Source organism: Massilia sp. Root335, assembly GCF_001425685.1.
Taxonomy (GTDB): domain Bacteria; phylum Pseudomonadota; class Gammaproteobacteria; order Burkholderiales; family Burkholderiaceae_D; genus Telluria; species Telluria luteola.
The window spans coordinates 226,870-267,427 of the sequence record NZ_LMCY01000011.1 but is presented as its reverse complement, the minus strand read 5'-3'; the positions used below and the strand labels follow the sequence as shown (position 1 = coordinate 267,427).

The 40,558-nt window shown below is 69.0% G+C and carries 22 protein-coding genes and 1 pseudogene; 16 read left to right on the top strand and 7 right to left on the bottom strand.

The features are described from left to right. The 6 genes from ASC93_RS29595 to ASC93_RS08955 form a co-directional block, all read right to left on the bottom strand. On the bottom strand, window positions 1–744 hold a 744-nt coding region (locus ASC93_RS29595; protein WP_157201810.1), incomplete at its 3' end, for an AMP-binding protein. 36 nt (window positions 745–780) lie between these two features. Next, window positions 781–2,313 carry a threonine ammonia-lyase, biosynthetic gene (gene ilvA, locus ASC93_RS08975; protein ID WP_056440234.1) on the bottom strand — a complete coding sequence of 511 codons (1,533 nt, stop codon included), beginning with the start codon at window positions 2,311–2,313 and terminating at the stop codon, window positions 781–783. 16 nt (window positions 2,314–2,329) lie between these two features. Next, entirely contained in the window at window positions 2,330–3,286 is a 957-nt protein-coding gene (locus tag ASC93_RS08970; protein WP_082547884.1) for a TauD/TfdA family dioxygenase, read from the bottom strand. 60 nt (window positions 3,287–3,346) lie between these two features. Further along, window positions 3,347–4,066 carry a 2OG-Fe dioxygenase family protein gene (locus tag ASC93_RS08965; RefSeq protein WP_056440230.1) on the bottom strand — a complete coding sequence of 240 codons (720 nt, stop codon included), beginning with the start codon at window positions 4,064–4,066 and terminating at the stop codon, window positions 3,347–3,349. A gap of 28 nt (window positions 4,067–4,094) precedes the next feature. Then, the gene (locus tag ASC93_RS08960; RefSeq protein WP_082547883.1) at window positions 4,095–5,594 is read right to left on the bottom strand and encodes a radical SAM protein; all 1,500 of its coding nucleotides are present in this window, start codon (window positions 5,592–5,594) and stop codon (window positions 4,095–4,097) included. A gap of 77 nt (window positions 5,595–5,671) precedes the next feature. After that, window positions 5,672–5,866: a hypothetical protein gene (locus ASC93_RS08955; RefSeq protein ID WP_056440226.1), complete on the bottom strand. Its 195-nt coding sequence runs from the start codon at window positions 5,864–5,866 to the stop codon at window positions 5,672–5,674. A 1,191-nt stretch (window positions 5,867–7,057) separates the two neighbouring features. Between ASC93_RS08955 and ASC93_RS08950 the strand changes: the two genes are divergently transcribed. The 7 genes from ASC93_RS08950 (at window position 7,058) to ASC93_RS08920 (ending at window position 13,652) form a co-directional block, all read left to right on the top strand. Then, window positions 7,058–7,789: a LuxR family transcriptional regulator gene (locus tag ASC93_RS08950; RefSeq protein WP_082547882.1), complete on the top strand. Its 732-nt coding sequence runs from the start codon at window positions 7,058–7,060 to the stop codon at window positions 7,787–7,789. A 173-nt stretch (window positions 7,790–7,962) separates the two neighbouring features. Then, the gene (locus tag ASC93_RS08945) at window positions 7,963–8,472 is read left to right on the top strand and encodes a UpxY family transcription antiterminator (RefSeq protein WP_056440222.1); all 510 of its coding nucleotides are present in this window, start codon (window positions 7,963–7,965) and stop codon (window positions 8,470–8,472) included. Window positions 8,473–8,707: 235 nt separating this feature from the next. After that, on the top strand, window positions 8,708–10,003 hold the full coding sequence (locus ASC93_RS08940; protein ID WP_157201809.1) for a DUF1302 family protein: 1,296 nt from the start codon (window positions 8,708–8,710) through the stop codon (window positions 10,001–10,003). A gap of 27 nt (window positions 10,004–10,030) precedes the next feature. Next, entirely contained in the window at window positions 10,031–10,270 is a 240-nt protein-coding gene (locus tag ASC93_RS08935; protein WP_056440218.1) for an acyl carrier protein, read from the top strand. Further along, window positions 10,257–11,501 (top strand): beta-ketoacyl synthase N-terminal-like domain-containing protein, encoded by a 1,245-nt coding sequence (locus ASC93_RS08930; RefSeq protein ID WP_056440216.1) that lies wholly within the window; start codon window positions 10,257–10,259, stop codon window positions 11,499–11,501. The genes ASC93_RS08935 and ASC93_RS08930 overlap by 14 nt, the downstream gene beginning before the upstream one ends. A gap of 22 nt (window positions 11,502–11,523) precedes the next feature. Continuing rightward, a complete protein-coding gene (gene fabD, locus ASC93_RS08925) occupies window positions 11,524–12,642 on the top strand; it encodes an ACP S-malonyltransferase (protein WP_056440214.1) in 1,119 nt (372 codons plus the stop codon). A gap of 17 nt (window positions 12,643–12,659) precedes the next feature. Continuing rightward, window positions 12,660–13,652, top strand: a complete 993-nt coding sequence (locus ASC93_RS08920; RefSeq protein WP_056440212.1) for an acyltransferase domain-containing protein — start codon at window positions 12,660–12,662, stop codon at window positions 13,650–13,652. Here ASC93_RS08920 and ASC93_RS08915 read toward each other — a convergent pair. After that, window positions 13,607–14,401 (bottom strand): 4'-phosphopantetheinyl transferase superfamily protein, encoded by a 795-nt coding sequence (locus ASC93_RS08915; protein ID WP_162251827.1) that lies wholly within the window; start codon window positions 14,399–14,401, stop codon window positions 13,607–13,609. The genes ASC93_RS08920 and ASC93_RS08915 overlap by 46 nt on opposite strands. Before the next feature lie 301 nt (window positions 14,402–14,702). Here ASC93_RS08915 and ASC93_RS08910 point away from each other — a divergent pair, with 301 nt between their 5' ends. The 9 genes and pseudogenes from ASC93_RS08910 to ASC93_RS32770 form a co-directional block, all read left to right on the top strand. Beyond that, window positions 14,703–21,083, top strand: a complete 6,381-nt coding sequence (locus tag ASC93_RS08910) for a thioester reductase domain-containing protein (RefSeq protein ID WP_056440208.1) — start codon at window positions 14,703–14,705, stop codon at window positions 21,081–21,083. Continuing rightward, window positions 21,073–22,026 (top strand): NAD-dependent epimerase/dehydratase family protein, encoded by a 954-nt coding sequence (locus ASC93_RS08905; RefSeq protein WP_056440207.1) that lies wholly within the window; start codon window positions 21,073–21,075, stop codon window positions 22,024–22,026. The genes ASC93_RS08910 and ASC93_RS08905 overlap by 11 nt, the downstream gene beginning before the upstream one ends. A 12-nt stretch (window positions 22,027–22,038) precedes the next feature. Further along, a complete protein-coding gene (locus ASC93_RS08900) occupies window positions 22,039–23,337 on the top strand; it encodes an FAD-dependent oxidoreductase (RefSeq protein ID WP_162251825.1) in 1,299 nt (432 codons plus the stop codon). 35 nt (window positions 23,338–23,372) lie between these two features. Then, window positions 23,373–24,074, top strand: coding sequence for a hypothetical protein (locus ASC93_RS08895; RefSeq protein WP_056440202.1), 702 nt, complete (start codon window positions 23,373–23,375; stop codon window positions 24,072–24,074). A 34-nt stretch (window positions 24,075–24,108) separates the two neighbouring features. Then, window positions 24,109–24,852, top strand: a complete 744-nt coding sequence (locus tag ASC93_RS08890) for a hypothetical protein (protein WP_056440200.1) — start codon at window positions 24,109–24,111, stop codon at window positions 24,850–24,852. Between the two features lie 63 nt (window positions 24,853–24,915). Then, the gene (locus tag ASC93_RS08885) at window positions 24,916–35,985 is read left to right on the top strand and encodes an SDR family NAD(P)-dependent oxidoreductase (RefSeq protein ID WP_056440198.1); all 11,070 of its coding nucleotides are present in this window, start codon (window positions 24,916–24,918) and stop codon (window positions 35,983–35,985) included. A 22-nt stretch (window positions 35,986–36,007) separates the two neighbouring features. Next, a complete protein-coding gene (locus ASC93_RS08880; protein WP_056440195.1) occupies window positions 36,008–36,673 on the top strand; it encodes a DUF2306 domain-containing protein in 666 nt (221 codons plus the stop codon). A gap of 32 nt (window positions 36,674–36,705) precedes the next feature. Further along, entirely contained in the window at window positions 36,706–37,959 is a 1,254-nt protein-coding gene (locus tag ASC93_RS08875) for a hypothetical protein (protein ID WP_056440193.1), read from the top strand. 9 nt (window positions 37,960–37,968) lie between these two features. Further along, window positions 37,969–40,558: pseudogene (locus tag ASC93_RS32770) on the top strand (polyketide synthase); the annotation flags it as partial.

Genomic DNA, 40,558 nt, shown 5'->3' with positions numbered 1-40,558 from the left:
GAGCAGGGCGACGATCAGGTCCGGCCCGCGGTCCAGGCACAGCGCGACCTGGGTGTCCGGCGCTGCGCCGTTGTCGCGCAGGCGGCGGGCCAGGCGGTTGGCGCGGGCGTTCAGTTCGGCGTAGGCGAGCGTGCCGCCGTCCCATGCGAGTGCGGTGGCCGTGGGCGTGCGGGCAGCCTGCGCCTCGAACGCCTGGTGCACGCCGAGGTGGGCCGGATAGGTCGTGGCGGTGTCGTTCCACTCGACCAGTTGGCGCCGCGCTTCGGCGCCGTCCAGCAGCGACACGTGCTCCCAGCGGGTGGTGCCCGACACGATCTGGTGCCCGACCCGTTCCATGTGCCGCAGCAGGCCGTCGCCGTCCAGGCCTTTTTCCGCGTGCTCCAGTTCCAGCCGGGCGCCGTCCGCGCCGACGTGCGCGTGGAAGCGGGCGTTCGCGTCGCCCGCGTCCATGGCCGGCGCGGCCTCGCGGCGCAGCACGGTGCCGATGTCGCCGGCCGGGCCGTTGTCCGTGCAGTCGATCGGCAGCGGACCCGCCGCCGTCATCATGGCGAATGGCGCGCGATGGCCGACATGGCGCGCGAGCAGGAAGCCGCACAGCACGTTCAGGAAGCGGGCGGCGGGGATGGCCTGGCGCTCGCAGTAATCGACGATCTTGCGCCAGCCGTCGCCGGACAGGGTCTGTTCGTGACGGCGCATGCTGCGCTGGCCGCTGGAGTTGGCACTACTGTTGACGCTCTTGCTCATGTGTGATTCGGGTGCGCTGATCGTGGATGGACGTGACTACAGGAATAAGCGGTAAGCCGGGTTGGATGTCTCTTCCCGATAGCGGAAGCCGCCGCTCTCCAGGAAGGACTGGAACGCCGCGTCGTCGCCGGCCGGCACGTGCAGGCCGGCCAGCACCTGGCCGACGTCGCCGCCCTGGTTGCGGTAATGGAACAGGCTGATGTTCCAGTCCGGCGCCATGCGCGTGAGGAACCGCAGCAGCGCGCCGGGGCGTTCGGGGAACTCGAAGCGGAACAGGCGTTCGCCGCGCGAGGCCGCGCTCTGGCCGCCGACCAGGTGACGCAGGTGCAGCTTGGCCAGCTCGTCCTGGCTGAGGTCGCGCGCCTCGTAACCGTGTTCGGCCAGGTGGCGCACCAGCGCGGCCGCCTCGCCCCGGCGCGCGATCTGCAGTCCCGCGAGCACGTGGGCGGGGCCGGACTCGCGCATGCGGTAGGCGAATTCGGTGACGCTGCGCGTGCCGATCGACTCGCAAAAGCGGCGCAGGCTGCCCGGCCGTTCGGGAATCGACACCGCGAGCAGGGCTTCGCGCTGCTCGCCCATCTCCGCGCGCTCGGCAACGAAGCGCAGGCGGTCGAAGTTCATGTTGGCGCCGCAGGTGACGGCGACCAGGTGTTCGTCGCGCAGCGGCGTGCCCGCCTGGGCGGCGCGCTCGACGTAGGCCTTGGCGCCGGCCACGGCCAGCGCGCCGGCCGGTTCGACGATGGCGCGCGTGTCCTGGAACACGTCCTTGATGGCGGCGCAGACCTGGTCGGTGTCGACCAGGAGGATCTCGTCGACGTACATGCGGGCCAGGCGCAGGGTCTCCGCGCCGACCTGGCGGACGGCGGTGCCGTCGGCGAACAGGCCGACGTCGGGCAGCATCACGCGTTCGCCGGCTTCGATGCTGCGCCGCATGGCGTCCGAATCGGCGGCCTGCACGCCGATGACGCGGATGTCGGGCCGCAGCGCCTTGACGTAGGCCGACACGCCCGCGATCAGGCCACCGCCGCCGATCGCGCAAAAGATCGCGTGGATGGGGCCCGGATGCTGGCGCAGGATCTCCATGGCGACGGTGCCCTGGCCGGCGATGACGTCGGGATCGTCGAACGGGTGCACGAAGGTCAGGCCCTGGGCCCGCTCCAGTGCCAGCGCATGGGCGTAGGCGTCGCTGAACGAGTCGCCGTGCAGGACCACCTCCGCGCCGTGCGCGCGGACGCCGTCAACCTTGACCGGCGGCGTGGTGGTCGGCATCACGACCACGGCGCGGCAGCCGAGCTTCGCGGCGCACAGCGCGACGCCCTGGGCGTGGTTGCCGGCCGAGGCGCAGATGACGCCCTGGTCGAGCTGCGCGCGCGGCAGGGCGGCCATCTTGTTGTACGCGCCGCGCAGCTTGAAGCTGAACACGCTCTGGGTGTCTTCCCGCTTCAGGTGCAGCGTATTGCCCAGGCGCGCGGACAGGGCGGGCGCCGGCGTCAGCGCGGTTTCCTCGGCGATCTCGTACACGCGGGCGGTGAGGATGCGTTTCAGGTAGTCGAATGCGGTCTGGTCCATGTGGCGGGCTCCGGGTTCAGAAACTGTGGTCGATGTCGCGCGCGCCCACGGCGTGCCACATGCTGATCAGGCGGTCCGACAGCAGCCGCGTGTCGCGCGTGCTGTAGACCCGTTTGAGCCAGCGCCGTCCCTCCACGGCGCCGCGGCCGTGCATGCAGCGGTAGTTGTTAAACAACAGCAGGTCGCCCGGTTCGAGCACCAGATCCAGCGCCACCGCGTCGGCGGCGCGCTTCCAGGCGTCGACGGCCGCCTGGGCCGCCGGATGCAGGCCGTCGACGTGGACGCCGCAGCGGGTCTCGTCGCGCCCGTCGATCTCCTTGAGCAGTGCGCTGTCCACCGTCAGGGTGTAGCCGTTGACGTCGAAGGACTGGTCGTGGCGCAGGCGGAAATCGGGCTGGCGCAGCGCCACCAGGTGGGCCGCCGACAGTTGGCGCTTGACCAGGTCGACCGTGGCGATGCGGGTCGGCGCCGCGCTGTCGTTGTTCAGGCAGATCAGCGCGCCCACCTCGGGCCGCGCCGCGCGCGGCAGGAACGGGCTTTCCACGTGCATGTGGAAAGCGACCCGGCCGGCGTTCGACTGGGTCTGTTCGGCGCCGCCGATCGGATGCACGTCCTGCAGGATGGCGCCGTTCTTTTCCTCGACGTAGCCGAAGTTGGCCAGCCCCAGCGCGGCGGTCACGCCCACCAGCAGGCTTGACGCCAACGGCGCCGGGCCGACGGCCCAGTCCTGCGCCAGCGCGTCGACGGGCAGGTTGCGCAGCAGGCAGAAGGGAACGTCGCCGCCGAACAGGGTGGCGCCGATCCGCTCCAGCGGCAAGGCCGAGGCCTCGACCGCCTCGCGGCAGGCGACCCCCGCGGGGCCGGCCTGCAGCCGTGCACGCAAGGCGTCGCGTTCTGCTGCGTCCAGCGTATGTACCAGTCCGAGGCCCTGACGCGGGACGGCCGTGTTCTGTTGTTCGGAAATCGTTGTCATGGTGACCCGGTGATGGTTGTGGATGGGACCGTGCCGGCAGGCGCCGGCGCGGGTGGCGCGTCAGCGCAAGGCGCGCTGGTCGTGCAGCGGGCCGTAGCAGCGGTTCTCCCAGCGGTTGATCTCGATCACCCAGATGTCGCGGTAACCCGGCGCGCCGTCACGCGACTCGATGTTGGTGGCGTAGTGCACGAAGCGCTCGTCGTCGATCGCGATCGCTTCGTTCTCGGCCAGGGTATGGCGGAACAGCGGCGTGTGATCGTGCGGGAGCATGACCTGCGTTTCGCCGCCGACCACGTTGGCGCGCCTGGCGACGCCCACCACGCTGAATTCGTGGCCGTCCCGGTGCGGACCTTCGGGCACGGTCACGCCTTTGTAGTCGGCGTCGACGATGACGCGGATCTGGTTGACGTTGACGTGGTATTGCTGCGCGCGGTCGACCGGCAGCTGTTCCATCACCGACGTGATCAGCTCGGACGGGTCGATCTCGAGCTGTTCGCGGTGGCGCGCCACGCCGCCGGCCTCGGCGATGCGGATGTATTCGGCCGACTGCACGTAGCGGCGCCGCGGCAGCAGCGCGTAGATCCACTGGCCGTTCTCGCAATAGCCGAAATACTGCGACAGGCGGATGCGGCGATGGCGCGACAGGCTGTGTTCGTCGCGCGGCAGGCGGTTGAAAGAGTCGAGCACCTCGTCGGACAGGGGCGCGGTGCGGATGACGGCATAGCCGGTCTGGACGATTTCGTCGACAGCGGCGGACGGGGCTGATTCGAGAACGATCATGTCATTGCCTCAGTGATGAATGGATGGGTCAGTTGGGAGCCAGGTCGAACGTGGCCACCTCGTAGGGCGCGATCGCCTCGATCAGCTTGCGCGTGATGCCGCGGTACATGTCGCAGGCGGACGGTTCCACCGAGGCCACGTCGCCGAATTTCTTTTCCAGCGGTCCCAGGCACAGGCCGGCGCAGAAACCCTCGATCTCGCAGCCGCCGCAGAAAGCGGGGTTCTGGCGGCGCAGGCTGGCGTGCTGGCGATAGATGTCGGTGTCCAGCAGTTCGGTGCCCTGCAGGACGTTGCCGTACAAGCCGGAGCCGGCCTTGCAGGAGAACACCGAGCCGTTCGGTTCGATGCTCAGCTGGGCGCCCTTGGCGGAGCAGTTCTTGAAGCCGCGGTGGCTGACGGCGTCGAAGCCCAGCAATACCTGGAAGATCTGGTGCCAGTAACCGGTCAGTACCACGCCGCGCGTGCGGCCGTATTCGATCACGCCCCACAGCTTTTCGACGATCGCGGGCGCCCCGAACTTGGAATAGAAGGTCGGGTCGAAGTCGACCACGACCCCGATCTCGCGCGCGCCGTAGTCAACCGCCAGGTCGACGATGGAGTTGTCGAACTCGTCCCAGGTATCCGAGGTCAGCGCGGAGTTGATCGCCACGCGGTTGTGATATTTTTGCAACATGCGCAGGCCTTCCATCACCACCGGCGCGCTGTCGCCGCCGTTCTTCAGGGGACGGCTGGTGCTCTTGGGCGAGTCGAAGCTGACGCACACGGCCACCTTGTGGCGGGCAAAGGTCTCGGCCACTTCCTCGGAAATCAGCGAACCGTTGGTGACGGTGGAGTAGTTGATGACGATGCCGTGCGCGGCGCCGTTGCCGTAGGTGTCCAGTACGGCCTTGATGGCTTTCCAGTTCAGCAGCGGCTCGCCGCCGAAGAACTGCAGCATCACCTCGGTCACGCCCGTGCTCTTGGCGATTTCCAGCGCCTTGTCGACGTAGGCGATGGCGTCCTTCGGCTTCATCAGGCGGTTCTTCGGGTCGTACTGGTGCCCGATGCGGGCTTCCGACGCATAGATCGATTCGTTGATGTTGACCTTGATCTCATTCGGCGAATTCAGCCGGCTGATGTCGATTTTCTTGTATTGCTCGGCCACTTCTTCCTGCGGCAATTCCACGCCCTGCACGCCCTCGAAGCAATAGGTGCAGCCGAAATTGCAGGCATTGGTGAGAATCAGCTGGATGATGTTGACCTTATTCTGCGGCACCGGTGCATATTCCGGACCGGCGTCCACGCGGTCGAGCGGTACGAGCAGCTGGCGCAATACCAGCTGCTGGATCAATTCCTCGCGGCGGGTGATATCGTCGCCTTCCAGGACGTTCGCCGCAATTTCCGTGGGCTCGGAAAACTGGCCCAGGATGCCGCTCGCGTCGGCATCGAGGAAACATAAACCGCCCAATTGGCGATGATATACGGCGACCCGGTCGCCGACCGGGAAATTAACTGCGTCTGGCGACAGGATGTATTTTTGAGCGTTCATTTTTGATTTATCGTCGGCGTTCAATTGTTGGGGCCGGATGGGCCGCCGGAGCGGCCCATGTCAATCGCGCCTGGGTATTACTTGCTCAGGCTGTGCTTCAGCATTTTGGAGCCGTGGATACGGCCGCTGGTGCCGCCCACGGTGCCGCCGACGGTGCCACCGACCGTGCCGCCGACCGTACCACCGACGGTGCCGCCCACAGTGCCGCCGACGGTGCCGCCGACCGTGCCACCCACCGTGCCGCCAATGGTTTGAATGTTCAGTTTATTCACGTGATTTTCCTTATTGAGATTAAAAACCGCCGCCGGCACTTGCCGTTGGCTTCTGTCCAGCCGCAACAGGCTGGCGAAAAAATCACGTAGGGGCGCCTCCGGGGTCGAATACCGGCATGACAAACCCATGGCTTCGGCAAATGCCGCAGCACGTTCTTTTTCCGCAAGGCCGCTAAGCCTGGGTTTTATTTCACGAATAACAAAGAATGAACGCCATGCAGGCCGGGAATGCCGGTGTGTGGATAGCGTTAAATATTGCCGAGGATATTCGACGTGAGTGGGAAAGGTATTCCCACAAGTGAGTTCCCAAAGTGATAGCAGCTGGGAGGGGTGTAATACGCAGGGATGGCCGCGTTATTGAGTGAATGCTAATGTCGTAAATATCATTTGTCAACTTTTTGTCGACACAAAATTGACCCAATTCGCAGCGCCCGATTTATCCCGGCGGCTCGACGGGCCGATAAAACAAGTCTTTCGCGGATTATAACGACGGGTCCGGTGGACGAATCTATCATATTGTCACCAATATCCGGCGCGGATTGCGGCCCGATTATTCCGGCTCGCCCGCCTGATAACCATTTTCCCCGGCGGATAATAGAAATGCCATGTCCGGGATTGTCGACGGTAATAATTATTTCCGAAAAAAATCTCTCGCATTCTCACTGTGTCCGCATGCACGCATGCGCATCCGTTCGCAATGCCGGGGGCGTGGACACCCGGGCGACGCGCATGCAACGGTCCGCGCGGACGAGGTCGCACCATATCGATCGTCCCTGCATGCCATGCGCATAAAGCGGCCCGGCCGCCGCCTGGCCGGGCCTGCCCGTCCAACTGTGAAATGACGAAACTCCCTCACTTCATGGGGGGCTTTTTTTCTTGTCATCCGTGGCAAGATTTTGACTTGAAATGTGAACTCGTATCGCCGCTGCGGCGGGCCGAAGCGGACATCGGTCCCGTCCGCCGGCCGCCCGGCGGACATGCGCGGTGACGCCGCGGCCGCCGCGTCGCCCGAGGGGCACGCATGGTGGGTACTGATTGCCGGACCCTGCAGTGAAACCGAAAATATGCCAGATAGTTATATTGATCAAAAACAAATTTCATCTTTGTAACTTACGTTAAATATCAAAGTTGTACATTATTTCTCGTTCTGGTTTGACAGAGCGCATAACGCGGCAAACAGGAGATTGTTACATGGGTATTGATGATGTCCATCAGCAGCTCATCGGCAGAGTCATGCGGATCAGCGAGAGCGCCAGTTTCAGCCACGTCAACGACGAACTCGAGGAGATCAGCAGCCTGCTCGGTTTCGACGGGTTTTATTACTACGGCAGGTTCTACACGGGGAGCACCCGCTACATCGAGCAGGTCGAGTCCAACTACAGCGCCGCGTGGCACGAGCGCTACGACAAACTGCACTACGCGCAGATCGACCCGGTCGTCCATCACGCCCAGCAATCGCTCTGTCCGCTGATCTGGACCGACGACCTGTACAAGACCGAATGCCAGCGCCGGTTCCGGGGCGAGGCGCGCATGCACGGGCTGGCGGAAGGGGTCACGCTGCCGGTCCACGGCAGGAACGGCGACGTGGCGTTTCTCAGCCTTGCCGTGGCGCGCTCCGACGACGAGGCCAGGCGCCACGTGCGCGACATGCTGAACTGGGGCTCGCTGCTGGCCACGTTCACGCATGAAGCGATGCGCCGGATCGTCAAGACCCAGCGCATGGCGCCCGCGCCCAGGCTGACGAGCCGCGAAGCCGAAGTCCTGGGCCTGGTCGCGGGCGGGAAGAGCACGTGGGAGATTTCGCGGCTGCTCAATATTTCCGAGCATGGCGTGAGCCACCACGTGCGCAATGTCCTCTTCAAGTTCGACGTGGGAAGCCGTCATCAGGCCGTCGCGAAGGCGGTCGCGTTCGGGCTGCTGTAACACGGCCGGGGCGGCCCACCTGCATGTTCAAGTACTACATCTTTGCGTAGTTCTTGGCCGGTTCGAACCGCGTTAGATTGGTCGGCGCAGTACATGTTTCCGCTGATCGATGCGGTGGTTGCCCGGCGTCGGCGGGCTGTTCATGCCGGGCCAGATATCCTGAGGAGTGTCACATGTTCGAGAGCGAGTGTCGGGTCAATCCCTGGCTGGTCCTGCGGACCAAGAGCCATCATGAAAGCGTCGTCGAAAGCGTCCTGCAACAGAAGCAGGTGCCGACCTACCTGCCCAAGCGCGCGGTCGTGCGCTGCTGCCAGGGCCGCAAGCGCAAGGTCGAAGTGCCCCTGTTTCCCGGCTACGTCTTCGTACGCCCGAGCGCGAGCCAGTACGAAGGCATGCGTTATATCCGCGGCTCGTGCGGGTTCGTGCTGGCCAGCGGCCGGCCGGCAGCGCTGCCCGAACAGGACCTGGATGCGGTCAAGATGCTGGTCGACAGCGGCGCCGACTTCACGGTCGATCCCGAACTCGTTGCCGGGACGAAGGTGCGGATCGTGTCCGGCGCCTTGAGCGGCGTGCACGGCGAACTCGTGCGGATCAAGAACCAGCAGATCCTCGTCGTCAACGTCGACGTCGTCGGCAGCAGCGTCCGGGTGGAACTGGACCGCGGCGCCATCGAGGCGCTCTGAACGGCCATGCGGGCGGGCGCCATCCGCATGCGCCCCGCCCGCAGCGACTACATGTTCGTGTAGTTCTCCACGCCGCGGGTGCAGGATACAGTGCCACGCGGCATTCCCGGGCGCACATCGCCTTGTCCCTCGAGTCGTAACGCACAGGACGTGACGTTACGCGGCGGAGCCTGTCCGCCCGTTTTCGAAAGCGCCGGCCCAGGGCCGCACAACAACCTTGAGCATCTTCCCGACCATGAACTCCCAGCCAGCGATGCCGGCTTCCTTTCGTCTTCTCCTCGTGGCCGCGCTCGGATTCGTGCTGGACGGCCGCCTGGCGCAGGCGCAGGAGGTGGCGGGCCTGCAGCTCGAGCCGGCCGCCGCGGCGGACAGCGCGGATGCGGCCGATACGTCCGATTCGCCGCTGCGCGTCACCCTCGCCCAGGAAGCGGCGTACAAGGCCGAACAGCCGGACCGGCTGATCAAGAACCGCACGTCGGTCCGGCTCGAATATTCGCAGTATTTCCTGGATCACTTCGTCGTGCAGTTCAGCGGCAAGACGACCGCCTTCCTGAAAAAAGACCATCGCCACGACGCCGAGCGGACGGACACCACGGTATCCCAGGCCTATGTGCAGACGAGTGCCGGCCAGACCAGCGTGCGGGCCGGCATTCAGGCGCTGGCGTGGGGCGAATCGCTGCTGGCGCCGATCACGGACGTGGTCAGCCCGCGCGACAACCGGGAGCTGTTCAACTTCAACCTCGAAGAGCTGAGGATCGGCCAGCCGATGCTGGCCGTCGACCAGTATTCGTCGTTCGGGCGCTGGAGCATGTTCTGGATACCCAAGCCGGCGTTCAACAAGAATCCCAAGCCGGGAACGGCGTATTCGTTCGACCCGTTCAGGTACCGCGCCAGGATCGAAGGCGACGACGGCGGCGAATACGGCGCGAGCTGGAAGAAGAATTCCGAAAACGCGGACGTGACGCTGATGGCCGCCAGCCTGGTCGACAACGACTACGGCCTGGCGATGAATGCCGACGGCACGGTGACGCGGGTGAAGGAGCGGTACGCGCTCGCCGGCCTCTCGTTCACCTACGCGCTCAAGAGCTTCGTGCTGCGCGGCGAGGCGGCGCTGAAGTCGTCGAAGGCATTCAACGACGCCGCGCTGCGGATCGTGAAGAAGCGCGCATTCGACAGTTACCTGGGGCTGGACTACCGCTACAGCGCCACGCTGACCGTGGGCGTGGAACTGGTCGACCAGCACATCGCCGGCTGGACCGACGCGATCCAGGGCTATGCGCGCGACAACCGGTCACTGTTGCTCAACGTGAGCAAGACCATGATGAACGACGACCTCACCGTCAACCTGCTGCACTTCCAGAACCGGCCCTACCGCGCCAGCGTCACCGTGCTCGAATCCACGTACAAGTGGAACGATCACGTCACCCTCGGATTCAACGCCAGCGTGCCCGACACGAACGACCGCCGGAGCGCCCTGTGGAACGTACGCGACCAGAAGCAGGTCGGTTTCAGGATCCAGTACCAGTTCTAGCTTTCACGCCACGACAAGGAGAGAAAAATGACCCAGCAAGACATCCTCGGACTGATCGCCCGCCACGCGGGAGACGTGCTGCCGCGCCTGCAGGACCACGCGTTCCAGCGCAGCGACTCGCTGAAAGAACTCGGCGCCAATTCGGTCGACCGGTCGGAAATCATCATGATGACCCTGGAATCGCTGTCGGTGCGCATCCCGCTGATCGAGATGGCGAAGGCCCGGAATATCGGCGAACTGGCGGACATCATCCATGCCAAATGCTGAGGCCCCGCGGATCGTCGTCAGCGGGCTTGGCGTAACGAGCGCCATCGGGCAAGGGCAGGCCGCGTTCACGCGCGCGCTGCTCGACGGGCGCCATCGCTTCGGCGTGCTGCGGCGCCCGGGGCGGCAGCTGCCGGTGCCGGACCAGGGGCCGCGCTTCATCGGCGCCGAGATCGACGCCCTGGCGCTCCCGGACGCGATCGCGCCGGGCCTGCTGCGCACCGCGTCCTGGTCGGCGCAGGTCGCGCTCGCGACCCTGCACGAAGCCTGGCACGACGCCGCGCTGGACCGCGTCGCGCCGGAACGGATCGGATTGATCGTCGGCGGCTCCAACGTCCAGCAACGGGACCTGGTGGCCGCCCACGACGCGTACCGCGGGCGCGAAGCGTTCCTCAGGCCGACCTATGGCCTGGCGTTCATGGACAGCGACCTGTGCGGCCTGTGCACGCAGCAGTTCGGCATTCGCGGCCCGGCGTTCACCGTCGGCGGGGCGTCCGCCAGCGGCCAGGTGGCCGTGATCGAAGCGATCCATGCGGTCGCGTCGGGCCGGGTCGACGCCTGCATCGCGATCGGGGCGCTGATGGACCTGTCGTACTGGGAGTGCCAGGGCCTGCGCACGCTCGGCGCCATGGGTTCGGATCGCCATGCGCTCGATCCCGCCGCCGCCTGCCGTCCGTTCGACGAGGATCGCGACGGCTTCATTTTCGGCGAAGCGTGCGGCGCCATCGTGGTCGAGAAGATGGAAACGGCCGTGCGGACGGCGCGTGCGCCGTATGCGCGCCTCGCCGGCTGGGCGATGCGCATGGACGCCAACCGCAATCCGAATCCATCCGCCGAAGGCGAGGTCGCCGCGATCGAAGCGGCCCTGGCCGCCGCCGGCCTGGCGCCGCGCGCGATCGACTACGTCAACCCGCACGGCACCGGCGCGCCGCTCGGCGACACCACCGAGCTCGATACGCTGCGCCGGTGCGATCTGGAACACGCCTGGATCAACACCACCAAATCCATCGTCGGCCACGGCCTGTCGGCTGCGGGCGCCGTGGAACTGATCGCCGTGATGCTGCAGATGAAAGCCGGCAGGCTGCACCCGACGCGCAATCTCGACCACCCCATCGACCGCGGGTTCCGATGGGTCGGGCCGGAAGCGGTGCCGCACCGGATCGACAACGCCATCAATCTCAGCATGGGCTTCGGCGGCGTGAATACGGCCATCTGCCTGCAACGCCATTCCTGAACCAGACACTCGAGGAGTACTCATGAAGATCCATATGTTTCCCGGCCAGGGTTCGCAGTCCAGGGGGATGGGCGCCGACCTGTTCGACCGCTTCCGGCACCTGACCGAACAGGCCGACGCCATCCTCGGCTATTCGATCAAGGAACTGTGCCTCGACGACCCGCGCGAGGAGCTGGGCAACACCCGGTTCACCCAGCCCGCGCTGTATGTCGTCAATGCGCTGTCGTACTACCGCAGGATGGAGGACACCGGCCAGGCGCCCGATGTCGTGGCCGGGCACAGCCTGGGCGAATTCAATGCGCTGCTCGCCGCCGGCGTCTTCGATTTCGAGACCGGTCTCAGACTGGTGCAAAAGCGCGGGGAGCTGATGGCGCAGGTCGCGGGCGGCGCCATGGCGGCGGTGATGAACGCCTCGAAGGAGGAGATCGAACAAAAGCTGCGCGCCGCGGGACTGCACAACGTTTATCTCGCCAATTACAACACGCCGTCGCAGATCGTCATATCCGGGGCGGTCGACGAGATCGCCGCGGCCGAGGAGCTGTTCCGGGAAGGGAAAATGCGCTACTACCCGCTGGCCACCAGCGGCGCATTCCATTCCGCGTTCATGGCCGACGCGATGGTGCAGTTCAAGGCGTTCATCGAGGGATTCGAGTTCGCCGCGCCGGCCATTCCCGTGATCGCCAACGTCACCGCGCGGCCGTACGCCGTCGAGACCATGGTCGACACGTTGTCGGCCCAGATCGCGAGCACCGTGCGCTGGTCGGAGAGCATGCAGTACCTGCTGGCGCTGGGCCTCGCCAACGGCGAAGAGGTCGAGTTCGAGGAACTGGGCAATGGCGATGTCCTGACCCGGATGGCTTTCACGATCAGGACGCAGACCCCGGAACCGGTGCTGCGCGCCATCGTCGGCGCACCCGTTCCGGCCGCGGCCGCGGCGACGTCGGTGCACGACAAGGTGGCGGCATGGAACCGGTCGCACCGGGTCGGCACGCGGGTGACCTCCACGGTCGCCGATTACGACGCGCTGGAGACGCGCACCGAAGCGATGGTCCTGTTCGGCCACCGCGCGGCCGTGTACATGAAGGGCTATAACGGCTATTTCGACCTGGACGAACTGGCCCCGGCCAGCCCGTCCGCATGACACGGGAGCTGTCACCGATGTCCGCCAAGACGGTGTTCATGTTTTCCGGCCAGGGATCGCAGTACTACCAGATGGCACGCCAGCTGTTCGACGAGAACCGTGCATTTCGCGCCTGGATGACCCGGCTGGACGATCTGGTGCTCGAGATCTCGGGCCGGCGCGTGGCGGCCGGCATCTATGCGCGGCCGAAGTCGGACGTGTTCGACCGCCTGGCGGTCACGCACCCGGCGATCTTCATGGTCGAGTATTCGCTCGCGCAATGCCTGATCCACGAGGGGATCGAACCGGACGTCGTGCTCGGCGCCAGCCTCGGCGCGTTCGCGGCCGCGGCGGTCGGCGGCTGCGTGCGCGTCGAGCACGCCCTCGAGGCGGTGCTGCAGCAGGCGCAGGTGGTCGAACGCTGCTGCGAAGCGGGCGGCATGATCGCGATCCTGGACGATCCCGCGCTGTACAAGGAGCCCTTCCTGGCCGGGCGCAGCGAACTGGCGGGCGTCAATTTCGACGGCCATTTCGCGGTATCGGCCCGCCGGTGCGATCTCGAACCGATCGAGGCCGCGCTGAAGGAGCGGGGCATCATGTTCCAGCGGCTGCCGCTGGGCTTCGCGTTCCACTCGCGCTGGATCGAGACCGCGTACGAGCCGTTCGCCGCCCTCATGCGCGCCGTCCCCACGATGCGGGGACGCGTGCCGCTGGCCTGCTGCGAACGGGCCGCCCTGCTGAACGGTCTGGGCGACGGCTATTTCTGGAACGTCGCGCGCAATCCGATCCGCTTCATGGACACCCTGCGCATGCTCGAACGCGGCGGGCCGCACCGGTACATCGATGTCGGCCCGTCCGGCACCCTGGCGACCTTCGCGAAATATGCATTGCCCGCCGCCTCGGCGTCGACCGTGCATCCCATCCTCACGCCCTACGGACGGGACGCGCACAACCTCGACGCCGTGCTGGCGAGCGCCCGGCCCGTTCAGCCTTCCGACGTCTTTTCGACGCGGCTGGCGAAGGTCTCGTAGCCGGCGGTCGGGACGATCGTGCGCGTCGTGACGACCGGCGCCGTCCGCGCCGTTCTTTCGGCGCACAGCGCGAGCAGGTAGTCCGCGCCCGGACGGTATTGCCAGAAGCGCCAGCGGTCCGCATGGTCGTCCAGCACGGGGTCGATGTCGATCCGGACCGCGCGCGCATGCGGAAAATGGAACGTGAACTTGTCGAGCGGGAGCGACAGGCCCATGCCGCGCGCCTTGATGTACGACTCCTTGAACGTCCAGTACTCGAACAGCCGGTCGTGCATGCGCGCGGCCGGCGTTTGCGCGACGTCGGCGGCTTCGCACGGCGCAAAGAAGCTGGCGGCGATGTCCGGCGAAATCTTGCGCGCCACGATGTTTTCGACGTCGACGCCCAGTTCGCGCTGCCTGCCCACGGCCAGCGCGACCAGGCCCCGCGTGTGCGACACATTGAACCGCAGGCCCTGCGCATGCGGGTGGGGATCGTGGATGAACGGGCGGCCATAGGCGTTTTCGGCAAACGCCCACGCGCGCGGATCGACCGGCGCGTAGTACGAGAGCACGCTGCGCACCAGCGCCCGCGTGACGAGATAGCGCTTGCGGTCGTCGGCGAAATGAAAGCGCCCCTGCCGCTGGCACTCGGTTTCGCTCAGCAGCGCGCGCATGTCGGCCAGCACGCGCTCGTCCCCGATGGCGCCGTAGAACGCCAGCCAGAGGTCGATGTCGTGGTCGTTGATCTGCAATGGCGGAAGGGTTGACATGGTGTGCGCGAATGCTGCCGTCGCCGGCATTCCTGGTGTGAACGGCACGATTATGCGTCATCGCGGCGTGCCTGGCGCAGCAACTACACGTTCGTGTAGTTCTCCGTGTATTGATGGCACGCTAAAGTGGTGACGCTGCAGACCTTCCGGCGGCAGCGAGCTTCAGTTCACGTTTGACGCACCGGCTGGTGACGTCACACGGCGGAGCCTGTCCGCACCGCGGCGACAGGCCATTCCCCTCCCAAGACAACCCAAGAACGGCGCCGGCCGCGGCCATCGTCCGTTCCAGCGAGACCACATCATGACCGATCAGGACCGGCTGTCAGCGTTCACCGAGACGTACCTCAAGTCCCTGATATCCGAGGCGGCGGGCACGGTGGGCGCCGAGTTCGATTCCTTCGCACCGTTCGGCGAGCTCGGTATCGACTCGTTCCGCGTGCTGAAGATCGTCAAGGCGCTGGAAGCGGATTTCGGCACGCTCCCCAAGACCCTGCTGTTCGAGAATTTCAACATCAACGACCTGGCCCGCTACTTCGTCGACAGGCACGCGGCGACGATGGCGGCCAAGCTGGCGGGCGAGGGCGCCGCGGCGACCCGCCATGCGGCCGTCACGCCGGCTGCCGCGCCCCGCATCGTCGCGCAGCCGGCCGCCGCCGCAGCCGCCGCCGCGCCGGCGCAGCCGATCCTCCTGCCCGAGAAGGACGCGCATGCCGACCCCGAACTGGGACCGCTGGTCAAGGCGCTGTTCGACCGTTACAAGAACGACGGCTCGGTGTCGCGCGGCACGCGCAACATCGCGCCCAACCTGTTCATCGGCAGCGCGCGCAAGGGTTATTTCCATTACAGCCGCAGCCGCAACATCATCCTCGCCTACGGCTACACCGGCCCCGCCGATTATTTCGAGCCGGCCGCCAGGGAGCTTTACGAGCACTGCGCCCGGCACCGCCTGGAGCTGAACCTGCTCGCGGCCGACGAGCTGGCGTCGATCGGCGGCGTGGCGTTTTCGTCCACGCCGTTCGGCGTCCTGCAGCGCGTCGTCGACCTGCCTGGCTTCACGCTCGACGGCAACGCGATGCGGCGGCTGCGTTACCAGGTCTCGAAATTCCAGAAGGCCGGCACCGGCCGTACCGACGAATTCCGCTGCGGTGCCTGCCCGGAGACCGCCCGCGGCATCGCCGCCATGATCGACAGCTGGTGCGCCGGGCGCACGATGGTCAACCCCCTGATCCACATCGTCAGGGACGAGATCCTGGCCGGCACCCTGGACCCGGAACACCGCATCTTCCTCACCTGGCTGGATGACGTGCTGCAGAACGTCATCCTGGTCTCGCCACTGTGCGCGGAACTGAACGGCTACCTGATGGACCTCGAGTTCTATCACAAGGACATGCCGCTCGGAGGCCTCGAATTCGCGATCGTGAACATCGTGCGCGCGCTGGTCGCGGAAGGGTGCCACGTCCTGAGCCTGGGCGGCACCTACGGCTGCAAGCTGGAGAATTCGGCGAATGCCGATCCGGAGGTCGACAAGATCCTGGACGAGCTGCGCATGCAGAACATCTTCAACGACGAAGGCAATTTGCAATTCAAGAACAAGTTCCGCCCCGAGACCAGGGCGATCTACCTGTGCCGGCCGGTCGGACAATGCGACCCGCACAACGTCATCGACGTCATCATGATGATCGCCGATCCGATGAAGATGCAGACCTCGGACGAAGAGCACCAGCGCGTCCGCGCGTCCGTGGCGCCCGCGCCCGCGAGCGCGCAGGCGGCCGGGGGGATCGTCGGCATCGAACACGAAGCCCGCTCGTTCGTGCTCGCGCGGTCCGGCTTCAACCCGCTCAACCTCCCGCACAAGGAGGTCGACTTCGACCTCAAGACGGATTCGTGGGCGCAGCTGCAGATGCCCGCCATCGACAACCAGCTCGGGCACCTGAACGCGCAATTGCAGCACGCGCCCGCCGGCGAGCGGGAGCTGCAGGAGGTATTCCCGTTCGCGCACGTCGTGCTGACGACGTCCGGCCGCAGCGCCGAGCGCGTGTTCTACCGCGCGTGGCCGAAGAAGGGCCTGGTGCCGCAGAACCTGCTGTTCCCGACCACGCTGTTCCACCAGATCGACCAGGGCTTCACGCCGCAGGAAATGCCGGATCCCGCCGTGTTCCAGCCGGATGCGCCGGCGCCGTCCAAGGGCGGCCTCGATCTCGCCGCGCTGGCGCAGCTGCTCGAGCGCGACGCCGCGCAGGTCGCCATGGTGTGCATCGAAGTGGGCAACAACGCGGCCGGCGGCTGTCCGGCCGCCCTGGGCCATCTGAAACAGGTCAGGACGATGCTGGCCGACTATGCGATCCCCCTGGTCCTCGACGCGACCCGCGTGCTGGACAACGCGCACGCCCTCATCGCCCACGAACCGGAATGCGGGGGCCAGCCGCTGTGGCAGGTCGTGCGCGCCATCCTGGCGCAGGCGGATGCCGTCGTCGCCAGCCTGCCCAAGAATTTCTGCGTCAATCGCGGCGGCCTGATCGCGACCAATGATCCGGCGCTGTACGCGCGGCTCCAGGCGGCCGCGCAGGAAGAAGGATGCGGCCTGCCGGCGCTCGACCGCAAGCGCCTCGCGCTGGCGCTGCGCGACCGCGACTTCATCGAGGCGCAGTCGCGCCGCCGGCAGGACGTGGCGGGGCAGGTGTGGACGACGCTGCACACCGCCGGCGTGCCGGTCGCGCAGCCGGCCGGCGCGCATTGCGTGCTGGTCGACGTGAAACGCATCCCCGAATTCCAGGCCCTGGCGCACCCGGTCGCTTCCTTCCTCGCCTGGCTGTACGTGGCCACCGGCATCCGCGCCGCCGGGCACAACGCCGGCATGCAGCAACACGGCGCGCTCGGTGGCATGGTGCGGCTCGCGATTCCCCTCGGGCTCAAGCGCGAGCAGGCCGACGACCTCGCGCAGCGCATCGTCGCCGCCTTCGCCGCGAAACGGAATATCCCCGACATCGATGCGGCCGGCGGCACCGGCGACATCCACGCCGCATTGCGGCTGAACGGCTACCGGGCCGCGTCCGGCGCGCTCGTGGCCGAGCCGCCGGCACCCGCGGACGCGCCCGCGGCCGAACCGGTGCCGCAGCCGCGCCAGGCGCCGCGTGCCGCCGCCCGCGACATCGCCATCGTCGGCATGGCCGGCCGGTATCCGAAAGCGGGCGACCTCGCGCAACTGTGGGACAACCTGCTCGGCGGCGCCGACTGCATCGAGGCCATCCCCGAACAGCGCCTGGCGCAGCGTGCCCACAACGCGTTCACGCGGCGCTACCGCGGCGGCTTCATCGACGGCGTCGACTGCTTCGACGCGCCGTTCTTCGGCATTTCGCAGCGCGATGCCGAGATCATGGACCCGCACGAGCGCCAGTTCCTGGAAGTGGCCTACGAGGCCGTCGAGGATGCCGGCTACTATCCGGAGCTGCTGGGCGGACCTGACGGGACGCGCGACGTCGGCGTGTTCGTCGGCGCAGTGTGGTCGTCGTACCAGATGATCGGCCAGGAAGAAAAGGCCCAGGGCCGGGACGTCAATCCGAGCGCCTTCCTGTGGAGTATCGCCAACCGCGTGTCGTACTGGATGAACCTGTCCGGCCCGAGCCTGACCCTCGACACCGCCTGCGCCGCCAGCCTCACGGCGATCAAGCTGGCGTGCGACGCCATCGCCAGCGGCGAATGCGTCGCCGCGATCGCCGGCGGCGTCAACCTCGACCTCCACCAGAGCAAATTCGACATCAACGCCAGCGGCGGATCGCTGTCGCCGGACGGCGTCTGCCGCTCGTTCGGCCAGGGCGCCAACGGCTATGTGTCGGGCGAAGGCGTCGGCGCGGTCCTGCTCAAGCCCCTGGCGCAGGCCATCGCCGACGGCGACCAGATCCACGGCGTGATCAAGAGCGCGGTGGTGACGCACAGCGGCCGGACCAGCGCCTACACCGTTCCCAACCCGCGCCCGCAGGCGGCCCTGATTGCGAGGGCGCTGGAGCAGGGCCGCATCGACGCGCGCACCATCGGCTACGTCGAAGGCCATGCCACCGGCACGGACCTCGGCGATTCGATCGAGATGGCGGCCCTCATCGACGCGTTCGGCCGCCACGGCGCCGGCCGGCAGCAATGCGCGCTCGGCTCGGTGAAGACGAATATCGGCCATCTGGAAGCCGCGTCCGGCATCGCGGGTCTGCACAAGATCCTGCTGCAGATGAAGCACCGCACGCTGGTGCCGTCGCTGCATTCGTCCGCGTTGAACGGGAACGTCGACTTCGCGAACTCGCCGTTCCACGTGCAGCAGCGCGCGGCGGAGTGGCAGCCGAAGGACGTCGACGGCATCCGCCATCCGCTGCGCGCCGGGATCAGCACCATCGGCATCGGCGGGACCAATGCGCACGTGATCGTGGAAGCGTTCGAACCCGCGCCGCGCGCCGCGACGGGGCAGGGCGAGCGGATCTTTCCGCTGTCGGCACGCAGCGGCGAGCAGCTCAGGCTCGCGGCGCAGCGCCTGCGCGCATGCGTGACGCGCGCCGACGCGCCGGACCTCGACGACGTCTCGTACACCCTGCGGTTCGGCCGCAAATGCTTCGACCACCGGCTGGCCGTCGTCGCCGGCTCGACGGCCGCGCTGGCGGCCAGGCTCGCGGCCTTCCTCGCGGGCGAGGCCGACGACGACGTCATGCCCGGCCACGTGAAGAACGCCAGCGCCGTCACGGGCCTGCTCGACGCGCGCGAAAGGCAGGATTTCGTCAACCTGCTGGTGCAGAGCCGCGATCCGCGCCGCCTCGCGAAGCTGTGGAGCGACGGCGTGATCGGCGACTGGCAGGGCGTGGACATCGGCCATGGCGGCAGGCGCGTGTCGCTGCCGACCTATCCGTTCGCGCGCGAGCGCTACTGGATCACGGCGCGCCAGCCGGCCGCGCATTCCCTGGTGCCGGTGCCGGCGCCGCAGCCGCCCACGGAGCCGGTGCAGGCCATCGCGGCGCGGCAGGCGGAGGAATACTTGTTTGCCGCCGCCGGCGACGCTTTGCCGTCCGGCGGCGGGCGCCTGGAGCTGGACGCCGGCGCGAAGGCGCTGTTGTTCGTGCGCCAGGCGTTCGCCGGGCAGCTCGGGGTGCCCATCGCGCAGGTGAGTCCCGACGCGCACCTGATGGAGACCGGGGTCACCTCGCTGGACATGGCGCAGATGACGCAGGCGTTCAAGCAGCGCCTCGATCCGGCGTTCTCGCCCACCGTTTTTTTCGAGTGCACGACGCTGGACACGCTGGCGGCGTCGTTGTGCCGCAGGTACGGCACGGCGTTCGACGCGATGACCGTGGCGCGGCTGGCGGCCGATGGCGCGGCGCCCGTCGCGCGGGAGCATGCGCAAGCGCCGGCCATCGCATCGCATGTCGACGACGCCGCATCGGCATTGCCGGCGCCCGGCGCGGATATCGCGCCCGTGTACGAGGGCATGCCCCGCTGCGTGCTGCTGACCGGCGCCACCGGTTTCCTCGGCATCCACGTGCTGTCCGAATTCCTGGCCAGCAGCCCGGCGCTGCGCGTGCTCTGCCTGGTGCGCGCGCAGGACCCGGCACACGGCCTCGAACGCCTCCGCCGCCAGGCCGGGAAATACGAGCTGGCGCTCGACGCGGGCCGCATCGACGTGCTGTGCGGCGACATCAACCGGCCGGCCCTGGGCCTCGCGCCGGACGATTGGGCGCGCTGCGCGCTCGACGTCGACCAGATCGTGCACGCGTCGGCCCACGTGAACCATATCGAGGGTTACGCGACCTTCCGTGCGTCGACCGAAGGGATGAAGGAAATCGTCCGGCTGGCGTTCAGCGGGCGCCTCAAGCTGGTCCAGTTCGTGTCGAGCACCGCGGCCTGCTTCCACAAGGCCGGCGCCGAATTCTCCGTGTTCGAGCAGGAGGCGTTCATCGCCGACGGCGCCGCGGTGTACGGCGGCTACGGCCAGTCGAAATGGGTGCAGGAGACCTTCCTCGAGCGCGCCGCCGGCGCCGGCCTGCCGTACGTGATCTATCGCTTCGGCGAGCTGTCCGGGTCGAGCCGCACCGGCATCGGACAGACCGACGACATGCTGCACCGCCTGCTGCAGATGCGGCTCGCCATCGGCTGCCGCGAAAAGATCGCGAGCGACGTGCTGGACATGGTGCCGGTCGACTTCGCGGCGCGCCTCATCGTCGGCACCGGCAACGCGCCGCCGCTGTGGAACCGCATCGTGCACGCCACCCACCTCAAGCCGTACAGCTTCGCCAACCTGTACCGGCGCGCGCAGGCCAGCGGGCTCCAATTCGCGCCGGTCACGCGCGAGCAATACCTGGCCCGCTGCTACGACTTCGTCCGGTACGTCGAATCGGTCAATCCGGTGCACGGGTTCGTCCTCGAATGCGTGCTGCGCGACGCGGAAGGATCGGTACGCAAGCGCAAGATCATGGATGGCTACTTCGCCGTGCTGTTCCCGTTCGCGCAAGACAATTTCAGGCGCTCGCTCCAGTTCCTCGGCCTCGCCTTGCCCGACTGGCCGTCGCTGCTGGACGGTTACTTCAGCTGGTGGAACCGCGCCGACTGCGGGTTCCTGGCGCGCATCTACGATTATCAGAAACGGGACCAGGCGGCCCAGGCCGCGCCGGTCGCCGACACCGAAACACCACTGGAGGACGTCAGTGAAGCGTAACAAAGTTCTGGTCACCGGCGGCAACGGCCATGTCGGCAACACCCTCGCCAAGCGCTTGTGCGAGCGGGGATACGAGGTCCGGGTCACGGTGCGCAATCCCGCGGAGGCCGCGGGCTTCGGCATCTTCGACGGCTACCCGGTGGAGGTCCACCAGGCCGACATCCGCGACGATGCGGCCGTCCGCGCCGCGATGGACGGCGTAGCCGGCGTGTTCCAGGTCGCCGCGCTCTACCACTACGACGAGCAGGGGCACGGACACGGCATCGTGGCCAACAATACGGAAGGCAGCCAGACCGTGCTGCGGCTGGCGCGCGAACTCGGGGTGCCGCGCGTGGTCATGACCAGCAGTATCGCCGCCGTCGGCTTCGGCGGCAGCGCGGACCAGCCCCTGACCGAAGAGGACTGGGCCGATCCGGCCGATCCGTACTGCCGCTCGAAGCTGGAGAGCGAACAGGCGGCGTGGACCTACGCCGGGGAGCACGGCCTGGATCTGGTCGCCCTGTGCCCCGGCATCATCCTCGGGCCGAACTTCTACAAGCACACGCCGAGCACCGTCAACATCGGCGCGCTGGTGAACAACCAGGTGCCGTTCCGTGTGCCGCTGCAGATCTGCGCGGTCGACGTGCGCGACGTGGCCGAGGCCCACATCCTCGCCTACGAGACGCCTGACGCGCGCGGCCGCTACCTCGTCACCGGGACGCACGTGCAGGACCTGGTCGACGCCGTGGCCGCGCTCGATCCCGAGATGCTGGTGCCGCAGCGCACGCTCACGCTCGACGAGGCGCGGGCGCTCGCCGAGAAGGCCGGCATGCCGGTGGAGCTGGTCGGCCAGGCCTACCGCTATTCGGACAGCCGGATCAGGACCGAGCTGGGATGGCAGCCCAGGCCGATCGAGGAGACGCTGCACGACACGATCGCCTGGATCAAGAACAGGGAGCTGTAGGACATGGACGCCATGGACAACAACGAATTCGACGTCATCGTCGTGGGCTCGGGCGCCAGCGGCGCCACGCTGGCCCGGGACCTGAGCCGGCGCAGCCTGAAGGTGCTGCTGCTCGAACGCGGGGCCGACCGCCCCATGGCGGAAACGCTTTCCGCCATCGCCGCGATCGCCCGGGAGTTCCCCGTGGCCGAGGGCCTGAAGGCGACGACGGCGTACACCGTCGGCGGCGCCACCAGCATCTACTTCGGCGTCTGCAAGCTGCCCACCGCCGACACCTTCGACAAGCTGGGCATCGACCTCGCGCGCGAGCTGGACGAAGTGCGCCGCGAGCTGCCGGTCGTCGAGGTCTCGGACGCATTCCTGCCGCCGCAGTCGGTCGCCGTGCGCGACAGCGCGCGCGCGCTGGGCTATCCGATGAAGACGCACCCGATGCTGCTCGATACGTCGAAGTGCCCGGACGGGCGCTATTCGTACGAGGCCAAGTGGAAGGCCACGGCGTTCATCGAGGAAGCGCTCGCCAACGGCGCGGTGCTGGCCGCCCGGGCAAAGGTCGCCAAGGTGATCGTCGAGGACGGGCGCGCGGTCGGCGTCGAATACCGGCAGGGCGGGACCGTGCGCAAGGCCTACGGCAAGAAGATCGTGCTGTGCGCGGGCTCCCCGGCCACGCCCAAGCTCTTGATCGACGCCGGCATCGACAACGTCGGCAGCCGCGGCTTCTTCTGCAAGCCCGCGTTCATGATGTTCGGCAGCGTGCCGGGCCTGGCCGGCCGCGACGCCTTCCTCGGGATGACGGAATGCGACCTGGGGAACGGCGTCACCCTGGGCGACGGCGCGATGACGGCGTCCCTGTTCAAGCTCTTCATGCTGTCGAACCTGAAGCTGACGCGCCTGTTCTCGCATGCCGGCACGGTGTCGGTCGCCGTGGCGCTGAACGATGCGCCGGGCGGCCGCATCGACGCCGACGGCAGCTACCACAAACGCCTGGCGCCCGCGGAACTGGACAAGCTGAAGGCGGCCGAAGGCATCGCCCGCAAGATCCTGGAGCACGCCGGCGCCCGCCGCATCTTCCGCTCCAGGTATGTGGCCGGCACGCCCGGCGGCGTGCTCTGGGTCGGCGAACACCTCGACCACGACCTGCAGACCCGCATCCCCGACCTGTACGTGTGCGACCAGTCGCTGATGCCGGACGTGAGAATCACGCCGCTGGTCATGCTGGTGTGCCTCGCGAGGCGGCTGGCGAACCACCTGGCGCTGTCGCTGCAGGCGCAGCCCGCAACCGCGCCGGCGCCGTCCGGCGAGGTCACGGCATGAGCCCCGAATCCAATCGATCAGGAGAACGAAAAGCGATGAAAACGATATTGGGAAAGCTGTTCAGGGCAGTACGCAGATGGTTCGTGCCGGGCGCGTTGGCGCTGCTCGCGCTCGGATGCATCGCCCATGTTGCGTGGAAGGCCTCCGGCTCGGGACAATGGCGGCAGGTCCGCGACGAGGACGGCGTCCAGGTCTTCACGCTGAAGGAACCCGGCGCCACGCTGCTCAAGTTCCGGGCCACCACGCGGGTGAAAACCAGCCTGGCGAGTTCGGTGTTCCTGTTCCGCGGCGACGAGTCGACCAACGACGACTTCGGCGGCAAGCACTTCCGCATTTTCGACCGCATCGAAAAGCCGTCCGTGTACCGCGCCTACTTCAAGGTCGAGCAGCCGATGCCGCCGCCCTTCGGCACCAAGGAACTGGTGTGCCTGCTGAACTACGCACAGGACCCGAAGACGAAGGAGGTGCTGATCAACGTGCAGGCTGCGCCCAGCAGGATTCCGCCGACGCCCGGCACCACGCGCGTCACGCACCTGAACAATATGTTCCGCCTGACGCCCCTGCCGGACGGCATGGTGCAGTGGGAAGTCACGGGCGACGTGGACATGGGCCTGTTCTATCCGCTGGCGAACCTGGCGATGCCGCAGTTTATGTTCCAGGGCATCCGCGACCAGCGCAAGCTCGTGTTGAAGGACAAATACCAGAAGGTCAGCCTGGTCTCGGTGCAGGAACTGTAAGCCGCCGCGGCCCATTCACAGGGGAAAACCGGAAATGAACGATGCAAGCGCAAAAGGCAAGGGCAGGGAACAGGGCCGGCTCGCCCGGCGGGCCAGGCGTGGCGGCAAATGGGTGCTCGGCATCGTCGCCGTCCTGGCCGTCGCCCACGTCGCGTGGGTCGATTCGGGGTCGAGCCGGTGGAAGCTGGTCAGCGACACCGACGGCATCCGCGTGTCGAGCATGAAGACGCCCGGCTACAGCCTGTTGAAATACAAGGTCGAGATGCACCTGGACTCGAAGCTGTCCGACATCGTGTATTACATGAGCGACCTGAATACCGGCTACGACGTGGGCGCGTCCGATATCCACCGGCTGGAGCAGGTGACGGCCGATCCGATGTTCTACGCCTACGACACCTACAAGCTGGACCTGAAACCCTTCGGCAAGCTGGACGTGATGATCGTGAACGAATACGTGCAGGACCCGGTCACGAAGAAGGTCAACATCAACGTCTATGCGGCGCCGAACAAGCGCGCCGCCGATCCGGGCATCCCGCGCGTCGTGCACCTGAGCGACAACTTCACGCTCACGCCGCTGGCCTCCGGCGGCGTCGACCTGCAGCTGCTGTCCGAAATGGACCTGGGCCTGCCCTACATCGTGCAGAACCTGGTGATGCCGGGCGTGGCGCACGACGAGTCGGCGAAGATGCGCGCCATGCTCAAGAAGGACAAGTACCGCAACGGCAGGCCCGCGTTCATCACCGAACTGCACGACGACCGCAAGCTGGCCCGCAACTGACGTCCCGTTTTGAATCCGCACGCGCGCCGTCGGCGCATCCCTCAGTTTCGCAAGGACAGAAGCATGAGTGTCTCGATCAACAACGATTACGTGGCGCGCCAGGCCACCGATAACGATCTGCCCCGTCTGTACGAGCTGGAGGCGCTGTGCGCGCAGCCCGGCCGGGCCTCGCGCCAGCAGATCCGTGCGCGCCTGAAAAAATGCCCGGAAGGCCAGTTCGTCGTCGAACACGGCGGCCGGGTGATGGGGGTGCTCTACAGCCAGCGCATCGCCGGCGTGGACGCGCTGGCGGGGCGCAGCGCGGCCGACGTGCACCAGTTGCACAAGGCCGCGGGCACGGTGGTGCAGGTGCTGGCGCTGAACGCCGATCCGCAAGCACCGGACGGCGCCGCCGACGCGCTCCTTGCCGCGCTGCTCGACGCCTGCCGGCGCGCGCCGGACGTGACGCAAGTGGTCGGCGTCGTCGACGAGGCGACCCTGGCCTGGCACGTGGCGCACGGCGCCGACGTCGTCCGCACCGTGCCCGGCTACCGGACGGACGATGTGGGCAATCCCGGGCCCGACACGCTGGTGTCCTACGCCGCCGAGCATCACCTGTTCGTGCTGTCCGCCGCCAACCGGGAGCGCCTGGAGGCCTACGCGGCCCGGGTCGCGCAGTGGCTGGAAGCGCCGCCGCCCGGGATCACGCTGGCGGACGCCATCCACACCTGGCAGGCGGCGCGCACGCCGATGAAGGCGCGCCTCGCGATCCTCGTGTCCGGGCTGGACGACCTGCGGCACAAGCTGCAGCGCTGGCTCGTGCAGGACGCCGCCGCCGGCACCTGGTCGGGCGCGGCCAGGCCGGGCGCGGCGCAGGCCGAGGCCGGGCAGCAGCGGGTGCTCGATGCCTGCGCCCGCGCGGACTGGGCGCAGCTGGGCGAGCTGTGGGCGGCCGGCAGCGACATCGACTGGCGCAGCGTGCGCGCCGCCGGCCGCCGGATCAGCGTGCCGACCTATCCGTTCGCGCGCGAGCGCCACTGGATCGAGGAGACGGCGGAGGACGCCGGCGCGGTGCGGGACATCGCGCCGCCGGCGACGCCCGCCGCGGCGCCCGCGCCGTGCGACGCTCCCACGCACCTGTTCGTCAATCCCGTCTGGGAGCCGGCGCCGGCGACGACCTGCAACGGCACCGCGCCGGCCCTGCCGGTGGGCGAGCATCACGTGATGCTGTGCGAGATGGCCGACGTCAGCGCCGAGCACCTCGCGGCGCTGGTGCGCGGCGCCCATTGCGCGCACCTGCTGCAGGCGCCGCCGTCCGGCATCGGCGAACGCTATACCGCCTATGCGCTGGCCTGTTTCGAGAAGGTGAAGGCCATCCTCGCCGCGCACCCGCGCGAACGGGTCCTGCTGCAGCTCGTCGTGCCCAACCATCCGGAACCGGCGCTGCTGGCCGGCCTGTCCGGACTGCTCAAGAGCGCGTCCGACGAGAACCCGCAGTTCATCGGCCAGGTGATCCTCACCAACGGCCGCGCGCCGGCCACGCTGGCCGAGCGCCTGCGCTTCGAGCGCGAACGGCTCGACAATGCGGTGGTCATGTATGTGCGCGGCGCGCGCCACGTGCTGCGCTGGCGGACCGTCGCCCGCGACGCGGCCGCGCCGGACCCGTGCATCGCGTTTCGGGACGACGGCGTGTACCTGGTCACGGGAGGCCTCGGCGGACTCGGTGTCCTGTTCGCCCGCGAGATCCTCGCGCGCGCGCCGCGGGCCAGGGTCATCCTCACCGGCCGCGCGGCACCGGCGGGCGACAAGGCGCAGCGGCTCGCGCAACTGGCGCGGCAGGCCGCCCGGCCGGAGGGCGCCGCGGTGGTCTATCGCGAGGTGGACCTCGAGGACCACGAGCAGGTCGCGCGCCTCGTGGCCGGCATCGTGGCCGAATACGGGCAGCTCAACGGCGTGCTGCACTGCGCCGGCATGGCCCGCGACAACCTCGTCCTGAACAAGAGTGCCGCCGAGTTCCTGCAGGTGCTGGCGCCGAAGGTGCACGGCACGCTCAACCTCGACGAGGCCACGCGGGACGCGGGCCTCGAATGGTTCGTGCTGTTCTCGTCGGCCGCCAGCGTGTTCGGCAACGCGGGGCAGGCCGACTATGCGGCGGCCAACGGGTTCATGGACCAATTTGCCGCCCACCGCAACCGCCTGGTGGACGGCAAGGAGCGCCGCGGCCGGACCCTCGCGCTGAACTGGCCGCTGTGGCAGGATGGCGGGATGGCGGTCGGCCCGGCCGTCCTCGCGAGCCTGCACCGCACCACCGGCCTGTTGCCGCTGTCGACGGCGACCGGCCTGCGCATCTTCCACGAGAGCCTGGCGGCCAAATGCGGGCAGGCGATGGTGCTGGAAGGCGACGGCGACAAGATCGGGGCGATGGCGGCGGCCGCGCCGCTGACCGCGCGGGTGCACGCGGCGCGCCGTGCGCAGCCGGCGCTCGACGCGGGCCGGCTCAGGGAGGCGACGCTCGAGCGGATGCGCCAGCTGTTCGCCGAGACGACCCGGCGCGCCGCGGCGAAGATCGACGTCGACGAAGAGCTGATGGTGTACGGCATCGACTCCATCATCATCGGCAACCTCAATCTCGCGCTGGCCCGGGTCTTCGGCGACATCGCCAAGACCCTGTTCTTCGAATTCAAGACGCTGGCCGAGGTCACGGACCATTTCGTCAAGGCGTATCCGGCCGAATGCGCCGCGTGGACGGGCATGGCGGCGCAGGAGGCCGCCGCGCCGGTCGCGGCCAGCCTGGCGCAGGCCGTCCCGGCGCCGGCGCCTGCGCCCGCCGCCGGCGCGCAGGAACCGATCGCGATCATCGGCATCAGCGGCGTCTACCCGCAGGCGGCCGACCTGGATCAGTTCTGGGCCAACCTGCAGGCCGGGCGCGACTGCATCGGCGAGATTCCCGCCGACCGCTGGGCGCTCGACGGCTTCTACGAGCCCGACGTGGAACGCGCGGTCGAGGAGGGCAAGAGCTACAGCAAGTGGGGCGGCTTCATCGAGCAGTTCGCCGATTTCGATCCGCTGTTCTTCAACATCTCGCCGCGCGAGGCCATGAACATGGACCCGCAGGAGCGCCTGTTCCTGCAGGAGTGCTGGCGCGCGCTGGAGGACGCCGGCCATACCCGCGCCGACCTGAAACACAGGTACGGCCGGCGCGTGGGTGTCTTCGCGGGCATCACCAAGCCGGGCTACAACCTGTACGCGATGCATGCGCCGCATGCGGGCGAGCCGTTCCTGCCCTATACCTCGTTCAGCTCCGCCGCCAACCGCGTGTCGTACTTCCTCGACGTCACCGGGCCGAGCATGCCGGTCGATACCATGTGCTCCTCGTCCCTCGTTGCGATCCACGAGGCCTGCGAGCATATCCGGCGCGGCGAATGCGAGGTCGCGTTCGCCGGCGGCGTGAACCTGTACCTGCATCCGTACACGTACAAATGGCTGTCGTCGCACCGGATGCTGTCGCGCGACGGCGCCTGCCGCAGCTTCGGCGTCGGCAGCAACGGCTTCGTGCCGGGCGAGGGCGTGGGCACCGTGCTGCTCAAACCCTTGTCGCGCGCGATCGCCGACAAGGACCCCATCCACGGCGTGATCCTGGCCACGCACGTGAACCACGGCGGCAGGACCAACGGCTACACGGTGCCGAGCCCCAGGTCGCAGGCGGAACTGATCCGCGCGGCGATCGACAAGGCCGGCATCAAGGCCGCGGACATCGGCTACATCGAGGCGCACGGCACCGGCACGGAGCTCGGCGATCCGATCGAGATCGCCGGGCTGCAGCAGGCGTTCGCGGCGGACGGCGGCGCGCCGGGCGCGTGCAGGATCGGCTCGGCCAAATCGAATATCGGCCACCTGGAGGCCGCCGCCGGCATCGCCGGCCTGACCAAGGTGCTGCTGCAGATGAAGCACCGGCAGGTGGCGCCCAGCCTGCACGCGGACGTGCTCAACCCGAACATCGCGTTCGGGCAGACCCCGTTCCGCGTCAATACCCGCCTCGGCGCATGGGATGCGCCCGCGGCGGGCCGGCGCGTGGCCGGCATCTCGTCGTTCGGCGCCGCCGGCGCGAACGCGCATGTGCTGGTGCAGGAATACCAGGCCGGCGACGCGGCCGCCGCCGCGCCGGGCGACGGCAAGGCCGTCGTCGTGCTGTCCGCGCGCAGCGCCGCCCAGACCAGGCAGCGCGCGCGCGACCTGCTGCGCTTCATCCAGGCCGCGGACCAGCCGCCCGACCTGGCCGCGCTGGCCTACACGCTGCAGGCGGGGCGCGAAGCGATGGCGTCGCGTCTTGCCATCCTGGCCGGTTCGACCGGCGAGCTGGCGCACAAGCTCGAGGCCTGGCTCGACGGCGGCACGGGCATCGTCGAGCTGTACGAGGGCCAGGCGACGGACGGCGGCGACGGCCTGCACCTGTTCGGCGGCGACGAGGACTTCCGCGACACGCTGGAAAAATGGATCGCGCGCCGCAAGCTGGCCAACCTCGCCGAACTGTGGGCGCGCGGCATCGACATCGATTGGGCCAAGCTGTACGGGACGTCGCACCCGGCGCGCATGGCGCTGCCCACCTATCCGTTCGAGAAGAACCGGCTGTGGGTCGATGCCATCGTCGACACCGCACCCGCACGCGCGGCCGGCGCCACCGTCCTGCACCCGCTGGTGCACGCCAACACGTCCGACTTCAACTGCCAGCGCTACCGTTCCGTCTTCCACGGCGACGAGCCGTTCCTGCGCGACCACCAGGTGCGGGGCGAGAAGATTCTCCCGGCCGTGGCCTACCTCGAAATGGCAAGGGCCGCGCTGGTGCTGGCCGCGGGCGAGCCGGCGCAGGGCATGGTGCTGGAGCTGCGCGACACGGCCTGGCCGCAGCCGCTGGCGGTGAGCGGCGCGCACGAAGTCGGCATCGCGCTGCATCCGGGGCAGGCGGACGGGCAGATCGAGTTCGAAGTCCGCGGCGGCGGCGCGCAGGTGCTGCATTGCCAGGGCCAGGCCGCGTTCGTGCCGGCCGCGCCAGGCGCTCGCATCGACCTGGAAGCGCTGAAGGCCGCGCTGAACGAAGGCGGCGAGGAGGGCGCGGGCATCTACGACGACTTCCGCGGCATGGGCGTGGACTTCGGCGCCGCGCACCGCGCGGTCGAGCGGATCTGGCGCGGTCGCAGCCAGCTGCTGGCCGAACTCCGGCTGCCCGCTGTCGTCGAGCATGACGCGGGCCGCTACTGCCTGCATCCGAGCCTGATGGACGGCGCGCTGCAAGCCTCCATGGGCCTGATGGACGACGCGGTTCGCCGGTCGCGCCAGCCGTTCCTGCCGTTTGCGCTGGACACGCTGCGCGTCTTCGCACCATGCAGCGGCGCGATGTTCGCCTGGCTGCGGCGCGCACCCGGCGCGGCGGACGGCCCCGGCGTCGTCAGGTTCGACGTCGACCTCGTCGACCGGAACGGGAATATCTGCGTCCAGATGCACGGGTTCACGTCGCGCATCCAGGACGCGGAGGGTGTACCGCGCGCGGCCGCCGCGCCGGCGCAGTTGCACGGCCTGGCGCCGGTGTGGAACCGCGTGACGCCGCCGGCGTCCGCCGCGACGGCAAAGGTGCTGCTGGCGGGCGGCGACGACGCCGCGTTCGATTGGGTGCGCGCGTCGTACCCCCACGCGCGCCGGCTGGACCTGTCCGCACATGCCGCCATCGAGACGCTCGCCGCGCAGCTGGACGGGGCATCGTTCGACCACCTGCTGTGGGTCGCGTCCGTCGTGGAACCCGGCGCGGACGGCATCGCGGCGGCGCAGGAGGCCGGCGTGCTGGCGGTCTTCCGGCTCGCCAAGGCCTTGCTCGCGCTGGACTACGGGCACAGGAAGCTGCGCTGGACGCTCGTGGTGCGCGGCACGCACGCGGCCGCGCCGGGCGACCGCATCGCGCCGGCCCACGCGGGCGTGATTGGCCTGGCAGGCAGCCTCGCGAACGAATACCAGGACTGGGACATCGGCGTGCTCGATGTCGACGGCCGCGGCTTGCCTGCCGCCGGCCAGTGCCTGGCCTGGGCCGGCGCAGGCGACGACCGGCAAGGCGTGCTGGCCTGGCGCGGCGGCGAGTGGTTCCGGCAGGGCCTGGCGCGCGTGGCCGCGCTGCCGCAGCCGCCGGCGCCTTACCGCCAGCGCGGCGTGTATGTGGTGATCGGCGGCGCGGGCGGCATCGGCCAGGCGTGGAGCCGCTTCATGATCGAGCACTACGACGCGCGGCTGGTATGGATCGGCCGCCGCCCGCTCGACGCCGCGATTGGCGCGGCCATCGAAACGCTCGGCCGCTGCGGGACGGCGCCGGTCTATCTGTCCGCCGACGCCGCGGACCCGGACGCGCTGCGCGCCGCGCGCGACCGGATCCTGCAGGCCTGCCCGGCGATCCACGGCGTCGTGCATTCGGCCATCGACCTGCAGGACCAGAGCGCCGCGCTGATGGACGAATCGACGTTCCGGGCGAGCCTGTCGGCCAAGCTGGACGTCAGCGTGAATCTCGACGAGGTCTTCGGCGGCCTGGACCTCGACTGCATGCTGTTCTTCTCGTCGCTCATTTCGTTCACCACCGGCGCCGGGCAATCGAATTATGCCGCCGGCTGCACGTTCAAGGACAGCTTCGCGCGCGCCGTCGCGCAGAGCCGTCCTTACCCGGTCAAGGTGATGAACTGGGGCTACTGGGGCAACGTCGGGGCGGTCAGCGGCGCGTTCTACAACCGGCGCATGGAGCAGATGGGGATCGCGTCGATCGAGGCTCCCGAGGCGATGGACGCGCTGCAGCGGTTCGTCGGCGCCGCAATGCCGCAGATGGCCGTGGTCAAGACGCTCGCGCCGGACGTGCTCGACACCATCGCGCTGGCGGAGACCGTGGCCTGCTACCCCGGGCATGACGCGGCCCTGTTGCCGCAGGTGGCGCACGCCGTGCGGGCGGCGTTCGCCGCGCGTCCGGCCGCGCAACTGCGGCAGGACCTGCCGGGCGAGCGGACGCGCGCGCTGGCCGCCGACATCCTCGCGTCCACGCTGGCGAGCCTCGGCCCGCAGCCCGTGACGGGCGTGGACGGCCGCTGGCTCGCGGCGAGCGCGCAGTACGTGCGCGAGCATGCATGCCGCGTCATGCCGCTCGACGAGGCATGGGCCGCATGGGAGGTCGGCAAGCGGGGCTGGCTGGTCAACCCGAACCTGCGCGCGCAGGTGGCGTTGCTGGAGACCTGCCTGCGCGCGCTGCCGGACATCCTGACGGGCCGCCGCCGCGCCACCGACGTCATGTTCCCCGACTCGTCGATGGCCCTGGTGGAAGGCGTCTACAAGGGCCATGCGCTGGCCGACCATGCCAACGACGTGCTGGGCGCCGCGCTGTGCGCCGGCATCGAGCGCCGGCTCCAGGCCGACAAGGGCGCGCGCATCCGGATCCTGGAGATCGGCGCCGGCACCGGCGGCACGACGGCGCGCATCCTCCCCGCCCTCGAACGCTTTGCCGCCTCGATCGACGAATACTGCTATACCGACCTGTCGAAGGCGTTCCTGATGCACGCCGAGGAACACTACCGGCCGCGGCTTCCGGGCCTGCGCACGGCGCTGTTCGACGTGTCGCAGCCGCTCGCGGGGCAGGTGCCGGCGCCGGACAGCTACGACTTCGTGCTCGCCACGAACGTGCTGCACGCGACCCGCGACATCCGCGCGACCCTGCGCAACGCCAAGGCCCTGCTGAAGCGCGGCGGCGTCCTGCTCATCAACGAAATGTGCGGCTGGTCGCTGTTCAGCCACCTGACCTTCGGCCTGCTGGAAGGCTGGTGGCTGTACGAGGACGAGGCGCTGCGCCTTGCGGGCAGTCCCGCGCTGGCGCCGGAAAACTGGCAGGCCGCGCTGGAGCAGGAAGGGTTCGAGGCGGTCGCGTTCCTGGCCGCCGACGTGCACGAACTGGGCCAGCAGGTCATCGCCGCCAGCAGCGACGGGCAGGTACGGCAGTCCATCGCGGCCTTGCCGCCCGCCGCTGCCGGCGCCGCGGCCGTGGCGGCGCCGGTGCCGGCGCCCGCCTCGACGGGCGCCGTGCCCGCCGCCGCATCGCTGCGCGAGCAATGCGTCGCCTACCTGCAGGGCGTGGTCGCCAGGACCCTGAAGATGGACGCCGCGCAGGTCGCGCCGGGCCGCCCGCTCACCGACTTCGGCCTCGATTCGATCCTGGTCGTCGGCCTGACCAACCAGCTGCGCAAGGCCTTCCCGGGCATCACGAGCACGCTGTTCTTCGAGGTGCGGAACATCGCGGCCCTGGCCGACCACCTGCTGGCGCACAAGCGCGAGCACGTGGATGCGCTGTTCGGCGCCGCGCCCGCGCCGGCGCCCGCCACGGCCGCCGCGCATGCCGCCATCGGTCCGATCCGCACGGCCCGGCCGGCGGCCGCGCAGCCCGTGGCGGCGGGCGGCATCGTCGACGTGGCGATCATCGGCGTCAGCGGGCGCTATCCGCAGGCGCCCGACCTCGACGCGTTCTGGCGCAACCTGGCCGACGGCCGCAACTGCGTGACCGAGATCCCGGCCGAGCGCTGGGACTGGCGCGACTGGTTCGATCCGGAGAAGGGCCGGCCCGGCAAGACCTATACACGCTGGGGCGGCTTCCTGCGCGACATCGATTGCTTCGACCCGCTGTTCTTCAGGATCTCGCCGAAGGAAGCCAAGCTGATGGACCCGCAGGAGCGGCTGTTCCTGGAAACCTGCTACCACGCGATCGAAGACGCCGGCTACACGCCCGACACGCTGGGCGCCGTCGACAAGGTCGGCGTGTTCGCCGGCGTGATGAATGCCCGCTACAACGCGCAGCCGCTGTACTACTCGATCGCGAACCGGGTGTCGTTCGCGCTGAATTTCCAGGGCCCTTCGATGGCGGTCGACACCGCATGTTCGTCGTCGCTGACGGCGATCCACCTGGCGCTCGAGAGCCTGTACAGCGGCCTGTCCGAATGCGCGATCGCCGGCGGCGTGAATCTCATCATCGATCCGGTCCACTACCTGGAACTGTCGTCGCTCACCATGCTGTCGGAGGGACGCGCGTGCAAGTCGTTCGGCGCCGGCGCCGACGGCTTCGTCGATGCCGAAGGGGTGGGCGCGGTCGTCCTCAAGCCGCTCGCGCAGGCGGAACGGGACGGCGACCATATCTACGGCGTCATCAAGGCCAGCGCCGTCAATGCCGGCGGCCGGACCAACGGCTACACGGTGCCCAATCCGGTCGCCCAGGCCGCGGTCGTGGCCAAGGCGCTGGAGCGCGCGGGAGTCGATGCGGCGGACGTCAGCTATATCGAGGCGCACGGCACCGGCACCGCGCTGGGCGACCCGATCGAGATCGCCGGCCTGGCGCGCGCCTTCGAGCGTGCCACGCACGAGCGGCAGTTCTGCGCGATCGGCTCGCTCAAGTCGAACATCGGGCACTGCGAGTCGGCCGCCGGCATCGCCGCCCTGACCAAGGTGCTGCTGCAGTTGAAGCACCGGCAGCTGGCGCCGTCGCTGCACGCGGAGGTGAGCAACCACGAGATCGACTTCGCGCAGACGCCGTTCCGGCTCCAGCGCAGCCTGCAGGACTGGCAGCGGCCGCGCCGCGATGCCGGCGGCGTGCAGCGGGAGGTCCCGCGCATCGCCGGCATCTCGTCGTTCGGCGCGGGCGGCGCGAACGCACACCTCGTCGTGCAGGAGTACGTGGCGCCGCACGCCCCGGCCCCGGCGCCGGCGCCGGGCCAGGTCGTCGTCCCGCTGTCCGCCCGCACGGCGGAGCAGCTCGCCCACAAGGCGCGCGACCTGCTCGGCTTCGTCCGGCGCGCCGGGCCCGACCTCGCCGCGCTGGCCTACACGCTGCAGGTGGGCCGCGAGGCGATGGAAGAGCGCATGGCCGTCCTGGCCGCGTCGCCCGCGGAGCTCGAGGAGCGCCTCGAGGCGTGCCTGCGCGGCGACGCCGAGAACGGATGCGCGTGGCGCGGGCGGGTGAAGCGCGGCCACGAGACTGCCGGTCCGGCGGCGGACGAGACCCCGGCGGCGCTCGCCCAGGCCTGGATCGCGGGCGTCACCGTCGACTGGAGCCCGCTCCACCGGGGCGGCCGGCCACGGCGCATCGGCCTGCCGGTCTATCCGTTCGCGCAGGAGCGCTACTGGCGCGCGCGGACCGACGCCGTGCGCGTGCCGGCCGGCGCGGCCGGCCGGTCCAAACCGGACGTGCTGCATCCGCTCCTGCATCGCAACGTATCGGACATCCGCCAGCAGCGCTACCGCTCGGACGTCGGCGGCAGCGAGTTCTTCGTGGCGCAGCTCGGCGCCGTGCGCGTGGTGCCGCCGCTCGTGTACCTCGAGATGGCGCGCGCCGCCGTCGACGACGCGCGCACGCCCGTGCCGGAATCGATCCGTGCGCAGCAGGCGATGGAATTGTTCGATGTCGCCTGGGCCGAGCCGATGACGGTCGAACCGGGCCGGCAACTGTTCGTCGCCTTGTTCGCGCAGGACGACGACCGGCTGGGCTACGAAATCTACAGCGCGGGTGCCGGCATGGACGAGATCATCCACTGCCAGGGGCAGGCGCTGTTCGCCGCAGCGGCGGCGCCGGCGCCGGTCGACCTGGCGCGGCTGAAGGCGCGGATGCGCGAACAGTCGCCGGGCCTGCATCTCGGCGCGGGTGAGTTGCTGGCCGAGCTGGCGCTGCCCGCCGACCTCGCGGACGACCCGGACGCGGCGCACGCGGGCCTGGTCCTGCATCCGGCCGTGCTGGACGCCGCGCTGCGGGCCGCCGCCGGGCTGCTCGGGCCGGGCATCGAGCCGGTGCTGCCGGCGGCGCTCGAATCGCTGCGCATCCTGGGGGCCTGCGGCGCGGGGATGGCGGCGTGGGTGCGCCGCGCCGGCGGGCCCGCGAGCGCCAGTGTGGATGTCGACCTGTGCGACCGGGAGGGCAGGGTCTGCGTGCAGATGCGCGGCCTTGGCTATGCAGACGCGGCGTCCGCGCCCGCGCCCGTGGCAGCGGCAGTATCGCCCGCGGCCGCGGCCGCGGCGGACGGCGGCATCGTGCTGGCCGCACCGGCCGCGGCCGGGTTCCCGCCGGCCGCGCCGGCGCAGCCGCCGCAGATATCGCTCGCCATGGACTGATGTCCGCGCGAAGGAAACCTCGATGAAAAACAAAGCTGACTGGCTGCTGCCGGCCGCGCTGCTCGCCCTCAACGCGATACCGTTCGCGGCCAGCGTGCGGCGGCTGCTGGAACTCGGCACGGGGGCCGCGGTCACGGCGGACAACGCGCGCTTCCTGGCGGCGCCGGCGCCGACGGTGCTGCACCTGCTGTGCGCGAGCACGTTCGGCATCGTGGGCGCGTTCCAGTTCGTCGCGACCGTCCGGCGCCGCCGGCCCGGCTGGCACCGCGCGGCGGGACGGGCGCTCACGGCGTTCGGCCTGCTGGCCGCGCTCTCGGGCCTGTGGATGACCGTGTTCTTTCCCCGCGTCGACGGCGACGGCGCGCTCCTCGACGCATTCCGGCTGGTGTTCGGCGTCGCGATGGCGGCGTGCATGGTGCTCGGGTTCACGGCGATCCGGCGCCGCGACGTCGCCGGCCACCGCGCCTGGATGACCCGCGGCTACGCGATCGGCATGGGCGCAGGCACCCAGGTGGTGGTGCACATCCCGTGGCTCCTGTTGGCCGGCAAGCCGGGGACGCTCGCCCGCGCGCTGCTGCTGGGCGCGGGCTGGGCGATCAACCTCGCGCTCGCCGAATGGATCATCCGCCGCCACGGCGCGCCCGTCGCACGGCGCACAGCTGTCCCCGAATCGCAACGCACCCGGTAACCGCAACCAGTGTCCACGAAAGAGAAAAAGACATGAACAATGAAGCCGATCCGGCCACATTCCACAAACTGTATGGGACCAGGACGTCGCGCCTCGTGTACCGCGGCGACGACTTCCCTGACTATCTCCTGATGACCGCGCTGGTCTGGCTCGTCGCCGCCTGCGCCTTCGGCCCGCGCCATCCGCTGGCCTGGATCACGCTCGGCCTGTGCGCCTGGATGGTCTGGGCGTTCCGGGTCCGGCACGGCTGGGAGCTGGCCGTGCCGAAGATCGCGCGGCGGCCGCAGGACGCGCTCTACATGGTCGTCTACAAGCTGCGGAACATGCGGCTGGCCTGGATCGTCGCCGCGGCCGCGCTGCTCGTCGAGAACTACGTGATCTGGCGTACGCCCGGCCTGCCGCACCACACGGCGCTGATGCGCCGCATCGCCTTCGGCCTGTTCTACACGCACCTCGCCGTGCTGACGGTCTACCGCAGCGCGATCCTCGTGGCCCACCTGCGCGAGAAGGCGCATGTGCGCGCGTTCCTGATGGAGACCAGCTGGAAGGCGGCGCTGGCGCGGCAGCCGAGCATCGCCATCGAGATCGTCCACGCCTATTGCACCGGCCTGCTGACGCACATCCTGCTGCTCGCGCCCTGGTATCTGGCCATCACGTACTTCAACTTCTCGCTCGTCCTGCTGCCGCTGACGGTGCCGCTCGGGTTCTACATCCACTCGCGCTTCCTCAAGGTGGTCAACCTGTGGTTCTACCGCGACCACTGGCTCGCGCACCACTCGGAACTCGAATTCCTGTACCTGCACGGCCCCCATCACGACGCCATCCCGAGCGGCTTGATCGGCGTGTCCGGCAACGGCTACCTGGAAGGCGTGCTGCGCCACACGATGGGCGGACCGGGCATCTTCTACAACCCGGTGACCACGTTCCTGATCCACTGCTTCGACGTCAAGGTCGACATCGACGGCCACCAGTTCATCCCCGGCGTCTATCCGCACGTGCCGACCAGCGTCCAGCTGATCAACCAGCATTCCACCCACCACTTCGGCAAGCTCGAGCCGTACAGCCTGGGCCTGAAGCTGGACCAGCCGGGCGTGCCGGAAGACCTGCTGCGCCGCGCGCGCGTCTTCACCAAGGAGCAGCAGAACTCGGCGGAGCTGGACGAACGGCTCACCGGCTTCAAATGGGACAACCCGCGGTTCCGCCAATACATCGACCTGTACGAGAAATATCTCGCGATGAAGTCGCGCGAGTCGATTTCCGAGCAGCCCGCGTCTCTTGAACCGTAGAGTCCCGCCATGACACCGATCGACCTGTCTCCCACGCACGGCGCCGCGCCCGCGGTCACCGTTCACGACCGCGGCAACGGCGTCTGCGCCATCCGCATCGGCGCCGCCGATGGCGCCAACGTCCTGACCCGACGCCTCGCCGCCGCGCTGGCCGGCGCCATGGGCGAGATCGAGCGCGCCGGCACCGCCAGGGTGCTGGTCCTCGAAGGCAGCGCGCAAGCGTTCCTGGATGGCGGCAGGGACCACGTCAACGACGCGGTCGCCGAAGGGCTGTTCGCCGCCATCGCCGCGTTTCCCGTCCCGGTGATCGCGGCCATGGCCGGTGCCGCTGGCGGCCCGGGCCTGCTGGCCGGCGCGCTGTGCGACTTCATGGTCTGCAACCGCGACGCCGTGTACCGCTACACGCAACCCGAAGCGGGCCTGTATCCCGCTCCTGCCGAGGACAGCCTGTTCAGCGCGCGGTTCGGCCGCGCCTGCGCGACCGACTTCCTGTATTGCGACACCGGCGCGACCGGCGCGCAGCTCCAGGCGCAGGGCTGGACCTGCGCGTTCCTGCCGCAGGGCGAGGTCGAGTCCCATGCGCACGAACTGGCGCAGCGGCTGGCCGACAAGTCCCGCGACAGCCTGCGGCTGCTCAAACGGCATCTTGCCCAGCCTTTGCGCGCGCTGGCCGATGCGCTTGGCGCGGTGCCGGTGCCGATGCCGGCGGAAACGCCCGATCGCGGCCGCGCGGAGATCGTGTTCCCGGCCCGGCACCTGCGGCTCGCCATGCCGGCCGCGGATGTGCTGCACGTCAGCGTCGATCCCGATGCGGGCGGGCAGGCCGTGCTGGACGAACTGGGCGCGCTGTTCGGACAGCTCAACGACGGCGCCGCAACCGGGCGCGTCGCGGCGCGCGCGCTCGTCCTGGACAGCGCATGCGACGATTTTCTCCCGGCGCCCGGCACCGGACTTACCGTCGAAGCGGCACTGCGCTTCCACGCGATGCTGCGCGAATCGGCGCTGCCCGTCGTCGCGGTGCCGCGCGCCGGCGCCAGCGGCAAGGCATGGCTGGTCAGCCTGTTCTGCGACGGCGCGGTGTGCGCGCGGGAGGACAGCCATGGCGTATCCGGCCTGCCGCGGGATGCCGGCTGGGCCGCGCTGGCGGCCCGCGTACTGTCCGCCCGGTTCGGCGACCAGGCCGGCCGCGACATCGCCATGGCGGGCGGTGAGTACAGCGGCGCCGAACTGGCGCGCCACATCGGCCCGATGCCGGTCGCCGCGCGGGACGAGGTCCTGGCGCACGCGGTCGCGCTGGCCGGCCGCTGGGCCGCGTGGCCGCCGGGGACCGTGCTGCTGCGGCGCCTGATCCACGCTGCCGGCAACGACGCACCGGCGGCGTGCGCGCCGGACATGCAGGCCAGTCGGTTGCCGGCCGGCCCGCTGCCGGCCGGCTCCGCGGTGATCCGCGCCACGGTCGACGACGACGGCATCGTGGTCGTGCGCATGGAAGACCGCGACGCGAAAAACCTGTTCTCCCCCGAGTTCGTGCGCGGCATGGACGACGTGTTCCGGCATATCGGCCAGAACCCGGACTACAAGGCCGTGGTGCTGGTCGGCCACGACCGCTACTTCGCCTCCGGCGGCACGCGGGAGGCGCTGCAGGCGATCCAGCAGGGCAGCGCCAGGTTCACCGACCAGCAGACCTACCTGCTGGCGCTGGCCTGCGAGATCCCGGTCATCGCCGCGCTGCAGGGGCATGGCATCGGCGGCGGCCTGTCGCTCGGCCTGTTCGCCGACTTCGTGCTGCTCTCGGAAGAAAGCAAATACCTGAACCCGTACATGGGCTACGGCTTCACGCCCGGCGCCGGCGCGACGCTCATCGTGCCGGACAAGCTGGGGCGCGACATCGGTCTCGAAAGCCTGTTCACGGCGCGCGAAAGCTCGGGCAGCGAATTGAAGGCACGCGGCCTGCGCCTGCCCGTCCACCCGCGCGCCGCCGTCTTCGATGCCGCCATGGCGCTGGCGCGCAAGGTGGCCGCCCATCCGCGCGCCAGCCTGGTCGCGCTCAAGCGCTGCCTGAACCGCGCCATCGCGGAACGCATGGAGCGCAACACCGCGCAAGAGATTGCCATGCACGAGCAGACCTTCGTCGGCCACGCCGGCACGCTCCAACAGATCCAAGCGAACTTCAATCCCATGGATATTCCACAGCCCACCCAAGCCCCCGCCGACATCGGCGCCACCATCCGGCAGTTGCTGGCGCAGGAGCTGCACATGCAGGCCAAGGACATCGACCCGGACACCGCGTTCGTCGACCTCGGCCTCGATTCGATCACCGGCGTCACCTGGATGCGCCGGATCAACGAGACGTACAAGACGTCGATCCAGGCGACCAAGGTCTACAGCCATCCGACGGTGAACCAGCTTGCGGCCTACATCGGCGAGGCCGTCGCGGCGACGGATGCGCCGGCGCCGCAGGTCGCGGCGCCACAGCCGGCGGTCGTGCCGGCGCCCGCGCCAGCGCCCCAGGCGCCTGTCCATGCGCTGCCGCCGCAGGCGCGGCCCAGGCTCACGTCGTGGCGCGACCGCAAGCCTTCGCGCCCCGGCGCCGGCACGC

What these genes read in the sequence shown, in the direction of transcription:
- ilvA (WP_056440234.1), bottom strand. Translation starts at nt 2,313, where the DNA reads ATGGACCAGACCGCATTCGACTACCTGAAACGCATCCTCACCGCCCGC.
- ASC93_RS08970 (WP_082547884.1), bottom strand. Translation starts at nt 3,286, where the DNA reads ATGACAACGATTTCCGAACAACAGAACACGGCCGTCCCGCGTCAGGGC.
- ASC93_RS08965 (WP_056440230.1), bottom strand. Translation starts at nt 4,066, where the DNA reads ATGATCGTTCTCGAATCAGCCCCGTCCGCCGCTGTCGACGAAATCGTC.
- ASC93_RS08960 (WP_082547883.1), bottom strand. Translation starts at nt 5,594, where the DNA reads ATGAACGCTCAAAAATACATCCTGTCGCCAGACGCAGTTAATTTCCCG.
- ASC93_RS08950 (WP_082547882.1), top strand. Translation starts at nt 7,058, where the DNA reads ATGGGTATTGATGATGTCCATCAGCAGCTCATCGGCAGAGTCATGCGG.
- ASC93_RS08945 (WP_056440222.1), top strand. Translation starts at nt 7,963, where the DNA reads ATGTTCGAGAGCGAGTGTCGGGTCAATCCCTGGCTGGTCCTGCGGACC.
- ASC93_RS08940 (WP_157201809.1), top strand. Translation starts at nt 8,708, where the DNA reads ATGAACTCCCAGCCAGCGATGCCGGCTTCCTTTCGTCTTCTCCTCGTG.
- ASC93_RS08935 (WP_056440218.1), top strand. Translation starts at nt 10,031, where the DNA reads ATGACCCAGCAAGACATCCTCGGACTGATCGCCCGCCACGCGGGAGAC.
- ASC93_RS08930 (WP_056440216.1), top strand. Translation starts at nt 10,257, where the DNA reads ATGCCAAATGCTGAGGCCCCGCGGATCGTCGTCAGCGGGCTTGGCGTA.
- fabD (WP_056440214.1), top strand. Translation starts at nt 11,524, where the DNA reads ATGAAGATCCATATGTTTCCCGGCCAGGGTTCGCAGTCCAGGGGGATG.
- ASC93_RS08920 (WP_056440212.1), top strand. Translation starts at nt 12,660, where the DNA reads ATGTCCGCCAAGACGGTGTTCATGTTTTCCGGCCAGGGATCGCAGTAC.
- ASC93_RS08915 (WP_162251827.1), bottom strand. Translation starts at nt 14,401, where the DNA reads ATGTCAACCCTTCCGCCATTGCAGATCAACGACCACGACATCGACCTC.
- ASC93_RS08910 (WP_056440208.1), top strand. Translation starts at nt 14,703, where the DNA reads ATGACCGATCAGGACCGGCTGTCAGCGTTCACCGAGACGTACCTCAAG.
- ASC93_RS08900 (WP_162251825.1), top strand. Translation starts at nt 22,039, where the DNA reads ATGGACAACAACGAATTCGACGTCATCGTCGTGGGCTCGGGCGCCAGC.
- ASC93_RS08895 (WP_056440202.1), top strand. Translation starts at nt 23,373, where the DNA reads ATGAAAACGATATTGGGAAAGCTGTTCAGGGCAGTACGCAGATGGTTC.
- ASC93_RS08890 (WP_056440200.1), top strand. Translation starts at nt 24,109, where the DNA reads ATGAACGATGCAAGCGCAAAAGGCAAGGGCAGGGAACAGGGCCGGCTC.
- ASC93_RS08885 (WP_056440198.1), top strand. Translation starts at nt 24,916, where the DNA reads ATGAGTGTCTCGATCAACAACGATTACGTGGCGCGCCAGGCCACCGAT.
- ASC93_RS08880 (WP_056440195.1), top strand. Translation starts at nt 36,008, where the DNA reads ATGAAAAACAAAGCTGACTGGCTGCTGCCGGCCGCGCTGCTCGCCCTC.
- ASC93_RS08875 (WP_056440193.1), top strand. Translation starts at nt 36,706, where the DNA reads ATGAACAATGAAGCCGATCCGGCCACATTCCACAAACTGTATGGGACC.